Below are 57671 nucleotides of genomic sequence, written 5' to 3' on the forward strand. Positions count from 1 at the left end.
AGTGGTTGGCAGTATCAGTTTCCACCTGTTGAGATTAAGTGTACCACGGAAGGCACGGAATACACGGACGGTGTTTTTTGTTGAAACCTGTTGAGGGTAAGTGTTCTCAAAGTTTCCGCGCCAATACGGGCGGGTTATTCCTTGGTTAAAAAGTTTTAAGGCTAAGCACTAAAAAGCTTAACTCCTTTGCGGTTAGGGAGACCCGTGTCAGCCGCGCTCTGGTTCCATATCCGTAGTCCTTGGATGGCATCATTTTTGGGATTGGGGCGTGAGTTATACCTAAGGATAAGGATTACTTAGATCAAGGCAGCTGTTTTTTAAATGCGGCAAGTCCTTTTTCCTACCTTAGCTCGTATGGACTACAAAAAATACATACCCGGCTCCCCATCCGTATCCGTTATCGGTATGGGGACCTGGCAGCTTGGGGCGGCAGCCGACTGGAAGCCATTGTCAGAAAAGGACGCAATCCACATGGTAGAGGAAGTGCTGAACGAGGGGGTCACCTTTTTTGATACTGCGCCCAACTACGGGCAGGGGGCAAGCGAGGAGCGGCTGGGCAAAGCACTAAGCCACACCGATAGGAGCAAAGTCATTCTCAATACCAAATTCGGGCATACGGTGGATGGAAATATTGATTTTGACCCGGGAAAGATCCGCCGCTCCATCGAGGGGAGCCTGCGCCGCCTGCAGACCGACTATCTGGATTCGGTCCTCTTTCACAATCCGCCAGCAGAGCTGCTGAACGGCAACCGGGCGCCTGAGCATTATGAACTGCTGGAAAAGCTGAAGGCGGAAGGGAAAATCCGGGCTTACGGTGCTTCCGTTGATACGTATGAGGAGATGAAGGTGTTCCTGGATACGACAAATGGGCAGGTAGTGGAAGCCTTCTTTAATATCCTCCATCAGGATACCGGGCGGGCTTTTGAGCAGGCAGAGGCGCAAGGCGTAGCGGTAATCGCCAAAATACCCCTGGACTCCGGCTGGCTATCGGGGAAGTATGGTTCGCAGAGCACTTTCAGGGGCGTGCGCTCCCGCTGGTCCCAGGCTGATATCGAAAAGCGGGCGGCTTTGGTAGAAGCAGTGGAAGAAATACTTGCACCCGGTTTTAGGCTTCCACAAGCAGCCCTGGCTTTTTGTATGGCGAATGATGCGGTCTCTACAGTCATTCCCGGCAGTGGTTCTTTGGCGCAGCTTCGGAGTAATCTGCGTAGCCTGGATAAGGCGCTGCCCCATGACTTGATCAGGAAACTACAGCTTTTTTACCAAGAGGAAGTGCAGCCCTTGGGGTTGCCCTGGTAGGTTGATGCATCAGATATGATATACCCCGGCATCACACGTGGCCCCTTCCATATGCAAGCCAAAGAATTATTGGTTAACTTAGGAGGCTGTTTGCGCCATTGAGGAACGACGCTAATTGGCTAAAATATATACTAAATCAAACCAGTCCATTATGGCACATCAAATGGTCAAGCCCTATAGTTGGTTACTATATCTACTGGCTGTTTTAGCCTCCTTTTTTGCCGGATTGTCCTATGCCGGCTTTATTGATGCCGGTAAGGATCAGGGGCTTGCGGCCGCTGCCATCGTTTTGGGCTATGGGGTAATCGCCGCAGCAATCGGTTTGATCGTTGTGCTGTTTGTGGCCTGGCAAGCGCAGCGTAGAACGATAGTCCGCTTGAATATCATTCTAGCCTTATGCATCGCCGCCTTTGCCGGGTACTTTTACATGACGTATCTGGAGCGGCAAAAAGCTGAAGCGGAAAGCCAGCATGAGACAGAGCAGATGATCGATTAGGGCCCGTGCAGAGCTTTTAAACTCCTCCTGACGCCGAAGGCGGGAGTGCCATTATCCATGCCCGTCGATACGAATCTATAGGAGCAGATTACAGACCACTAAGCCGCCTCAATCAACACACTCCGCATACTCGTACTGCCATACGCAATGCCATCAATAGGAAAGGAAACCTTGTCCTTTGGGCGCTGCAGCCCCAGCGCGTAGAGCAGGGGATAGAAGTGGTCGGGCGTGGGAATGGACAAAGCTGCTGCCTGCCCCAGCTTCTGGTAGTCGACCAGGCTTTGGTGGTCGCCCTTTTCGATGAGGGTTTTGGACTGCTCATCAAATTCAATGGCCCAGTCGTAGGTGCTGCTTTCCGGGAAACGGAGTACCCCCAGGTTGTGGACGATGTTGCCGCTGGCCAGGATGAGTACACCTTTCTTCGCGTGCAATTTTTTTTGAGCAGAGCTGGAATTTTATTAATTTGGAGTGAAATTTAATAGCTATGAAACTCCAGTACCAAGCGCTTTTTCTCCTCCTATTCTGCTGTGCGGGACATTCCTCCGCTCAAACGCTGTCAGACTACTTGTCCGCACCCGGGCTTCAAATTAATAGCCAGGTTATCAATAACTTCAAGAATGATACGATTTCCACCAGCTATAGCTTTTTGAAGAAGGGCAATATATGTGGGGAAGAAGGAGTGCTGACTTTTGTCCAGAACACCTCGGGTGAATTTCTTCACCTTCAGGTTGAAGGAAAGCGGCTGTACCGGGTCGAAGGCAATAATTGCTACCGGCGTTTAATATTTGATTACGGTCTACAGCCTGGTGATCGGCTGACCGAAGGCCTTTATGTCAATGCAGTCGTCCTCTCCAGGTACCCTGTGACCTTACTCAATGGTGAAGAACGGATGCGCTACGACCTGAGTTGGAAGGGGGATACGGTTTCTCGTGTAGAAGGCATAGGAGACCTTCAATTCGGTTTATTGCCTTTTTTGCTGAATTGGGATATTAATGCAGACTATATTTGCGCGAAAACGGATAAGGGCATGCTCTGGTTAAGTGATGGTCAGGAGGAGCGGTGTGAAGTGCTCAGTTGTATCCTCCCAATTGTCGATGTTGAAAACACTGTTAGTGGCCGCTACCTCACGATTGAGAATAATAGCCTTTTTGCATCTGATTTTGAATGGCGATTCGGCGATGGGATTACCGGCTCTGGCAGGCACCCCCGTTATCTTTATGAAGAACCAGGATGTTACACCCTTTCGGTAAAAGGGGACAACAGTTGCTTCCAGGGCGATTACGAAGTGCTTACCCAAGTACCCGTCTGCATTGGCCGCTCATGGATAACCGACTTTACCTCCGATACGCTCAGAGGGCTATCCTGTAGCCGTTATAATGAAAGTCTCGAATTTATACATAACCTTTACTCGGCGGTGCCAAGCATTTACCGTACCACAGACGGCGGTATCACATGGACGAAAGCTTTCATTGAAGAGCCGGATGAGGGATTTCGGCAAATTAGAGACCTGAAAATGATAAATGAGACTCACGGGGTCCTGGTTTTTAATAATTACAATAGTAGCACACATCTCTCAGGTATCATGACCACCCAAGATGGTGGTTTGACTTGGGAGGAGGCAGAAACGTGGACCTCTAAATTGTATAAAATAGAAACTGGGACTGATGGTCAGGTATGGATCAATGGGGAGGGCAATACTTTGTATCGGAGTTTGGATTATGGATATACCTGGGAACCTGTTACTATTTTTCAAGATATCAGAATTACCTCTATACAATTTGTGAATGACTCCTTGCTTGTTAGCAGGATGTTTCAGGGTGAAACTGGGACGGGCACGAGGGTCCTGGGCAAGTCTTATGATAATGGCCTGACCTGGGAAACCTTTCCGGTGGACGGGGTTTGGTTGTGGCACTTCTTCGATGCATCTTCTGGCATAGCTCGTCACCAAAAGGGAATGGCCAAAACCGAGGATGGAGGAGAGACTTGGGATGCAGTACCGGTTGATTTTCAGGTGCAACAATTTTCATTTTTTAGCCCTGAAGTGGGTTGGCTACTGGAGCACTCCAATACTATTTATTACACTACAGATGGGATGGAGTCGTTCCATATCAGCCACTGCAGCAATGAGATTGTACGTCAACTGGAGGCGACTTCAGCCTCCGAGGCTTTTATTATTTCCGATAATTACACGGAGTCTCTCTTTAAGAAAAAAACCTTCAGCCTGGACTTTGAAGCCCCCGACTGCAATGCCGACCAAGACGGAGACAGCTACCCAGCAGGCATAGACTGCGACGACAGCAACCCCCAGGTCAACCCCGGCGCTCAGGAAATTCCCAACAATGGTATCGATGAAGACTGCGATGGCTCTGATACCAAACTGACAGCTTGTGCAGACCCCGCCGTTGCCATTACGGTTTATCCCAATCCGGTAGAAGATCAGCTCAGGGTGGACCTGAGGCATCAGCCGGCTTCAATTGCGCTGTATGATATGCTGGGGCGGGAACTTCAAGCTGGTAATTATGATGGGAAAGGTATTGTGGAATTAGACTGTACCCGGCTGCAGTCCGGCGTCTACCTGCTGATGGTCTCTGGTGAAGGCCGGGGAGATTGTGTTGCGAGGGTGGTCAAACGCTAATGGGGTATTACCTTATTAAAGCTTCTAAATTAGTCATCCAATGCCTAAAACGACAACAGAGGCCGCCGCCCTGCAATTAGCATGGCTGCAACACGGCTACGCCATATTTGCCCACCACGGTCCGGAAGCCCTAAAGGTCGAAGGTCTGGCCCGGGCAGTGGGCAAAAGTAAGTCCTCTTTTTACCATCATTTTGCTGATCCGGAGGGTTTTCAGGAGTCTCTTCTGCACCACCACCTTGAACAGGCTCGCCTAATTGCCAAAAAAGAAGCGGCCTGTCAGTCCCTGGACGATCTGGTCGAGGTGTTGCTGGAACACAAAACGGACCTGCTGTTCAACCGGCAGTTGCGGGTTCACCGCAGCCATCCGGCGTTTGAGCGTTGCTTTGATGCCACCACCGAACTAACCGTACCAGCGATACTGCCAGTTTGGAAGAAGATCATTGGGCTGGAAGACCAATCCTATCTGGCGGGGCTTGTCCTGCAACTCAGCCTGGAAAACTTCTACATTCAGCTCACCCCGGACACCCTCAACCGGGCCTGGCTACTGGATTATTTTGCCGGGCTTCAACATCTTGTTCGCTCTTTTCAGGCTCAGAAAACCAAGGTTTAGACGGTACCGTCTAAACGGGCTCCGGCGGACCCGCTAACTTGCCGTGGAATCAAAATACGATGTCCATGTCAGTTACTCCAACACCCCGTTACCGCTCTCATGCTTTCCAAAAGCGATACCTGAAGTTCACCGCCCTCGTGGTGGGGGCTTTCGGGCCCGTTTTCTTCCTGGGCAGTATGCTTCCTACCGCAGAACCTGCCCGGTGGACGCTCGACCTCCTCAGTTGGCCGCTCGATGGGGCGCAAAGCTATGCAGCTGAGACTACCCGTTTCCTTTCTGCCCTGACCGGCGGGTTTCTTCTGGGTTGGGGCGTGACGATATGGGGGATGTCCGGCCGGCTGTTTGATGCCGCTCCGGAGCTAGTGCGGCGGGTGGTGTTATCCGGAATTTTATCTTGGTTTGTGCTGGACAGTACGGGCTCGGCGGCTTCCGGGAATACTCCGAATGTAGTCTTCAATACCCTGATTTTGTTGCTGGCAGTGGGGCCGTTATGGTGGCGGGCGGAGTACTAAAATGACCTACTCCAAATTCTGGAACCGCCACTGCCGTCCCGAGCCATCCGTAAAGGAGACGATGCCATACTGACGGTTGAACCAGACTTCACCGGGCCCACCAGCAACCTGATGCATCCATACATCCTGGAAAATGCGGTTGAAGATCGTAACTTCATCAACCGGTGGGGTAAGCTCATCACCGGGCCAGCTGCGCTGATTGAATACGGTTTCAAATGTTTTCCGGAAGGCGTCTGCACCAGGCTCTTTGGTCCAGACTTCCACCCAGTCGCCCACATCCCGGCTGCCTGGATTGGCAAGGTTGGGCCTCGCCCGCAGGCGCACAATAAACTCCAGGTTTAGGGCTGCACTGCGCAGGGTGTCGTCGAGATACTGGGACACATAGGTCGTGCGTACGCCCGTGCTGTCATCGTAGACATTATCGACAAAAACGTTAAGAGAATCTATGCCAGGGGTTTCCGCATGAATAATGTCAAAGCCCGCCGAAGCACTATTTTCATCCACAAAAAAGACGGATTCCCGGTCGTGGTAGGCGAGTTGAGTCCGCGTCTCCTCCAATAGGTTAAATGGGCCGAGGTCAAACTCGGTGGGATAGCTGGTGTCCACTTCTCTGAGAAAGCGGTTGCCACAGCCAAGGGCCGTTAAAATGCATATTCCAAACAGCAGATAGCCTACCTTTTTCATGAAATCTTTTTTCGATTTTCACAACATACCCAAATCGGGCACCGTCTGCAAAAATAGAAAAACTCAGACAGTTTGCTGTCATAGGATTGTGAGGATGCGCTCAGGTAACCCAATTACGGCCTCGGATAATCCAACCGGTCAATCAAGGCAGGCTTGTAATAGCTGTCCAGCCCGGCCACGCTAAGAACGCCAGCTTTCTCCAGCATAATATGGCCGTCCTCCGTAATCAGCGCTTCGTCAATGATCACTTCGACCACTTTTCCGATCACGAAGATGGACCCGTTAGCTTTAATGTGGTGTTCCTCTGCCAACTCCAGCCCCAGTTTGATCGGGCTTTCAGCGACATAGGGGGCAGGATGTGTTTCTGTATATTCTGTTTTCAGCCCTACCGCTTCAAATTCAGAGTGGTCCGGTTCGTACTTGGCAGAAGCCTGATGGGCCTGATGCATCAGCTCCTCCGTCACCTGATTGAGGGTGAAGTAGCCCTGTGCCTTGATGTTGTGATAGGTCTGCCGGGGCACCGTCAGTGGGCGCATGATGAAGCCCAGGTGAGGGGGCGTGGCGCCTACATGGGTGATGCTGTTGAATAGCCCCAGATTGGGCACTTTTTTGTAGCTCAGCGTACCCAGCAAATGGCAGCTGCGGTAACCGGAAATGGTATTCATGAAATCGCGCCGGTAAAAGCGCTCCATAGCGAGGATATCCTCCAGAGAAAATTGCTTTTGCATAAGTTATTCGCGTAGAGTTGGTGTGCAATGGCTCAAACAGTATCCGGGGCAATAGGTTCGGCTCTTCTTTGGGAGAACAAATGGCAGGCGTTATTTCCCTACTTTTCGCTGGTAAGCGAAGAGGTCCAGAAATGCGCGGGCGGTTTTGGCATGAGACAACACAGGGACCCCATTGCGCCGGTTGCGCCGGGCGATTTGATAAATGATAGACCAGTGCCGGGCCAGATCGCGCAAAGCCGACCAGTAGGTGCCCCGTTGAGGGTCATAGATATGGGTGGGCTCTGAGCAAACCCCGTTGACCTCAATGATCTTGAGGCCTTCACCCGTAAAAAGGCTGTCCAGGTTGCGGCACTTCAGGTCGAACCGGCCATAGTAAAAGCCCTCAATTTGGGCACTGATGCGGTCAAAAACAGCCACCATGTCTTCGTTAATGAGGTCATTGCTATTGATAAATCGGGTACCCTTGGCGTGGTTGCCCACAATACCCAGGCGGACGTGCTCGCCAGGAGCGGGGACCTTCGCCATCTTATGAGGGTAAAGCGCCTGAATACGGTCCAGCTGAAGCAGGGCCCGTGGGCTTTGCTGTACCAGCTCCAGCACTGTAGATTGCCCATCGCCCCGTACGTGCAAAAACTCCTTGGTGGTCACAGATGTGATGGCGCCCCTTTTCGTCCCTGGCATTCGGTGGTACAACACCCCAACCTCTTCCGGCCAGTCGATATACTCCTGAGCGATAAACGGAATAGCCCGATAGCTAAGGTGCTGCATCAGAGCGCTGATGTCCTTTACTTTTTGGACCAGCAGCCCCCGAAAACCGAGGTCGGGTTTGACAATCAACGGGAAAGTCAGCCCTGCCTCCCGCAGCCGTTCTTCAACCAGAGACTGTGGAATGCCGGCGGGCAGAAAGACAGACTTTGGTCGGTAACCTTCAGGCAGGAGCTTCAGGGTATCGAATTTGGACTCCATGCCCATACCTGCGGTATAAATGCCCGGGTTAACTGCTGACCAGTAGCACATGTGCCGCGCTTTGATCATAAGCCAGATCAGGTAAGGGGCAATAGGGTAGTAAAAGGCTTTAGAAGGCCAGTACTCCCAGTTGCGCACCTTAATTTTTGCGGTGGTGGACGGCCAAAGCTTCATGGTTAACGGGCAGTTGCGCCTTTTTGGTTTGTTGCCGCAGCAGATCATGGTAAGTGAGGTCCAGAACTTGGGATTTAGCTGCAATACTGGTAATACTGACCGTCCGGACGATGTTATTCCGGTTCATCACCACATCGTTTTCCGGGTCGCCTTCCCCGGCTGTGCGGTGCCAGTGGAGGATCGCGCTTTGCTCAAAGGTATCCCGCCTGTCCAGCCATTCGCTAAACCATTGTTCCCGCTTTTGCTGCATCTCGGGGGAGTATAGGGTGGGGGAGGACCACAGATGCGGGCGGTTGGCATCTTTTTCCTGCACGTTGAGCTGAGTGCCATCCCAGCGGAGGTCCGTTACCTGCTTTTTGCCAACCACCACCATGGTAAAGGGCTCCATGCCTTCAAAAGTATATTGTTGCACAAAGGCATGGAGGGTATTGAAGCTGAAAAAGTCCAGCGCCATAAGCCCCCGGCTTCGTCGATAGGGAGGGCGGTGCTTGTGCCGCACAAAGGCACCATTGAGTATGCAGGCCACGGTGCCGTTGTCGGCTGCGATGATCCAGGTGCCACCAGCGGCAGTATCGCGGGGGAACAGCAGCTGCGTGCGGCCTATGGTAGTGGTGTCCAGGTTTTCAGGGGACCGGTGTGGGGCCTCATCCCGGTTGGTTGTAAACAGAAAGCCGCCATCGGTTTGGGGCAGATAAGTTACAGTACACATAAATCAGCTTAGGGATAGTAAATCAATACTTCGTCTTTGGCCTTTCGGCTAATATCAGGCACCTTGACCTCAGTGCCGGGGTATCCTACAGGGATGAGTAAGAATGCGCGCTCGTTTTCGGGGCGCTTTAGTATCGAATGGAGGAAGTTCATGGGGCTTGGCGTATGAGTTACCGCTACAAGACCGGCATTGTGAATGGCCGTGAGCAGAAAGCCGGCAGCCAGGCCTACGGATTCATTCACGTAGTAGTTCTTCTTTTTCTCCCCATCCACGAGGTCATAGGGCTTCTTGAAAATCACAATCAGATAGGGCGCAATCTCCAAAAAAGGCTTTTTCCAGTCGGTCCCGAAGGGCTGAAGGTCTTCCAGCCACTCTTCTGACATCCGGCCGTTGTAGTTGTCGTACTCCTCCTTCTCGGCGGCTTCCCGGATTTCCTTTTTCAGCTGTGGGTCTGCTACAATACAAAACGACCAGGGTTGCTTGTGAGCCCCGGAAGGCGCCGTAGAGGCCGTCATGACGATATTCTCAATGATCTCATAGGGGACCGGCTTGTCGGAAAAGTCCCGAATGGTGCGCCGGCGGTCCATAAACTGATAATACTCCCGGCTGCGGTTGAGCATTTCTGCCTTAGGGTACCGTATGCATTTGTAGTTGATAAAATTATGCTCCGTTGCTGACATCTTGGTAGGATTTGTGGTGACCGGTTGCAAGCCTCGCTGCAAAAGTAGACATTATTCGGTAAATCCTTTTTCAGGTTGTGAAGCCTCGGGTGTACCAATAAACATCTGCTCGATTTTGGTGTGGCTGCTGGGGTAGAGCTTCCCGCTCTGCTCCAGCTTATCCAAGAGAGGCAAACAGCAAAGGCGGCCAGGCTATTCAAAAAGTGCAATTCGTTATGCACGCTAAAGCCTTGGGGGGATCAATAAACATTGGCTCGAATTTAGTCACAAAATATTGACCTGAATTCGGTATGAATGCTTGTAAGGAATAAAAACAAGCTTTAATGTTTTGAATTTTTCCATGTCACAAAAATATTTTTATAATACATTCTTTTTTGCGATCCCTAAGTATCTTGCAGGTGCAAGTCGGTTATTTATGATTTGACTTGATTAAACAAATATGTACGACCACTGAATCCTTCCCAAAAACGCATTCCCATCCTGATACCGGTTTGAGTATAACTCAACCCATTCAACAGTCAAAGTGCACAGGTTTATTCCAGAGTTCCCCCCACTCTTGAATATCCCAAAGGGCAGCTATTGACGCTTCAAGCACTATTCACTTCAACACGGTTTTTTTTATCGGTCTTTGCCTGAATGCAAAGATGCCATTGTAATGTCTTTTCGCAACCGCTGAGTTGTATTTGGTACACTTCCCCCCATAGTGCCAAATGTAACAACGCAGCGGAGTCAAGATACAGCCCATGAACATTCATAGTAAGTCGACTGCCCGAAGTGGGTAGTTTTCTGCACGGAGGGACAGTCGACTACCTTTATGACATATTCATTTGGCTGCATTCCTTTTTACCTCGCCGATAGCACTAATGCAGTATTCTTTGCTGTCCGGGGGACCAACTTCAAATTTGGAAGCACCATTTTTTATAGGAGGAGGAGCAAGGCATCTGTACCGATGTATACGGCGGCCCTTTAGGAACGTTTGTTTCTCCGCCTATCGGTAAATACCTGGCCTCGGGGACGCCCTTTATCCCCCTGGCGTGACCTTCAGGTATGCCCGGTCCCTTGCCCCAATTAACCCAAGCAAGCGTGTAACTCCTCCGTTGGTAGGCCCGGCAGGGCCTACCTTTTTTGTCTATGCTTGTCGCCTGTTGATCGATTATCATCGCATCAGAGCTCTGAGCTTTCCACTTTTGTGTTAACACACAATCACCCAAAGCATTTTTTAATCAAAACCCGACTGTAATGATGAAATGGATTAAAACGGGTGCCCTGGCATCCCTGTTTGCACTGATCACTTTTGCCGCCCAGGCCAATACGACAGACAACAGCCCGATGCGGCTGCTTTCCAAAGTGATGCCTGATCAGACCCTGCGCATTCAGCTGGTCAACCTTCAGCAACAAACCGCTACGGTGGAGCTGACCGATATGAACGGTAAGACCTTGCACCGCGACCTGATCAAAAACCACAATGGTTACGCCCGGATCTACAACCTCAAAGAAGTAGAAGATGGCCGCTATTTGTTAACCGCAAAACAAGGCGATGATGAAGTGATTGTGGTGGTCCGTATCAAAGACGGAACCATTATGACTTCAGACAAGACCCGGAAATAGCCCTGGAATTTAAGCTATGAGGCATTAGCTGACCATCAAGTCTGATCAACTACTGCCCACTGAAAACGAATGATAAAGCCTCGCCAATGGAGCGGGGCTTTATTGTTTACATGCGCTCGATGATGGTAGCATAGCCTTGCCCCACCCCAATGCACATGGTCACCAAAGCATAGCGCTGCTGCGTTTGCTGAAGCTGAAGGGCTGCGGTCTGCAGCAGGCGGGTACCGGTCATGCCCAATGGGTGGCCGATGGCGATGGCGCCGCCGTTCGGGTTGATGCGCGGGTCATCGTCAGCAATGCCCCACTGCCGGGTACAGGCCAGGGCCTGGGCCGCAAAGGCTTCGTTGAGTTCAATGATATCCATATCGTCCATCGTAAGGCCGGCTTTGGACAATGCCTGATTGGAAGCCTGAACCGGGCCTATGCCCATAATGCGGGGTTCTACGCCTACCACGGCAGAGCCGACAATTCGTGCCAGGGGTGTTAAGCTGTGCTGCCTGACCCCATCTTCTGAAGCGACGAGCATGGCTGCTGCGCCATCGTTGAGCCCACTCGCATTACCAGCTGTAACGGTGCCGCCCTGGTCTGCAGGCTTAAAGGCGGTGCGAAGCTTCGACAGCACTTCCAGGGTAGTGCCGGGGCGAATGAATTCGTCTTTTTCAAATAAAATGGGTTCTGCCTTGCGCCTTGGGATGGGCACGGGAACGATCTCCTGACCTAATCTTCCTGAAGCCTGTGCTGCCGCTGCTTTTTCCTGCGACCAGGCTGCGAATTGGTCCTGGTCCTCCCGGCTGATCCCGTACTTTTCTACCAGGTTCTCCGCTGTCTGCCCCATGCCGTCCGTACCATAGGCCGCTTCCATTTTGGGGTTGACAAAGCGCCAGCCAAAGCTGGAGTCGTGCATCTGCGCGTCTCTGCCGTAGGGCTTGGAGACTTTGGAAATCACCCAGGGGCCGCGGGTCATATGCTCCACACCACCGGCAATGAACAGGTCGCCATCGCCCGTTTTTATAGCCCGGTTGGCATGGATGACGGCAGACATGCCGGAAGCGCACAGACGGTTGACGGTTTCGCCGGGTACAGCGTAGGGGAGACCTGCCAAAAGCAAAGCCATGCGTGCCACGTTGCGGTTGTCTTCTCCGGCCTGATTGGCACAGCCCATAATGACATCAGCGTAAGCCTCTCCGGGAATATCGGGGTGGCGGTCCGTAAGGGCTTTCAGTACGTGCGCTGCCAGGTCATCGGTGCGGATAGGGGACAGGGTGCCCGTGAACTTGCCGATTGGCGTGCGTACGGCATCAATAATGTAAGTTTCTTTCATGGTTAGGGTATTCAGTAATTGGTCACAAAGATCACAGAAGTGTGGAAAAAATCCAGTTATATTCGCCCAATTCTGGCAACGCTGGAGCGAATAATTTGTTTCAACTAAAAAATAAAGAGCAATGCGTAATCTTATTTTGTTGCTGGCCCTTGCCGGCACGGTTTTTGGGATCGGCTGCGGCAGTAGCAATCAGGATGCAGGATCAGCATCTCCCGTTGAGCAGCAAGAAGAAGCATGGGCTAAAATGATGGAAGTCCATGATGCCGTGATGCCCAAAATGGCGGAGATGAACCGCGTGAGCCGGGAACTCAAAGCTCTGGCTGAAGGGCTGGAAGACAAAACCCAGCTCGAGCTGATCAATAACGCCGTGGAAAACCTGGAGGCGGCCAGTGAAGGCATGATGGTGTGGATGGGCGAGCTACAGCAGCCTAAAAAGCTCCGCGAAGAAAAATCACACGAGGAAATCATGGATTACCTCAACGCGGAGACGGAGGAAATCACGCAGGTACAGGAGGATATGCTGAGCAGCCTGGAACAGGGGCAAACCCTGCTGAAAGAACTGCAGGCTGAAACGGCAGCGGAATAATGCCGTGTTTTGTCAGGCAAGAAGTTTCAGCTGGCTGGTAGATTGCTTTTCTCCCATGGCTGTTCCGTTGAAATTCAGGAGCTTTGTCCTAGGTGAAATCCACCAATCCTAAACGCTGCAGTCCTTACCTGACAGAGCATCATTTCTCAATTACAAAAAAGACAAACCATGCGCTTTTGCCTATTCGCACTTCTCGGGTTAATCGTTTTTTCCTGTCAGCAGGAGTCTAAAGTTCAGTCGCTGCCGTACCTGGGGCAACACGAAATCAACGGACAGGATACCGTGTACCATACGATTCCGGATTTCGCTTTCATTGATCAGGACAGCAACCTTGTGACGAATGCGACTTTTGAGGGTAAAATTTATCTTGCCGACTTCTTTTTCATTTCCTGCCCGACCATTTGCCCAAAGGTCAAAAAGCAGATGCTGCGCATTTTCGATAAGTACCAGGGCAATGACGAGCTGATGCTGCTTTCCCATACCATTGACCCCAAGCGGGACACCGTAGGCCGCCTGAAAAGCTACGCCCAAAATTTGGGCGTGGATAACGGGCAGTGGCGATTCGTTACCGGAGAGATGGATGAAATTTACGGGATTGCAGACGATTACATGAGCATTGCCAAAGAGGACCCTAACGCGCCCGGCGGCTTTGACCACAGTGGCTGGATTCTCCTGATTGACAAGACAGGCCACATCCGGTCCTTTGCCGATGGAACAGACCCTGAAAAAGTGGACCGTCTGCTGACAGATATCGAGTGGCTACTGGCCAACGAGTAGATTTGCCTTCTTCAAAAAATCATGGTGTATTTCTTACAATAACTGACCGTCTTGTTTGACTTTGAGCGGAGAGGGTGTACCTTTGAAACCCTATGGAGGACTGGAAAAAAATAAGTGAGGAATTCACCTTTCGGGGCTGGCGCAATATGATCCGGCGGACGTTTGAGATGCCGGATGGCCGCCATGCGGACTTTGACGTGATTGGGAACAATACCTATGTCACCATCGCTGCCTTTACGCAGGACAAAGAGGCCATTTTGGTGCGGCAGTTCCGCCCGGGCCCGGAGACGACGCTCACCAGCTTCCCTCAGGGCTATGTAGATCCTACGGAGTCACCAGAAGAAGCTGCCCGCCGGGAGCTCCTGGAAGAAACCGGGTACGAAGCCGATGAAATCCGTCTGTTGAAGGAAATCCGCTCTGCCTACTCTACCGAGCGCCACCTCTGCATGATTGCTACGGGCTGCCATAAAGTCGGGCAGCAGCAATTAGATGAAGATGAATTTATCGAGGTGTTCCGGCTTCCGCTTTCTTCCTTCCGCAAACTCCTCAATAATCCGGCAGATACCACGTTCGCTAATGTAGACGCGGGCTACCTTTCACTAGACTTTCTGGACTGGTTGAATGTTTGATCGGGGGTATCGTTTATCCTAAAACGCTCGCGCAGGGGCTTGGGCTGACGCCTGAAAGGCCAGATACCACCATCCGGCTCAGGGGCGGTGGGCAGTTCAAGTATTTTTTGGGCGGGCCATGTTTTTGGTAAACCGAGAGTAAGCGCTTTTTTATTGGCCAAAAGCGCTTCAAAGGGCCCAAAAATTTGCTGGAAAGCGTTGTAGTCTAGAGCATCGGGTGCTTCCGTATCCAGTTTGGAGCGTATTTGCTGAATGGCTTTGTAGTCCAACTGTTTGATGAAGGCTGTATCCGCATCACCGTACTTACCAAAAATAGCCGAGCGCGTTTCCAGAAAGAAAATATGGGCGGCTTTTTCCTGGCGATCCGCAAAGAAAATCTGAGCCCCCCTATGGTAAAGCATTAAGAATTGGGTATTGAACTCATTAACTTCAATTTCCCGATGGCTTAGTGCCTTCAAGCCCGCTTCCAGCAGTTGGTCTTCCGGCAGCGTGTCCTCTTTGGCCGAACGCTGCCAAGCCTCTAAACCTGTATATGCGGCGTCCAGTGCCTGCACATAGCTGTCGGGTGAAGCCTCCATGAGGTAAGCCTGGGCGCGGAGGCTTTCCATTTTTGCGATAAGGTAGTCCTGTTTTTGTCCGGGTTTGTGAATCCCGGTATCCTGTCCGCGGCTCACCTGCTGAGGGTTAATCAGTGGGGAAACGCGGTCAATTTGAGCCAAAACGCCGTAGGGTTTTTCATTTTTCAATTCCCACTGCGCCAGTGCCAGCCCGGCTTCAATTTGTACGGCTGTTGTGCCCTGTTCCTGTGCCTTTGTCAGAGCGGCCTTGGCTTCTTCAGAGGGCTGTCCGATGGCTAAAAGGGTTTGTCCCAGCAACAGGTGGGCTTCGGGGCTTTCCCCAATCTTCAGGGAAGCCTGGCAAGCCTGTGCAGCGGCGGCCCAATCTTGTTTGATGGCCAGCAGATGAGCTTGCTGCAAATAGATATCGGCAAGGAGGGGCGCTTCTTCGCTCTCTACGATTTCTACGATCTCGGCAGCAGACCGGGCGGCCTTCAGTGCCAGGTCGTATTGTTGGCGCTGCTCCTGAATTTCAGACTCCAAAAGCGCAATCTCTGCGGGTATGAGCGGGTCGTCGAAGAATGGGTAAAGGCGTGCTTTGTCCAGGTGTTCTAATGCGGTATCGTATTGCCCCTCGGCTAAATGGATGCAGGCAGAAAGCTGTTCGTTCAATCCCAGGGCATCCGGGGCAATAGCCATGCGCAAATCCGCAGATTGCTGATTACACTGCCTGGCGGATTCCAGTTGCCCGAGGTGGAAGTGGTTGCCGGCCATTTTGAAATAGGCTTCTCCCAGGTCATATTTCCTTTGAGGATATGCTTTGGTGAATGCAGACAGCGTGGCATTGGCCTCCTCGTACTGAAGCGCTTTGGCCAGGCTGTCGGCCTTGTGGAGCAGTTCCTGCGGTTGTGCCAGCGCTACGTTTATGCCAAAACACAGCATCAGGATGAGTCCGGAAAACAGAGGCAAAGGGTTCAAATCTGAAGTTGGTCGTTTGATTTGCATACGGCTCTCCAACCCTTAGAGCGGGCGGAATATTGTTTAGAACGTGAATTAATTATTGCTTGATGACCCGCCGTACCATGCGGCCCATTTCCAGTTCGACAACAACAAAATAGGTGCCACCAGGCAAATCTTCCATTTGCACTTCGACGGGGACACCACCAGAGACCCGCCGCTCAAACTGCCGCAATGGCCGGCCGAGCAGGTCTACGAGTTGAATATAGGCATCCTGGCTGTAGGGAAGCTTAAAGAGCAGAAACAGGTTTTCCCCAACCGGATTAGGAAATGCGGTAAGGTTGAAATCTGCGGTGTCTTCCGTGGTATTGGCAGGCGGCGTGCTGTCGGTAACGTCGACCCAAAGGGTGGCAGATTCGCTGCAGCCGGCAGCCGTTTCCACGACCACGCTTACCGGGTAGCGGCCAACTTTGGTGTAGGTATGGCTTGGTGCAGGGAGTTCACTGATGAATCCGTTGCCGAAATTCCAGCGCCAGCTGATAATGTCCAGACCATTCGCTACGGTCTCAAAGCCTACCACGCCTGTTTCTGTGGCGAGATCTACCGCTGCATCAGAGACCAGTATGTCCACGTCTCCGGCAGAGGTGCTGTTGCTGACCGGTACAGAGACACTGCTGCGTTCGCAAAAGTAACCATAGCTGATGGACCAGTCATAGAAGTAATAATAAAGCCCGGTGCTGTCGGTGGCGCCGGTAATTTGTACCACCTGCTCTTCGGCTACAGGGAAAGCTGTTTCTCCGCTTGTATACTGAAGTGGGGCGCCAGCCACGAGTAGTAATTTATAGCCTTCTCCCTTAGGGACATCAAAGTTAAGCTCAATGGTATGAATGCCAGGCTCATCAATTTGAATGATCTTTGTCTTGTAGGTGTCATTGGGGCCGGTCAGGCGCAGCATTCTGCCACCGGGCTGAGAAGTCCTAACAGTAACGGTATGCAGGGTGAAGGGGTGGAAGGCATCAAAAACAAGCCCCTCCTGCGCGTTGCTTTCCTGGGGAGCACTGTCGGAAACATCCGGCGTCTGCAGCTGCGCTCTGATTTTTGCCTCCAGGTAAATTTCCTGGCTGCTCTGTACCTCATTTAGTTGGAATACGGGGCCTTCTCCGAGTAATTGTCCGCCTTCAGGGGCATCAAACCAGGTGAAGTCCGCGTCGGCATCAAAGTCTACCCGCAGTAGTGCACTGCCTCCCTGACACACGGCCGCTGCACCTTCAAGTTGTACGGGTATAGGGGCGTTGTCCAGGATTGTGACTTCCTTTTTCTGCCGGTTATCGAGGTAGCGCAGGTCATTTTGCTGATTGGCAAGTGTGAGTTCCACGTCGAAGGTGTAAGTTCCGGCTGAGGCTTCCATGGCAGGCAGGCTGATCCAGGTCCGTTCTCCGGGGAGAAGCTGCCCTGCCCAGTTGTGGAAGAGGCTTTGCCCACCAAGACTACAGGCTATCTCTAGGCTGGCAAGGGTATCAGAACCGTTGTTTTCCACGAGTATCCGGGTGGAAAGCGTATTGCTGCAGTAGTAAGGGGCCTGCTCTACGGTTAGCAGTGCCACATCATTGGCAGATTGTACCGGGGGCGAAGGCGTATGGCCCCGTTGAATGAGGTATTCATAAGCCGCAGGCAGATTGATTACCCCCATTCCATAATTATTGTCTTCTCCGGGGAGCCCTAGATCAATACAGGTGTAGTAAAGGACAAGCATCAGGGCTTCCCCTGTCAGGTTGGGAAAGGCTTCTTTGAGCAGGAGCAGCGCACCACTCACATGTGGGGCAGCCATCGAGGTGCCGCCAAGGGTACCGTATTCACCACCGGCCAGGGCAGAACGCACGGCAACGCCCGGCGCAGCCACTTCAGGCTTGATCAGCAGGCTGCCTTCCCCTCCGCAAACGGTGGGGCCCCGGCTGGAGAATTCTGCAACGGGCAGGTTAGGGGAGTTGCCATTGATGGCACCTACCGAAAACATACGTACCGTATCCCAGTTCTCCATAGGTGGGTCTCCGATGGTCAGTGGGTCAGGCCCTTCATTACTGGCAGAAAATACAACAGCAATCCCGGCAGCATAAACCGCATCTGCTATTTGTCTTTGTATGGGGTCTCCACAGTCGCTCTGAACCGGGTAGTCCCGGCTCCAGGAGTTGTTGATCACATCAGGTCGGTCACTGGTAGTAGCCGGGTTGCCATCAGGGTCCATCGCCCATTCGAAAATCTCAATGGCATCCAGAGCTGTACCGGCGGAAGAGGTACAGTCTGAAGTGGAACTGCCTTGCCATAACGCTCCGAAAGCAACGCCGATCGTGTCTCTGGCCACACGGTCAATACCGGTGATCGTGCCGCCAACGTGGGTACCGTGGTCGCCGCAGTAGTAGGGACGGTCTCCATTAGCCCAGGCCTGAGCCATAGGCATTTGCTGATAAGCGAAGTTGTGGCCGATTGCAGGGTGGCCGATGTCATGGCCGGTGTCCACCACGAGTACTTTGCGGCCGTAGCCAGTGTAGCCCAGGTTCCACATATAAGGAGCACCGATCACTTCCAGCCCCGGCTCAACACCATTGGGAGAGGGGGGCGCCGGCGCACTGTCACAGGCATCAGGGAAAGTCATTTTCCAGTTGATGTCCATCCATTCTACAGCGGGAAGCTGACTGATTGCAGCTGCACCTTCCAGGTTAACCTCACAGGCGATGAGATTCGCGATCCAAAACTGCCGGGCTTCCTGTAAGCGCACACCCGGTAGGCCGGAAAGGGTCTCTAAAAAAGAAGGCTGTAGGGTATTGGCACGTTCTTTAAGTGCGCTGATAATAATTTGACCGCGGTCTTTAACCGGAGTGGCTTTGGCTTTAAACCGGGCTTCTATAGCGGGCAAATCTACCTGATCACCAAGCAGGATTTGTACCGTCTTGTAGTCCTCCGGGGCACTTTCCAATGCTTCCTGAAGTGCAGGGGCAACCCTTTCGAGGTTGAGGTTCTGAGCAGTTAAACTGACGTGGAACAGCCCAAGGCTGCTGAGCAGTAGTAACAATTGGCGCATTGGATCAGTGTTTATGAGTTGGGAGCGTACTGAGGTAACCCAGACTCCGTTTCCGCTCCCAATTTACTAAAATCATTTGGCTTTGACAATCCGGTGCACAGACCGTTTGCCGGCCATCTCCACAATGATCAGATACGTACCAGCCGGATGTGATCTCAGCGGCAGGGTGACGGTTTCAGATGGTGCGATATCCTGCGTGATTTGCTGCAAGGGCCGCCCCAGTACATCAGTAAGGGTGATCTGCACGTCCCGGAATCCGCCTCCTTTCAGTTGGAGGTAGACCTGCTCCTTCGCCGGGTTGGGAAAAAGGAGTAGCTCTGGGGCTTCTTCAGGGACTGAAGTAGATACGGGAGGCGTACTGTCAATCACGACAATCCTACGGGTCGCTGCATTGGTACACCCTTCGGTGGTCGTGGCTGTCAGCCCCACGGTGTAGATGCCCGTTGTATCGTAAGTATGGGTAACGGATGCACCGTTTGCCGTTGTTCCATCCCCAAAATACCAGTTCCAGTTAGTGTACCCGTCCGTCAATACCGAGAAGTTTACAGCTCCGGAAACCGCAAGGTCCACTGTATCCAAACTGTTGCTGATAGCCGGCGCACTGCCTGTACTGTCAGTACTCACCGGAATCTCCAACGCACTGCGGCCACAGCGTTCTTTGTAGCTGATTTCCCAATCATAGAAGTAGAAGTAGGTCGAGCCGCCCATAGTGGAGGAAGTGATGGTGACCACGCCTGGTACGGTCATCGGGTAACCCTGGAAGCCACCGCTGTTGAGCATCAGGGGTTTGCCTGCATTGAGGCGTAGAATGTACCCTTCTCCTGGCGCAATGCTGAGGTTAAGGTCGATTCGCTGTTCCCCAGCTTCCGTCACGTTGACAATCCTGGTAGTGACAGAGCCATCCGGTTTGACCAGCTGCAACAAACGGCCTCCGGTTTCCTCCGCATAGACTTTTACGGACCTTAGCGTGAAGGGGTAAAAAGCGTTGAACCGGAGCCCCCGGGACTGATCAGAGAACTGAGTATTCGTTCCGGAGTTATCGGGCCGGCCTACGTTTCGGATGGGGGAGGTCTCCGCATAGATCGTGCCCGATGCCGTGAGGTCTTCAAGCAGGAAAGGCGATCCGCTGCCCAAGGTAGCATTACTAGTTGGGGAAGAATGCCAGGTGATGTCGACGTTGCCATCAGCCAGGACCTGAAGCAGTGCATTGCCGTTTGTACAAACGGAGTCACCAACTAACATGGCCGGAGATACATCTTCTTCGAGGACGGTTACTGTGGTTTTCATGAAGTTGTCTTCGGGTCGTTCGTCCACCTGTCCGTTAGCAGAGACAATACCCATGACTGTTTCGTAAGTGCCTTCCGGCATATTTATAGCGGGAAGTTCCAGCGTCTGGATTTCGCCGGGAGGCAGCAGGCCACCCCATTCGTATGTTTGTACCGGGCCGTTTGCCACCTGATATTCCAGAACCAGCTCCTGAAGGGTGTCAGGGCCAGCATAGGAAACGACTGCTTCCAGGCTGATGGTATTTCCGCAATTGTACTCCGGCGTATTGACCCGGAGTATCCGTGCATTATGATCAAAGGAACGTGGGAGCTCCGGCGTATGCCCCTCATCAATGAGGTATTGATAGGCGGCAGGCAAATTGATGATGCCCATTCCATAGTCGTTGTCTTCGCCTTCCGGACCAAGGTCTGTGGCAGAAAAATAAAGGGCAAGCATTAGGTCTTCACCCGTGAGGTAGGGAAAAGCCTCTTTGAGCAGCAGAATGGCCCCGGAAACGTGTGGCGCGGCCATGGAAGTGCCAGAGAGAAAGGAGTACTCACCCCCAACATAAGCTGACCGTACTGAGGAGCCCGGCGCTGATACCTCCGGCTTGATGAGCAATGAGCCGGTACCGCCACAGATGGAGGGCCCACGGCTGGAACCATTAGAGATAGAAAGACTAGGGTTGTTGGCATTGAGGTTGCCCACAGAGAATAGGCGCACCAAGTCCCAGTTGTTGAACTTTGGTGGAGTTATGCTTTCGGGGCTGGGCCCGTCATTACCCGCAGAGAAGACGACCGCTATCCCAGCAGCATAGAGGGCATCATAGGTTTCGAATACGCCATCGGCATCACAAAAGTTCGAGCCGCTGCGCCAGGAGTTGTTAATGACATCCGGGATATCATCAGTGGTGGCCGGGTTGCCGTCCGGGTTCAGGGCCCATTGAAACATGCCGGTAATGCCAGCGGTGCTCGTGTTGTTATCACAGCTGCCGCCCAGAGCGATACCGCTCATCCACTTGGCTTCATAGGCTACCCCGATGGTGTCGTTGGTGAGTCGGTCGAGCCCGAGGATTGTTCCGGCCACATGCGTGCCGTGCCCATTGCAATCTATCACATCTTCGCCCACAAAACTGGAACTTTGGCTTTGCAGGTGGTAAAGGAACTGATTGGTTAGCGCCGGGTGGTCAGGTTCTGTACCGGTATCCACGATGAGCGCCCGGGTGCCATAGCCGGTATAGCCCATAGCCCATAGCGCCGGCGCTCCGATGGCTTCCAGGCCTGGTTCTGCGCCATTTGGAGAAGGTGGTGCAGGGGCGGGGGCGCTTTCTGTTTCGATCCACTCTACCGGTGCATCGTACCCTATTGAAGCTACCGCAGGCAATTCACTGACCGCGTACACCGCTGCACGGGAGCCTTCGAAGAAAACCATATTGCTAATCCAGTAGGGCTGTAAACTACCGGTGGAAATTCCTTTGATACTGCGCAGTTGTTCCAGAAAACCGGGCTGAGTGGAGGCTGCTTTGTCCATAAGGGTTTGGACCACGATTCGGGCGCGCTCGTCAACGGGCAGTTGACGGGCCCGGAAATCAGCTTCGAGCGCCCGGATGTCTACCCGGTCCTTTAGCAGGGCATAGGCTTTGTAGGTTGATTTATTCTGGTTCAGGAGCACATCCTGGAAGTCGATGGTGATTTTTTCCCATTGTTGTGCCGGGAGCAAAGTGGTCAGGCAAAGGAGTGCCACGATACAGGCACGGGTTTTCCATACTAAATCCATTGTAAGATAGTTTACTTGTGTACGAAACAATTAGGGGTGTCGGGAAGACTGCCAAAACTAAGGAATGATCGGAATTCAAAGGTAATGAGAATGTCAGGTAAACTGCAAGCCAATATACATTACGGTGTACGCCGGTCGTCAATAGCCTCTGTGATCAGGGAAAGACAAACGTTGAATTCTTTTTTCAGCCGCTGCTCCCAGAAACGAAGGACCAGCCAACCTTTTTCCTGTAGTTTTCGGGTGTTTTCCCGGTCGCGCTCCATATTCCGCTCTATTTTAGGGATCCAATAGGCGCGGTTGCGCTTAATGCTGTGCTGTTTCTCTTCCCAGTTGTAGCCGTGCCAAAATTCACCGTCAATGAACACCGCTACCTTGTACTTTTTGATGGCGATATCCGGGCTTCCGGGCAGGCTTTTGACATTTTTACGGTAACGGTATCCTCTGGCCCAGAGGGCCTTTCGCAACCGGACTTCCGCCTTGGTATCCTTCGACCGGATGCGGCTCATCGTCCGGGACCGTTGCTCGGAGATGTAGTGAGTCTGCGCTTCCTCGAATCGGGGGACTTTCTTGTGGCTCAAGGCGTAATGTTGTTTAAAGTAAAAGCGCCGTGGAGGCCCAATGGTTCATTTGCTCCTGCTCCAATATCCGCTCCAACCTGGTAGGGGCCAGCCTTGTCCAAGCCGTTTACCTCGTCTCCACCCACTCGATGCCCAGGCCCTCGACTTCGGTTTCCTCGTCTACCTCCTCGAGGTACAGATTGCCAATAGCGGCTTTGAGGCGGAGCAGGGTAGGGGCGGCCTCACTGCGGCGGATCGCCAGATCGACGGTAGCGGAAGTATCGAAGTTTTGGCCGATCATGTTGAGCTGCAAGTGTTCGATGCTGCTCATCACGTTGCCCATCAGCCCATAGTCGAAGGAGAGGCGGTAGATTTCCTCAACGGTACGTTCTATGATATTGGCTTCCTGCAGGGCTGCTGCCGTGCTTTCGCGGTAGGCATTAATCAGGCCAGAGGTGCCCAGGAGCGTGCCCCCAAAGTACCGGATCACAATTACAATCACGTAAGTCAGCCCAAAACTGTCAATCTGGCCCAAAATAGGCCGGCCGGCAGTGCCGCTGGGCTCGCCGTCATCATTGGCGCGGAAGTTGTTTTGGTCCAACCCCAGCCGGTAAGCGTAGCAGTGGTGGCGGGCCTTGGGATGGAGCTTGCGGACTTCCTCCAGGGCGGCTTTCCACTCCTCTTCGGTATAGGCCGGGTAGGCGTAGGCAATGAACTTGCTGCCCCGGTCGCGGAATTCGCCCGAAGCCATCCCGCTAATCGTCAGGTACGTATCTTTTAGGTTCGGCATCGGCGTGAAATTAATCTTTTACACACTGTTAACAAACCTTGCGAATCTATTAACAAGGCGTAGCGGTATTATTGCCATCTTTACCACATGGAATTCCCTATTAGGCACGGGAGTGAGTATATTTGCGCAAAACCACGCACCTTGAAAACCACACTGGAATCCTTCGACGAGATTATGGCAGCATGCCGGGAGCTATTTCGAAAGAAAACCATGGACTATGGGACGTCCTGGCGTATCCTGCGGCCGGCATCTATGACCGATCAGCTGTACATCAAGGCCAAGCGTATCCGGAGTATCGAGGAAAAACAGCAGCAAAAAGTGGAAGACCGGGTGGAAGACGACTATCGAGGGCTGATCAACTACAGTATTATGGCGCTGATTCAGCTGGAGCTGCCGGAGGACGCCCCGATAGAGCTGCCTTCCGAAGAGGCGGTTGCCCGTTACGATGCCAAGGTGGCCCTGACGCGGGAACTGCTCGAAGCCAAAAATCACGACTACGGGGAAGCTTGGCGGGATATGCGCATTGCTTCCATGACGGATCTGATTTTGCAAAAGCTCCTGCGGGTCCGGCAGATTGAAGATAATGCTGGTCAGACCCTGGTTTCAGAAGGGTTGGATGCCAATTATCTGGACATCATCAATTATGCTATTTTTGCACTCATCAAACTGAACGAACAAAACGCTTCATCATGACTATAGGCACTCTGGTACTTTCTGTTGCAGCCGTGGCGCTGCTGCTGACCCTGATTATCGGGTTGACGACCAAGCGCATTGAAAACTGGATCATCAGCTTCCTGCAGAACTTCTGCGGTGCGCTGTTTATTTTTTCGGGCTGGGTAAAAGCGGTGGATCCCCTGGGTACGGCTTACAAAATGGAGCAGTACTTCGCGGAGTTTGAGTCCACTTTTTCCGGCACCTGGTTTTCCTTCCTGGCGCCGATGTTTCCGCAGCTGGCGGAATGGGCGATCGGCTTTTCCGTATTCATGATCGTCTTTGAGATCGTGCTCGGCATCATGTTGCTCATTGGTTCTTCCCGGAAGCTGACAGCCTGGGCTTTCTTCCTGCTCGTGGCTTTCTTTACCGTGCTGACGGGCTTTACCTTCCTGACCGGCTATGTACCTGCGGGCGTTAATTTCTTCCAGTTTGGACAGTGGGGCCCCTACGTGGAAACCAATATGAAAGTGACCGACTGCGGCTGCTTTGGAGACTTCATCAAGCTGGCACCATTTACCTCTTTCATGAAGGATGTGTTTCTCCTTGTGCCTTCCATTTTGTTCCTGATTTTCCATGGGAAAATGCATCAGCTCATGGGCGCAGGTGGCCGTACCGCAGCGGTTATTTTGGGCACCGCAGCACTGACACTTTACTGCTTCAGCAACTATATGTGGGACATCCCGCACACCGATTTCCGCCCCTTCCACAACGAAGCCAATATTCGCCTGGAGAAGGAACTGGAAGACCTTGCCGAAAACAATGCGGAAGTCATTGCTTACAAGGTGACCAACAAGGAAACCGGAGAAACTGCGCAGTTCCCCATCGATGAATACCTGAAAAAATACAAGGATTACCCAAAGGAAGAGTGGGACCTCGAACAGATCAAGGCCAAACCCGTGGTTAAAGTGGTGAAAACCGCTGACGGCTACGGCATCCCAAGCGCAGAAGGCGAATCTTATGAAGCGGAGCTGGCGAGTTATCTGGCACAGCAGTGGGAATTGGAAGGCGATACGACTGCCAAAGTGGTAGAGCGCAGCAAAATCAGTGATTTTGAACTGTCAGGCGGGCCGGAAGGCGGCGATATGACCTACGAAATCCTCAATAACCCGGACTACAGCTTTATGGTGGTTGCCTATAAATTGTACACGGAGAAGGAAGCGGTCACCACGCAGATGCTCCGTGACACCGTTTACAAAGTAGACACCGTGGCCGTGGAAGACACCATCAAGCTCGTGCGCAGTATTGACCGGATCGACAAGCGGCAGGTAGAGCAAACCACTTACCACTTTGGCAAGGGCTACCTCAATCCCTGGACGGACATCGTGAATCCGGTACTTGCAGAGGCGCAGCAGGAAGGGTTTAAGGTGTTCGGGGCAACCAGCTTTGCATCACCCGAAAAGCTCGAACAGTTTCAGGCGGCTTCCAATAGCAATTATCCATTCTACACGGGTGATGACATTCTGCTGAAAACCATTGTCCGGTCTAATCCGGGCGTGGTACTGCTGAAGAACGGAAAAGTTATTGGTAAGTGGCACTACAAAAAACTGCCGACCTACGAAGCGCTAAAAGCCAGCTACATGCAATAAAGTAGAAGGTGGGGCAGGGCGCAAATAGCCCGGGCTGAAGACGGGATTTTACCTGGTCAGCCCGGGCTTTTTTTGTTTAAAAGGCAAATTGATTGGTCTCAATGTCGCAAACCAACAATCAGAGTGTATATTTGCGACGACTTTAACCGGGAATATTGAAATATGCTGAGTAGAAGGAATATCCGCATTAAAGTAATGCAGATGCTTTATTCCATGAGCCAGGATCATTCGCTTGGGCTTGACGACACCGTCAGGCGATACCGGGCGAACGTACAGCGCTCCTTTGATTTGTACCTCTTCACGCTTTGGGCGCTGGTGCGTACATCAGAGTATGCCATTCAGGACAAAGCCAAGAAATTGGAAAAACTCCTGCCCTCCGATTCGGATAAGCAGTTTACAGCTGTACTGGCTGAGAATGAACTGCTTCAGTCATTGGTGCGCAATGATGGCTTTCAGGAATTGCTGCGCCGCCGCAAGCTTAAAAACCGTATCGACCTGGACAACATCCGGACCTTCTATCAGGACTTTGCCAAAACAGAAGAGTACCTGACCTATAGCCGGCAGGCTTCCCACACCAATGAGGAGCACACCGAAATGTTGCTGTCCCTCTTCAAGCACCTGGTCAACAACGAGCCCTTTAACGATTTTCTGGAAGACCATTATCCCAACTGGGTGGACGATGAGTCCCTCGTGGTGGGAGCAGTGAAGAAAACCATCAAGGCACTGCCAGTGGAGGGCGACTTTTTTGAGGAGCACCGCCCGCAGGGTGAAGCTGTGGATGACTTCGGCGAGCGTCTGCTGCGGCAGGTGATCGAAGAAGGGGACGATTTACTTTCCGTGATTGAGCCCACGCTGCGCAACTGGGATGCCGACCGGGTGGCCGTCATTGATATGATCCTGTTGAAGATGGCCCTGAGCGAGCTGACTTCCTTCCCGTCTATCCCTACTAAGGTCACACTCAACGAGTTCGTGGAAATTTCCAAGCAGTACAGCACCGACAAAAGCAAGGACTTCATCAATGGTATCCTTGACCGCCTGATGAAGCAGCTTAATAAGGAGGGCAAAATCCGCAAACAGGGGCGTGGCTTGCAGGAGTAAGGTTTAATGTACATAGCCCCTGCCATTCCACTACCGGCAAAGGGCTGTAATGATGGGAGAAAATCCTATCTTCGCGCCATGACAGAAAAAATCCTCATCCTCGACTTCGGCTCGCAGTATACGCAGCTCATTGCGCGGCGTATCCGGGAGCTTAACGTCTACAGCGAGATCGTGCCTTTCAATAAGGTACCTGAGCTGGACGATACCATCAAAGGCATCATTTTATCGGGAAGCCCTTTTTCCGTTGCCGACGAAAATGCATTACATACTGACCTGGACCAACTCATTGGGCAGCGCCCGGTACTGGGTATCTGCTATGGTGCGCAGTACATCGCCAAACAAATGGGCGGCAAGGTGGAGCGTTCCCTGAAGAGAGAGTATGGCAAAGCTGAACTGAGCCGCATGTATCAGGCGGATCCCTTCCTGGCGGACGTGCCCGAGGGCTCTCAGGTGTGGATGTCGCACGGAGATACGATCATGGAAATCCCTGATCAGTTTGAACTCCTGGCGGGTACCGCACATGTGGATGTTGCGGCTTATAAATCTAAAGCCGGTGCTTTTGCCCAACCGGTTTACTGTATACAGTTCCACCCGGAAGTTTCGCATAGCCTGGATGGCATGACTGTCCTTAAGAATTTTGTAAAAGACATCGCTGGCTGTCATGCTGAGTGGACCCCGGCTGCCTTCGTAGAAGAAACGGTGCAGTCCCTGCGTGACCAACTCGGGGGCGACCACGTCTTAATGGGGCTGTCGGGTGGTGTGGATTCCACCGTAGCGGCCTCATTGCTGCACGAAGCGATTGGTGACAACCTGGTCTGTATTTTTGTGGATAACGGGTTGCTGCGCAAGGATGAATTCGAGGAGGTGCTCCATTCTTATAAGGATATGGGGCTGCGTGTGGTTGGTGTAGATGCTAAAGAGGAATTTTATAAAGAATTGAAAGGCGTCTCTGATCCAGAGCAAAAGCGTAAAGTAATTGGCCGCGTCTTCATTGAGGTTTTTGAAAAAGAGGCACTGAAGCTGGAAGAAGAAGACCGGGCGATTAAGTGGCTGGGGCAGGGTACGATTTATCCGGATGTGATCGAGTCTGTATCCGTGCACGGCCCATCTGTTACCATAAAATCGCACCATAATGTAGGCGGTTTGCCCGAAATGCTCAACCTCAAAATTGTGGAGCCGCTGCGCATGTTGTTCAAGGATGAAGTGCGGTTGGTGGGCGCAGAATTAGAGGTTCCGCAGGCGATTGTGAGCCGGCATCCCTTCCCCGGTCCGGGCCTGGGTATCCGGATTTTAGGAGATATTACACCGGAAAAGGTGCGTATGCTGCAGGAGGCAGATGCGATTTATATCAACAATCTTCGTAAATTCGGCTTGTACGATGAAGTTTGGCAAGCGGGTACCATTCTCCTGCCGGTGCAATCGGTGGGTGTGATGGGCGATGAACGGACCTATGAAAAGACCGTTGCCCTGCGGGCAGTGAACTCCCGGGATGGGATGACTGCCGAATGGAGCCGCCTGCCGCACGATTTCCTGGCCACTGTGTCCAGCGAGATCATCAATAATGTAAAAGGAATAAACCGTGTCGTTTATGATATCAGCACTAAGCCGCCTTCCACAATTGAATGGGAATAGACTGTTGATAGCCCTTTTTCTGGGGCTTACTGTCTCTTCCTGTGCCTTATTCCGGAAAGCCGAAACTGACGAGGAGCCTAAAGAGATTGGTGAGGAACTTGACCCGCTGCCGGGCAAAAAAATCTACGATCCTGAAACCGGCCAGTTGGTTATCGTAGACGAAACACCGGTGGAAACCATGGACACCATCAAATGGAAAGTGATTTCCACGGATAGCATCCCGCCGATTCAGTCCGGAGAAGGCATGGCGCAGGAAGAAGTGATGGGCAATCCTTCCAAGCTTATTGAGCGGGGAGACTTCGGTACAGAGTTTTATACCTCCTATAATGTGACGGTGCTGCTACCTTTCCTTTCGGACCGCTTCAACCCGGAAAGCAACGAGATTTTCCGCAATTCCACCTGGGCCCTCAACTACTATGGGGGCATGCAGATGGCTTTGGATGAGCTCGATGAGCAGGGCGTGAAGCTGAATGTCCGTATTATGGACAGCAAGGCACAGGAAGCAGTAGTGGGGCGGTTGCTCAGCACCCGGTCTGAGTTGTATAATTCTCACCTGATTATTGGCCCGTACCGGAGTGATAATGTAGAGATGGTCGCCGAATTTGCCCGCCGTAATAATAAGACCTACGTTTCACCACACAGCGCTTCCGCAAATATTGCCACGGCCAATCCGAATTACATACAGGTAAGCCCTACCTTGCAGTCGCACTGCCAGGCGATCACAAAGCACGCCTACGAGAACTATGGGCGTAAGAAAATCGTCCTGGTCTCCAGAGACAAAGAGGTAGAGCGGGCGCGGTTCAACTATTTTCAGGAAGAGATTTTCCGGCTTGAGGGGCGTATTGAGGACTCTCTGCGGTTGCGGGAGTACGTGGTGGAAGTAGACAATAACGATGAAGAACGTTTTGGCAATATTGATTTGTCGTCTTTTATGACACCAGGAGATACAACTGTCTTTATCGTGCCTTCCTGGTCTAACGAAACCTTTGTGTATTCTTTCCTCAGTCAGGCAAAGCTGGCTAAGAACCCGATGAACTCAGGCCGGGAGCCCGGTCAGGCTCAGGCAGCGCCCATGCATGTGGTCGTCTATGGCATGCCGCAGTGGCAGGAATACGAGCGGATCGATTTTGACTTATACGAAAGCCTGAACGTACACATCAGCAGCGATGCCTACCTGGACAATTATTCTGATGATATCCGGTTCTTTAAACGTAAGTTCTACAACCGGTTTGGTGTGACACCCGGGGAGGAGGCTTTTCTCGCCTATGATGTGACTCGCTACTTTGGCCGCATGCTCAATGATTATGGTACCAAGTTTCAGTATCAGCTGGAGCAGGAACCGGAGCAGATGCTGCATACCCGGTTCGACTTTGAGCGGGTGGTCCGGCCTACCACTACTGGTATGGAGAACCCACCGATACAAAAGTTCGAAAATAAGCATGTCAATATCCTGAAGTTTCAGGACTACCAGTTTCAGTCAGCGAATTTGAGATAAATTGAGAGCAGAAAGAAAGGAAAGGTTAGCTTCGGTTGCCGCCCGCCGGCAGCCCAACCTCACTGTGGTGCTGGAGAATGTGCACGATCCACATAACATCGGTGCTGTCCTGCGTTCCTGTGATTCGGTGGGTATCCGGGAAATCTTCGTATTGTACACCGAGCCGAGCCTTGATCAGGAACGCATTGAAATTGGAAAAAATGCCAGTTCCGGTGCGCGGAAGTGGATTGATATTCACCTTTACCACGATGTAGCTGCCTGTTTTGCCCATGTGCAGCAAAAATATGACCACATCTGGGCGACCCACCTGGGCGAACAGGCCGTAGACCTTTACGAGATTGACTTCACCCAATCGGTCGCCCTGCTGTTTGGCAATGAGCATGATGGCGTCTCCGAAGCCTCATTACAATTCGCTACCGGCAATTTCCTGATCCCTCAAATGGGTATGGTACAAAGCCTGAACATCTCCGTGGCCTGCGCGGTCACGCTTTACGAAGCCCTCCGCCAACGCCGGGCAGCCGATATGTACCAAACCAATAACCCCATGTCCCCCGCTGAACGGGAGGCCCTCATTGAAGCTTACCTCGACCGGCACGACCGGAAGAACTACAATAAGTTTGTCCACAAAAAGGGGTAACGGCCCCCTTTTTAAAGGGTTATAAATCCCTGGCCTCCTGTACGATCAGGCTCAGCTGCTGCGCCTCCTCCTCCTCGGCCCAGTCTTCTTCCCCAAGCTGCTCCACCTGTTTGATCAGGCTCCGGAGCTGCTCCAGCCGTTCCCATCCTTTAGGCCAGTTGGGTTCGCCCTCAATCGCCTGCAGTTGCCGGAACCAGCGGCGCCTGAGCTGTTCGGCCTCCTGTAGTAGCGTCTTTCGGTCCATTGTCATTAGCCAATGATTTGCAGCTTGGCAAACTTCAGCATGATCTTGCGCTGCTGAGGGTCGCTGGCGTTTTTGAAGAATATGGTGGCGATGCGGTTGGCACTGCCGCCATCGATGCTCAGGACTTTACCCTCTCCAAACTTGAGGTGGAGCACTTTCATGCCGGCCTGTATTTCCGTAGGGGCATTGGGTTTGAATTCCTTGGGGTCGATGCCAAGGCTAACCGCGCGGTCAGGCTTTTTGAAGTTACCAGATACCCTGGCACCACTGCTGCCGTTGCTATTGCCGTTATCGGTATTGCGGTCCATAAAGCCAGGCCGGTTGCTGCCAAAGGACGAACGCGCACCGCTGATTTCCTCCAGGCGCTCCAGAGGTACTTCCTGCAGGAAGCGGCTGGGCTCATTGTACCGCATCTGGCCATAGCGGTAGCGGCTGTTGGCGTAAGAAAGCGTGAGGAACTGCTCTGCCCGGGTGATGGCCACATAAAACAGGCGGCGTTCTTCGTCAATGCCATCCTGGGACTCCAGGGACATGAAGGAAGGGAACAGCTTCTCTTCCATCCCCACCACAAAGACGGATTTAAACTCCAATCCCTTCGCGGCGTGAACCGACATCAGAGTGACGTACTCGCTGTTCTCGTCTTCTTTGGTGTCCAAATCGGTGAGCAAAGCGATATTTTGCAGGTAGCTGGCCAGCGATTTATCGGCAATCGTCTCCGTATCAATAATGGTATCGTCCTCCACAAAGGCTTTGACACCATCGAGGAGGGCATTTACATTCTCCATGCGGTTGATACCCTCCACAGAGTTGTCAGCTTTGAGCTCATCCATTATGCCGGAGCGCTTGGCGATGTAGCTGGCAGCCTCGTAGGCGTTTTCTCCCTCTGCCTTCTTCTGGAAGGACTTGATCATGGCTACAAAATCGGCGATAGCACCTGATGCACGCTTGCTCAGTTGTACCCGGCCCAGGCACTCCCAGAGGGGTTTATCGAGCTGCGCCGCCACTGTGCTGATCTTATCCAGGGTGGTTTTGCCAATGCCGCGTTTGGGGTAGTTGATGACCCGGCGCAGGGCTTCCTCATCCATAGTATTGACGGCCAGGCGAAGGTAGGCGACCATATCCTTTACTTCCTTACGCTGGTAGAACGACAGCCCGCCGAAGATTTTGTAGGCGATGTTGTACCGGCGCAGGTATTCTTCAAAAACGCGGGATTGCGCATTGGTCCGGTACAAAATAGCAATCTCGCTGTTGCGCAAATGGTGGCGGTTCTTTTGCTCTAGGATGTTATCCGCAATGCGCTGTCCCTCTTCTCCATCGGTCATGGCTTTGATGAGCTTGATCTTGTGCCCATCGCCTTTATCGGACCAAATGGTCTTTTTGATTTGCCGGCGGTTGTAGCCGATTACCTCGTTGGCGGTCTGCACGATGTGCTCGGTAGACCGGTAGTTTTGCTCCAGCTTGAAGACTTTGATCCCGTGCTTTTCGAAGTCTTTCTCAAAGTCCAGGATATTCTGAATAGTAGCCCCCCGGAAGGCATAGATACTCTGTGCATCATCGCCTACCACGCAGATGTTGCGGTCGCTTTTATCGTACTGTATAAACTTCCGGATGATGGAGTACTGCAGGTGGTTGGTATCCTGAAACTCATCCACGAGCACGTATTTAAATTTCTCCCGGTACTTGTCGAGCACATTGTCCGGGTTTTTCTGGAAGAGCTCGTACAGACGGTACAGCAGGTCGTCGAAGTCCATCGCTCCGGAGCGCTTACAGCGGGCCGTGTACTTTTTGTAAATGGCATGCAGGTGCGGGCGTTTGGCCATGCGGTCCTGCTCCCGTAGCTCCTCATCTTTTTCGTAGAGTTTTGGGGTGATGAGGCTACTCTTGGCGGAGGAAATGCGCGACAGGATGGCGTTGGGGTTGTAATGGTCCTTATTCAGGTTCATTTCCTGAATGATGGAGCGGATCACACTCTTGGAGTCATCCGTATCGTAGATGGTGAAGTTGGACGGATAGCCAATCTTTTCGGCTTCCACCCGGAGGATACGTGCGAAGATAGAGTGGAAAGTACCTGCCCACACGCGGTTGGCTCTCGGGCCGACCACCTTTCCGATCCGCTCCTTCATTTCGCGGGCCGCTTTGTTGGTAAAGGTCAGGGCGAGAATTTCCCAGGGCGCCGTCCCTTTCTCAATCAGGTGAGCGATGCGGTAAGTCAGCACCCGGGTCTTACCGGAGCCTGGCCCGGCGACTACCAGTACGGGGCCATCTGTATTCGTCACCGCCTGCCGCTGTACGTCGTTCAATTCGTCTAAATAGCTCATGCTTGTCTTCCGTTTCTTAAGACCGTGTTCTACAAATTCCTATGCTTCTTCCAAAGCTTCCCAGTACTCCACCGCCCGGCGCGTATGCGGGATGCAGATAGAGCCTCCAACGAGATTGGCGATGGCGAAGACCTCAAAGACCTCCGCTTTGGTCACGCCCTGCTCATGGCATTTGCCCAGGTGATAGCGGATACAGTCGTCGCACCGCAGTACCATAGAGGCCACGAGGCCCAGTAATTCTTTGGTTTTGGAAGAAAGTGCACCCTCTTGATACGCATTTGTATCGAGATTGAAAAAGCGCTTCAAAACTTTATTATCCTCCGCCAAAATTTTCTCATTCATCTTAGCCCGGTAGTCGTTGAATTCTTGTACTTGTGACATATTGGATGGTATTTTGCCGAAAGGCAAAAGTAGGGATTCTGCCCCGGCGAGCGAATTGGAGGCGCAACTAAAATTTCTTATCTTTCGTTAAGCAGAAAAATGATGATATATCTAGACAACAACGCCACCACCCCCTGCGACCCCAAGGTCGTGGAAGCCATGCTGCCCTACTTTTACGAACAGCCGGGCAATGCAGCCAGCCGGAATCATGCTCTGGGCTGGCTGGCAGAAGATGCCGTCAAGTCGGCACGCAAGCAGGTTGCCAACCTGATCGGCGCAGAAGCTAAAGAGGTCATCTTTACTTCCGGCGCTACCGAGTCTGACAATCTGGCTATCCTGGGCATACTGGAGCAATACCGCCGTAAAGGCAGCCACATCATTACCCTAAAAACGGAGCACAAAGCCGTGCTTGATGCCTGCGCCCGGGCCGAGCAGCTGGGGGCTGAGGTCACTTACCTGGATGTGCAATCTGACGGGCTCGTTGATTTATCGGAGTTGGAAGCTGCTATTCGCCCGGATACCGTACTGGTGTCTGTTATGTGGGGCAATAACGAGACCGGCGTGCTGCAGCCCATGCAGGAGATTGGAGCTCTTTGCGACAAGCATGGCACCTTGCTAATGAGCGATGCCACTCAGGTGGTAGGCAAATTACCCTGCCATCCGCGGGAAGCCGGGGTGCACCTGATGGCTTTTTCTGCCCACAAGATGTATGGCCCGAAAGGAGTGGGGGGGCTCTATGTGAGCCGCCGGCAGCCCAAGGTGAGCGTGGCTGCTCAGGTACACGGTGGCGGGCACGAGCAGGGCTTGCGGTCGGGTACGCTTAATGTGCCGGGCATCGTCGGGTTTGGTAAGGCGGCTGCTCTGGCAAAAGCGCAAATGGAAGCTGACGCTCAGCGCCTGCGACCTCTGCGCGACCAACTGGAACAACAACTGCTCAGGGAAGTGCCCCGGGCTTTTCTCAACGGGCACCCGGAGCATCGTTTGCCGCATGTCTCAAATATCGCTTTCCCCTTCACCGAATCCGATACCGTTATGATGCGTTTTGCGCAGGAACTGGCGCTGTCCTCCGGCTCTGCCTGTACCTCTGCATCCGTAGAGCCTTCCCATGTTTTACGGGCGATGGGACTAACGGCAGAAGAGGCGCACAGCTCCCTGCGGTTTAGCCTGGGGCGTTTTACCCGTGCGGAAGATATTGAGCGGGCGGTGGATTTGGTTAGGAATGCCGTTGCGGCAGTACGGGCAGGAAGTCCGGTCTGGGAAGCGCAACAGCCGTAACCGGTTCAGCCATTCGCAGCAAAACAAAATGCCCCGGCGGAACAAGTGTCCACCGGGGCATTCTTTATTGAGTTATGATAATCTCAATTAGTGCTGTACAGCAACGGGCAGGGTACGGATACCTTGCTCGGTCTGCAGGCGCAGGTAGTAGTTGCCAGCGGGCAGGTTGCTGACGTTGTAGTCCAGCGTCGTCTGCTGAATATTGCTCAGGTTGCGGGTTTCCACCACTTGACCGTTCGCGCTGAACAGTGTAGCCGTTACCTCCTGTGCAGGTGTTTCCAGGTTTACAATTGCCTGGAACTGTGTATTGGCAGGAGAAGGCATAATTTCAAGGCTGTTTTCCGGCAGTTGAGCAACGGTGTTGTTTGTTGCTGAACCAATAGAAAGGCGTACAGCCGGGATGTTATCCAAACCAAAACCAATCAGTGAAAACTCACCTACGTTACCTACGTCAAGAGCAACATATGGAAGTGCTTTGTTGCCTACTGAGTCTTGATAGAATTCAGTTGCTGAATAATCAATATTTGAAGTAGTGCTCAGGAATAAATCTGAATCATCATCATCTGGTGCAAACTGTACCACAATGATGTAGTACGTATCGTCCTGTAGAGCTGGGAAGTTTCCATCAATATCGACAGGAATAGTAACAAAGTCGCTTTCTTCCGTGCCGTCAACTGCATAACTATTGAAAGCAATAGGACCGGTCAACTCATCACCGGCGGCAAGACCGTCTCCGTTAAGGTCACCAGTCCACTCATAGAGCAAAGTAGATACTGCGAAGCCTGCTGCAGAATTAATATCGCTAATGCCGAAGGTAACGTGGCGTGCAAAGAGGTTGTCACCGTTAGTTACGTAGTATACGTTACCGTAGCTGAAGTCGTTATCATCTGCCGGGCGTGTACCGCCAAACCCTTCTCCGCTATCACGCTGGAAAAGCGTATCCGAGATGATAAAAGAGAAGTCCTGAATATTGTTGTCAGGGTTAGCATCGTCGCCACTAAGTGTTAGTTCATATTGTCCAGTATAGGCTCCTGGCATCATATCAGGAACGAATTCTTCTTCGAAGAAAACGTTCTCAGCAACGGAATCCGTGCCTACCATGGAATATACCAATTGATCAGAGAAAACCTCACCGCTTGCACCACTGATGGATACGCTAAGGGTAGCATCACTCTGGGGCTGAGCACCCAGGTTCTCGATGTCGGCAATGAAACCAAAAGGTGTCACTTGAGAAGCTGGTGTTACCCGGTTAGGAGGCAGTGCGAAGAACGTATTCACACGCATATCATTATCCGGACGAGGATCGAAATCAAGGACCTCCACATCATCTACCTGCCAGGCATAGCCGCAGCCAGTTAAGCTCCCACCATTAGCCGTTTCAGAAGTGGAGAGAAACTGAAAGGCGAAGTAAAATTCAGATTCCCCCGCAGCAAATTCTGAAAGGTTAAATAGAAGCTGATCGGGGTTAAGGTCAATGAAATCATTCGCTCCAATACCTGGGAAAACTTCAATAGTGCCCCAGGAAGCTAAGTCTTCAAGATCTGTACCTACGCGAATTTGAGGACGGTCGTTAAATGAGCGATAAAACGTTTCAAAACGGAGCCATACGTCACTGAGACCGCTCCCATCAATGGCAGGGGAAATTAGCCATGCATCTTGTCCTGCAGGATCGTTGCAGTTTAGATCAGAGTCGAACAAAACCCAGCCGTTGTCAGCTGTTGTAGATTCAATTGGGGCAGTTGCGAAGGCTCCCTGTGGCCCCTCTGTAGAGTAAACCCAAACCGAGCTGGGCTGACCATTTCCAAGAACTTCCACATTTGACCAATCAGCAGGAATGCCATTGGCAAAGTCTTCTGAAAAAATAGTGTTTTGACCTGTCAGCACAGCAGTGCCGAGTAAGGTGAACACCAAAAGAAAAGTAGATAACTTCATAAATCTATGTATTTGATTTTTAATTGCCACGATATTTTGATCTGGGGAAGTTTTTAATGCTGTATAACCAAGGGCTTAGTGAGAACGCCTTCTGCTGTTTCAAGCCGGACGGTATACCAACCGGAAGGCAACTGACGAGCGGCAAATGTAAAGCTTTTATTAAGAGAATCCTTAATTTTCCGGTCAAGAACTGTCTTGCCCGAGGCATCTGTAACCCTTAATCTGGCTTCTTTCGCAACAAAATCCCCCTTCAAATGGACCTCGAAAGCCTCATTAGCAGGATTTGGGCTAATGCTGACCGCTACTGCCGAGGGTTCCGTTTCCGCAGTTTGGGTCAAAATGGGCGATTCACCAATGTGCAGCCTTACTACCGGCACGATATCGTACCCAAAACCCAACATGCTGAATGCCCCTTCATTGCCAACGTCTAATGCACTGGCGTACTGTGGAACAAGCCCGGGCGTGGAATTGTGCGCAGCAACCGTTGCGGTATAATCAATTGTGTCACTGGCTAGCATAAAAAGCAGAGGGGGCGTAGGGTCATTGTACCGTACGCTGATGATGTAGTAGGTGCTGTCTTTCAAGGGTATGCCTTCACCTTCAAAGGACACCGGAAGCGTGATCATGCCCAGCCCCTCTGTCCCGTTAAAGGGGTATAGATTTATACCTACCTCCTGCAGCTCTTCAGCATCTGCCTCATTATTGTTGTTCAGGTCGCCTGCCCACTCGTGCAGGACTACATTGACCGCCCGGCTGAAATTGGCGAGCGGCACCGGATTGCTTACGGCAAATGAAACATAGCGGGCGTACAACCCATCACCATTGGGGATGAAAAAGCAATTGCCGTAGCTGTAGTCTACCTGTTGCACCGGAGCAATATCGCGGGTAAACCCTGCCTCTTTGGCAAATGTGGAATCGGTGATTTGAAAACTCCAGCTGACGTTGTCATTTTCCGGCCGTTGGTCCGGCTCTATATGGCTGGCCCCGTAAGTGCCCCGGTACATGCCGGTACCAGAAATAACTGATGAGGGCATGGGTTCCTCAAAGGGCAGGTTTTCGTAAAGCTCGTTGACGGCCAGTACTTCGGCCACTGGTTCTTCCGTTGAGAATAGAACCTCTTCGTTGTCCGCCGTATTGGTCAACTGGAAACTACGGGAAACAACAGTAGCGTTCGCGCTTCCAATATTTTGCAGATCAGATTGGAGCGGGATATCCGTAAGCTGGCCTACCGGCGTTTGCATATTGGGGAAGCGGGCGAAGAAGTTAGGGTTCGTCCTCAAGTCGCTGTCGGGGCGCTCTTCCAGCGCAATATCGTCGAGTGCCCAAAAGTAAAAGTCGCCCGCCCAGGTGAATTTGATCCGAAACTCATTGACGCCGTCCAGGCTGGGCAATGGGAAATACTCTCTGTTGTCATAGGGCGGAAGCTGATCGCCGTTAGCGCTTGTTACCGGGGTGAGGTAGGGGTTGACGCCTTGCGGTGCGCTCCAGGTAGTGCCTCCGTTGGTACTGTACGAAAAGGAAGTGATAAACCGGGTGCCCTCAGAAGAGGGGGCGTTGAAGGCGGTATTGCCCAGCCAGGCTAATTGGTGAAAAGATAATGCCAGGGGTTTACTGGCTTGTGTAAGGTCAATGACTGGCGAAATCAGCTCGCAAATGTGGAACTGCTGTCCGGGCTCGTCTCCTAGTGTGGTGTAATAGTCCCCGTCGAAGAGCATCGCGCCATCCACCGCTGTTTCGGAATGAATGAAGAAATCCGGCCCTAACGCACTTTGATCGGCGCCCAGCCCACGGCTGGCGTCCCCTCCACTGCGCCATTGCCAAATGGAATCGCTTTCACTATAGAACAGGACATTAGAGGTCCAGCCATTGTCCCCAAACTCGAAAGGTTCGAAAAAGACCGCATTATCGGGAGCAGCAGGGTGATTTTCGGTAAGGATGACATCATCAATCATCCAGGCGAATTCATAATTAGCAGCCCATTCCCATTCCAGCTCTACTGAACTTTGCCCGGCAGCCAGGTTGGTGATGTCGAAAGTCACAACGTAGGGGCGGCCCGGGGCAATGTCAGGGTTAGGCGCCAGTTGCTGTGCATTGCGCCTCAGGGTGGGGAAGGGGCGGAAGGTGGATTCGCCAAGCGGGGTGATGACCCTTAGCACGGCTTTCTGAAATGCTGCTTCGTTATCGGTGGCGATACTGGTTTGGAATTGCACAAAGACCCGTTCGTGCCCGGAGCAATCAATGTTATTGCTCCGCAACCGGCTGATGTGGCCGTTGCCAGGTAAGGGGCCCGCCGCACCGGAATTGAGCAGCATAAAACCATTGTCAGCCGATTCAGCGTAAAAGCCTTCGATTGGGCCCTGATCAGACAGGCACTCCGCAAAGTCATTGCAGTAGGTCCACAATACATCCCGACCGGAAGCATCGGTTGAGGACCACCCGTTAGGCAGGCCCGCCTCAAAGTGGACTTCCCAAAAAGGAATAGCTCCGGAAGCAGAATATACGCACAGCGTGCAAAACAGGAAAAGGGTAAACGTTTTTTTCATAGCTTAATCCAGGGTTTTGATTTAGAATAGAGTGGGAGGTAGCTCCCGGGCGCAAAATGCACTAATAAAGAATACATCAATTTAGCGAAAAACCGGTCTCTGGTCCAGCGAAAGAAAGCCTTTAGCAATCCAGGTTACGAAATCTCTCCTTCGCTAAGGAGCTGCTGGTATTCTTTTTCCAGTTGCTCCCGGTTTACAGGGACCACGCCTACCCGTTCGCATACCTGCCCGCCTGCCAGATTGGACAAACGCGCAATTTCCTCCAGCGGCATGCCCAGGGAAAGGCCAAGCCCGGCAACTGCAAAAACCGTGTCACCGGCACCACAAACATCCGTAATGGACCTTGGGTGGGTGGGAATGGTCTGCCCTTCTCCCCGGTTGTTGAGGTAAATGCCTTTTTCCGAAAGGGTGACCAGGCTGTAGGGGTTGCCCAGTTTGCTGCGCAGGTGATTAGCCGCTTTATTCAGGTCCTCCAGGGTAGGTTGCACCTCAAAGGGTATTTGTGCCCGGATTTCTTTTAGATTGGGCTTAAAGAGCGTGACGCGTTTGTAAGACCAGAAGTTGTCAAATTTAGGGTCCACAGCGGTAGGAATGTCCCGCTTGATGGCCTCCAGGATAACCGCCCGGATAACCGGATAGGAAAGCACGCCCTTGTTGTAGTCCTGAAAAAGGATGGCGTGGATTTCTTTTTGCTCGAGCAGGTCCACCACGAGGTGCAGCAGGTTTTCCTGTTCGGTGTCCGAGAGGGGGTGCGTATCTTCGGCATCAACCCGGAGCAGGTGCTGATTGCCTGCAATGACTCTTGATTTGACAGTGGTGCGGCGCTCTTTCGATTGCAGGAGCCCACGGTCAGAAAGATGTACGCCCGGCAGCAGGTTGCGTAAACCAGAGCCATTCTCATCGGCTCCAATTACAGAGCACAGATAGGGCGTTGCCCCGAGTGCTTTGAGATTGAGGGCAACATTAGCAGCACCGCCCAGGCGGTCTTCCTGGCCCGTGAGCCGGACTACGGGCACCGGCGCTTCTGGCGAGATGCGGTCCACACTGCCATTCAGGTAGCGGTCGATCATCACATCGCCAATGATCAGGATGTTCTGCTGTTCAAATGCCGGGAAAGCCTTCAGGTTAGAAGTCATAATCTATAATAGGTCAATGGAATTTTGAGTCGCTGACAGTGCCGTTTAACCGAACAGCAAATATAGAAATATGCCGTAAAAATGCTAAAGCTGAAAAGGTCTACAAACCGGCACTTTCTATCCAGTGCAGTACTTTTTGGGTTGCGCCCTGATTTTGGGTGATGTACCGGAGTGCCTGGCTTGCTGCTTCCTGATAGGCTTTGGGCTCCTGAAGCCTCCGCAGGGCATCAGAAAGGGTTTGTGCATCCTCAATCACAAATCCGCCTCCTTCTTCCACCAGGTAGCGGGCCTCTTCAAATTTGTGGTAGTGGGGGCCAAAAAGCACCGGCAGCCCAAATGCAATAGGTTCCAGCGTGTTGTGCAGCCCGGTTTTAAACCCACCCCCGATGTAGGCAATCCGCCCGTACTGATACAGCGCAGAAAGCATGCCGATATTGTCAATAAGCAGCACCCTTGTACGGTCAAGCTTTTCCAGGTTGTTCCCGGCTGCGCTAAACCGAATACAGGGCAAGGCAAGTTGCTGCTCAATGTTTTTTAGGTGGCTTTCCGATATTTCGTGGGGCGCAATGATGACTTTCCAGTCCACGGGAAGCTCTTTATTCAAATAGGGCAAGAGATAAGCTTCGTCTTCCGGCCAGGAGCTGCCCACCACAATAACTGGTGCAGATTGACAAAATGCAGCCGCGACTGTTATGCGGGGCGCTTGAGCGGCAATGGACTGAACCCGGTCAATGCGGTTATCTCCCGCTACGGTACAACACGAAATGCCTGCTTTGGACAGCTGCTCACCAGAGGCTTCGTTTTGGACAAAAAGATGGCTGAAACCCTTTAGGATGCGGCGGAACGGCCCGCCGTAAAATTTGAAAAACAGTTGGTCTGGCCGGAAAAGGCCGGAAATCAGTAGGGTCGGGACGTTCCGCTTTTGCAGTTGCTGCAAAATATTGAACCAGAATTCATACTTAACGAAAACCGCAAGCTGTGGCTGCCAGAGGGTTACAAAAGCCCTGGCCTGTGCAGGTGTATCCAGTGGGAGGTAGGCCACCACGTCCGCCTGCGGGTACTTTTTGCGGACTTCGTACCCGGAAGGAGAATAAAAGGTAAGCAGAATAAGTGGTGGCTGCTCGCGTGCGCTAAGCTTTTCAATTAGCGGCCGCCCTTGTTCAAACTCTCCCAGGGAGGCACAATGAAACCAAAACAGCGGCCGTCCTTTCGGCAGTGCGGCCTTTAATTGCCGGTGCCGGCTCTTCCAGTTTTGCCGCCCCTTTACCCATTTGCGGGCTTTGGGGTGAAACAAAGCCGCCAGTTGCATCGCTAGCCCGTAAAGGTAAATCCCCAGGGTATACCCAAACATCAATAGTAAATTTCTTCAGAAGCCCGCTCTCCAACGTAGAATGGCAAAATCCAGCCCACCCGAAAGCCGACATTCAGGTCCACACGCTCTGTAGTGTCCTGCTGCCGGCTGGCAAAGTCAAATGCCCTGCGGCTCATCGTAAAGCCCTGCGTGAATTCCACACCGGCAAAAAAGTTGATCAGTTTGTTGGTACTTAGTATCTGATAGCCAATAAACTCTGTGAAGGCCAGCCCATTGCTCAGGCGGTCGTACCCCTTTTTGTATTGGTCGTCAAGCTGAGGCACAAAATTGAGCGGGTCATCCTGTATCCGGATTTTATGCTGTAGCAAGCCCGCACTGGCTGTCACCCGCAGCCCGGAGCGTGGGTTCCTGGAAAAGCCCAGCGGGATAAGCTTCCCCACGTGCCCTCCTAAGTAGTAGCCGCGCATTCTAAGCTGTATATCGGCATAGCCTCGGTTGTTGCCAATAATGCCCCCCTGATCGTTAAGCAGCCCTAGAATCGGATTTTCTGCGACCTGATTGCCAAAGTAGTAGTTCATGCCCAGCCCGAACAGCCAGTTGCCCTTGTCGGTAATAAACTCTAAACCGGAGCCCACACTGAAATGATCGCCGAAGCGTTTGCCCAGGTCCCCGCCCGGAGAATGGTAGGCGTAACTGACGTTGAAAAGAATGCCATTGCCCCGGTTGAGGTCAAACTCCCCATATTCCTGGGCAGTAGATAGAAGCGGCAGCAACAAAAAGAGCCAAAAGTACGTACGCATAGGTAGAGTGATTCTGGTTTCCTGCAAAGGTAGGAAAATCACTCGCATCAGGACTGGCAACAGCCACCGGAATTCGTTAGCTTTGTCGTCCAACGTCCACAAACACACCGAACCACTGTACCGCAAATCAAAACCAGAGAACATGTCTAAGCCAACCACAATCCTTATTACCGGTGGTGCCGGGTTTATTGGGTCGCATCTTGTCCGCCTGATGGTCAGCAAATACCCCGATTATCACATCGTTAACCTCGATGCCCTGACCTACGCAGGCAACCTGGAGAACCTCAAGGATATCGAAAACGCTGCCAACTACACTTTCGTCAAAGCGGATATTACGGACGCTGCTGCCATGCAGGAGCTCTTTGCTGCCCATGATTTCGACGGCGTCATCCACCTGGCTGCGGAGTCCCACGTGGACCGCTCGATTGCCAATCCGATGAGCTTTATCGAAACCAATATCGTGGGCACCGTGGTCCTGCTTAATGCCGCTAAGCAGCACTGGGGGGATTTTTCCGGCAAGCGCTTCTACCACGTTTCCACAGATGAGGTGTACGGCACCCTGGGTGAAACCGGATTTTTTACCGAAGAAACAGCCTATGATCCCCGTTCGCCCTATTCAGCCTCCAAAGCGAGTTCTGACCACCTCGTCCGGGCTTATTACCATACCTACGGGCTGCCCATTGTCATTTCCAACTGTTCGAACAATTACGGCCCCTATCAGTTTCCAGAAAAGTTGCTGCCGCTGATGATCAACAACATCCGTCACAATAAGCCACTACCGGTTTACGGCGACGGCCAGTACACCCGAGACTGGCTCTGGGTGGAAGACCATGCTGCCGCCATCGACCTCATCTACCATGAAGGCAAAAATGGCGAGACGTACAATATCGGTGGCAATAACGAATGGAAAAACATTGATTTGGTCCATCAGCTTTGTGATGTTATGGACGATTTGCTGGGGCGTGATCAGGGCACTTCCCGGGCGTTGATCACTTTCGTGAAAGACCGGCCCGGGCACGACCGCCGCTATGCCATTGATGCCACCAAGCTGATGAATGAGCTCAACTGGGCACCCAGTATTCAAGCCGAAGAAGGATTGCGCAAGACCGCCGAGTGGTACCTTGGCAATACAGAATGGCTGGAGCGGGTGACCTCCGGGGCTTACCAGGCCTATTACGAAAAACAATACCAGACGAACGTATAGCGCATGATTGAACCTTCCGAAGAAGTACGCAGGCGGTCCCGCCGGTTCATGCGGATTTTTAACCGCCTGCGCCGATTTTTCGCAACCACTTTTATTGGGGGGCTGGTGGTGATACTGCCCCTCACCCTGTTCTTTTTCCTGGTCCGGATACTGATCAACTTCATGACGAATTTGGTCTCCCCGGTCCGGGCGCTGTTGCCTTTTTCAGAGGAGCTGCCTTCGTGGTTTCTGGATTTTCTTGCACTGGCAATTGTCCTCACGTTCTTTTTTGCGCTCGGGCTGGTAGTGCGGACCAGTTCGGGCAGTAAAATGTTTGCCAGCTTCGAGCAGCGGTGGTTGATGAACCTGCCATTTTACGGCGTGCTACGGGAAACTGTCCGTCAATTCCTGGGCCGGAAGAAAGTGCCTTTTTCGCAGGTGGTCCTCGTAGACCCCTTCGGCAGCGGCACCCTGATGACCGGTTTTGTAACCGATGATGAGCTGGGCAACGGCTACGTCACCGTCTTCGTCCCTACCGGCCCTAACCCCACCAACGGCTTCGTATTTCATATGAAGGAAGGGGATGTGAAATACGTCAAAACCCGCCCGGAAGACGCGATGCGGTCTATTATCAGCGTTGGGGCGGGGTCTTCGAGCCTTTTCGATTTGCCGGAAGCTGGGAAAGCGGTGGAGGGAGATACAGAAAAAGAATTACCTTCGTCCCATAATTAGCCAGCGTTATGCAAGGACTACAAGTACTTTTTGAGGACAACCATTTGATTGCGGTCAACAAGCCTGCGGGCATGCTCGTGCAGGGGGACATTACAGAAGACAAGCCCATGAGCGAGTTTGTGAAGCAATACATTGCCGACCGCTACAACAAGCCGGGTGCCGTTTTCCTGGGCACCATCCACCGCCTCGACCGTCCGGTGAGCGGGGTCGTGATTTACGCCCGCACCAGCAAGGCACTCGCTCGTATGAACGCCCTTTTCCAGAAGCGCGAAATCCAAAAGACCTACTGGGCGATTACCGAAGAGCGCCCGGACCCCTTATCCGGTCACCTGGTCCACTACATCGACAAAGACCGCACCCGCAACGTCGCCCACGCCTCCGTTCGCCCCCGCAACAAAGACGCTAAGAAATCCGAGCTTGATTACGAACTGATCGCGGAAGTGGGCAACCACCACTTGCTTAAGGTCAACCCACTGACCGGCCGCCCCCACCAAATCCGCGTACAGCTGGCCCGCATTGGCTGCTCTATTCGGGGGGATGTGAAATACGGCGCGCCTGCCCCAAACAAGGACGGCTCCATTCACCTGCACTGCCGGTCCATGTCCTTCGTACATCCAGTGCGCAATGAGCCGGTCACCATTACCGCCAATCCGGTGAATAAGGATGAGGTATGGCAGATGTTTGCCAATCAGTGGCGGGACCGGTAGGCAATATGGTCATGCCCCGCCTTGCGTATTGTCGTGCAGTGCATTTTCTTTTTCGGGAAGCCCTTACCCTGCTAAACCCAAATAAACGATGAACAAACTCCAGTTAGCAGTATTAGGCCTGTTTTTGATTTCAGGGCTTCATGCCCAGTATGCGCCCGCTATTGATCTCTTTGATGAAGTAGGGAACGTACAGTTCAGCATAGGCTCAGATGTAAATGGCGACGGCCGCACCGATGTTATTTGTGCTACAGATAAGCGCCTGTTTTGGCTCCCGCAGCTTGAGGATGGCACCTTTGGCCATCAAAACCCCATTGACTTTACGGACCGGCTTTACCGCTCCCTGTCCGGCTTCGATATGGATAGCGACGGGGACGAAGACTTGCTTTTTGCTTCCTACCAGGCCGGTTTCGGGATTCACTTCAATAATGGTGATGGCACCTTCGGGCCGCCCACGATCATTTATAACGCCGGGCTTGTGACAGACCTTTTCCTTGCCGACCTCAATGGTGACGGGCAAACCGATGCCCTTGTCGGAGAATCTCAGGGCGTATCCTGGCTGCCCGGACAGGGTGACGGCACCTTCGGCGATGCTCAGCTCCTTAGCGCTGATCATAATAGTGCCAATAGCGTGCATGCAGAAGACCTGGATGGGGATGGTGATCAGGACGTTGTGGTTGCCGCTCATTCCGACCATCGCCTCTGCTGGCATGAGAACCTGGGCAATGGCACTTTTGCTGATTTTCAGGTCATCAATGATATTCATTTGGGCCCTAATTCGGTCGTTACCGGAGACTTTGATGGGGATGGCCTGCCAGACATCGTTTGTTCCAACCGCATTGAAGACGAAGGTGGTGCCGGGCTAACCCTTTTCCGCAATCTGGGCGGCGGTGCCTTTTCCACACCTGATACCCTGCTGCCCGCCTACGGTAGCTACTATGTGCAGACTGCGGATATGGATGGTGACGGCGACCTTGACCTTGCTTCCTGCCACCGTTACGGAGAAGTGGGGTGGCTCCAAAACGATGGTACCGGTCATTTCGGGCCGGACATCAAGTTGCAGGATTATGCCGCTTATCAGCGCTTTCTTGACCTGCCCGACCTCAATGGAGATGGTTTCCCGGACATCCTTTATGGAATTAACAGCTCGGCCCCTCCGAAGGAAGCCCTGCTCTGGCTGGCTTCTGAAGGCAATGGAGCGTTTGCCCCGCCCGCGCTTGTAGAACTTGGTGTATACCAGGTCGGTATCCCTGTAGTTGCTGATTTTGACCAGGATGGCCGGCCGGATATTGCCGTGGGCTCCGGTGGCAGCGATGCCCTGGTTTGGGTTAGAAATGAGGGGCAGGGGTATTCGCAGCCCAGGCTGATTGCAAGGAGGCATAATTTTGAACCTGCCAGTATTGCCGTGTTTGATTACAACAACGATGGCTGGCCGGATGTCCTCGCAGGCAGTGTGCAGGACAATGCGACCAACCAAAGCATCTATTGCGTTTACCTCAACAATACCGATGGTACCTTTACCGAAACACCCCCTTTCGAGAGCGGCTATTTTTTCAAGCGGGACCTTCAGATGGCAGATATGGACGGTGACGGTGATCTCGATATGCTATGGGCCTCTCCGAGCCACAACGGGCAGCCTACCGGTTACGTAGGCTGGGTGCCGAATAATGGCAGTAGTTGGGGCGGCCACATCTTTCTTTGGGAAGAAGTGGAAGGAGTACTGGATGTCCTCCCTACGGACCTAAATGGCGACGGCCTTACCGATATCGTTGTTTGCAAAGGCGATTACCCGGTGATCGATTACCGGATTAATTTGGGAGGAGGGGATTTTTATAACCTTCATACCCTGACCACGAACATAACAACGGCGCTCTATGCACAGGCCGCTGATTTGAACGAGGACGGCTTAATGGATATCATCGTTTCTGCGGATAACAGCTTTGGGGGAGAAGACCGGATCGCCTGGTGGCCAGGTACAGGGGGCGGCTATTTGGGGGCGCAGCAAGATATTTACGTTGGTGGCCCGGCTATGGAAAAATTCACACTAACGGATTACGATGGTGACGGGGTGCAGGATATTGTCACTTCGGGGTATCAGGACTTTCCCATGCAGTGGTTGAAAGGGCAGGGCAACGGTGATTTTCTGCCTCCTTTGCCCATCCCAAATGCAGCTATTGCGGTGCGGGGCTTCGAACTGGCAGATATGGATGGCGATGGCGACCTGGATATGGTAGGTAATGCTGAGACCCCTCCGAATGGAGGTATCGACCGTATCATTGTCTCTTATAATCTGGCCAACGACGTGGGCGTTTCCGGGCAGGTTTTCTTTGATATCAATGCCAATGGACAGCGCGACACACAGGAGGTCCTCCTCGACCGTTTTCCAATCACGATAGAGCCTGAGGCACTGGCGGTCTTCACAGATGAGGAAGGGCGGTTTACCGTATACGGGGCAGAAGGCACCTACAACATCAGCCCCCAGCTCGAAGCATGCTGGGCCCTGACTACCACCCCCGAGAGCTACGAAATCACCTTCGATGGCACGCCCATTGACAGCCTGGAATTTGGTGTAAGCCCGAATACCGAGGAGCCCGAAGCAGGCATTACCCTGGCTTCTGCGCCCACCCGCTGCGGCTTTACCGTGCCCTTTTGGCTCAATTACACCAATGATGGCTGCTGGCCCTTCGACGGGCAGGCCTACCTGGTCCTCAATGAGCTGGCCGAATTGGTGGAAGCGACGCCCGTGCCGGCTCAGGTGTCAGGCGATACCCTGTTCTGGGACTTTGAAGGGCTGCAGCCGGGAGAGAGCCGCTCCGTAGCGTTGAGCATGGTCATTGCCGGGGTGGAATTTATCGGTTCGCCCATGGATATTCAGGTGGGCGTAGTGCCCTACAATGCCATAGGGCAACCCCTGCCCGCAGCGACCTTTGGCTTCACTTCCATCATCAACTGTGCGTATGATCCCAATGACAAGCAGGTGCACCCGGCGCGTTCGGAACAACCGCCTTTTACTCAAAACTATACCCTGTTTGAGGAGCCCCTGCTGTACACCATCCGTTTTCAGAATACGGGCACCGATACCGCCTTCAATGTGGTTCTGCGCGATCAGCTATCGGAAGACCTCGACTGGGCCACCTTTGCGCCAGGCAGCAGCAGCCATCCCTACGAGGCCGTACTGTACGAAGATGGCCGACTGGAATTCCACTTCCGGGACATCCTGTTGCCCGACAGCACCACCAATGAGCCGGAAAGCCACGGTTTTGTGCAATTCGAAATCGAAACCCTGCCCGGGCTGGACGAAAATACCCTCGTTGAAAATACCGCTGGCATTTACTTCGACTTCAATCCGCCTATCATCACCAACACCGTTCAAAATGTGATGGTATCCGAACTGCCCGACTTCACGCCCGCGGCCGCTTTTGCCTACGAAACGGCTGATTTACAGGCCGTCTTTACGGATATCTCCACCAATACCCCCACTAGCTGGGTTTGGGACTTCGGCGATGGGCAAGGCAGTACGGCGCAGCACCCGGAGCACATCTATTCAGCATCCGGCACTTACACGGTTTGCCTCACGGCAGCTAATGACTGGGGTGGGAATACCTATTGTGAGGAGGTGGTACTGATCAGCAGTGGGTCAACAAGTCTTTCCTTTGGCAATAAAATTTCCCTGTTTCCTAATCCGGCCCGCGATCGTATTTGGATTAGGTCCTACGGGCAATCATTGCCACAGCGTTTGCAATTGTACAATGCCGCAGGGCAATGGCTTCAAACTATAGCATTGGATGCCAAGGTGACCTCTGTGGATGTCAATGCGTTGCCCGCAGGCCGGTACTGGATGCGTACTGAGACTGGAGAGGTACTTCCGGTGACGATTGTGCGGTAACCAAACTCTACCGCCCCACTATTACCCTTCTTTGAGCTATGCCTGCTTCGGTAAACACCCGGAGCAGGTACAGCCCCGTGCTGCTGCCCGACAGGTCAACGGCATAGGGCGGTTGCCAGTTGTCGCCGATTTCCACGCGCCGGACCAACTGCCCGGAAGCAGTGTACACCTCCAGGTGAGTGACGGGAGCGGGTAAATCCTCCGCATCTACGTAGAAGAGGCCGCGGTTCGGGTTGGGATAAACGTTGATGCGGGCATGCATAGGCTCCGAAAGGGTGGTCGAAGGCGTACCCAGTTCTATGTCGCCTGAGCTGAAGGTGCAGCCATTGGCATCCGTGAGGTGCAATTGGTAAACGCCCGCACTTAGGTTTTGCGGATTGGCGGCATCGGAAACGAACTCGCCATCCAATGACCACTCGTACAGATAAGGCGGGGTGCCGCCGCTAACGGCCACCGAAATGCTGCCATCCATACCGCCGGAGGAGGGCGGGCTGAGTTCCAGGACCTCCACGGCAATTGGTGCAATCGCTCCTATTTCGTAGGCCGCTATGGCCGAGCAGTTGTTGGCCAGGTCGGTGACCGTCACCCGGTAGCTGCCGTTCATAGCCTGAGTGAGCAGAGGGCCGTCATATCCGTTTTGCCAGGTATAACGCAGGCTGTCGGAACCGCCCAATGCTGCCACTTGCAGGACAGCGTTGAAGTCGTTGGGGCAGTCATTTTCTTCCAAAATTTCTATCTCCACATCCAGAGGGCAGGTAGCAGGGCAGTTGATCGTACCGGAAATCACAGCATTGCACCCGGCTTCATCCGTTACCTCCGCGAAGTAAGCCATGCCATCGTCAAGCAGGCTGCCATCGGATACGCCGGCAAAGGTGTAAGCGCCGGAGCCACCGGTAGCTTCCAGCAACAGGAGGGCACGCCCGTTGCCAAAGCATTCCAGGTTGGCGAAAATAGACAGGGGAGCGGCCTCAGGAGCCCCGCTTGCTTCGTCCACCCGCAGACAAGCTGTACCCGCTCCCGCCCAGCCTGTGAGGCTGCTATTGACCCCGAGGCGCAGGAAGTACTGCTGACCGGGTGTCAGTCCGGTAAGGCGATTGGTATGGGTGCAGGCATCGGGGGCCGTGGCGCAGAAAATTTCTTCGAGGTTGGTACAGCTGCCGCTGAAAACGCTTAGTGTAGCCACAAAATCGCTTTCCAGGTCAAAAGCCACCGAGCCAGTGCCCGGTGTGGTGAAGGTATACCAAACGGCATCAGACTGCCCGAGTGCGCAGGAGGATAACGGTCCGGAAAAGCCTGCCCCGGTGGGTTGTACAGTGGTGCAGTCATCGCCCAGCTCCAGTTCAATGGCGGTGCTGCATAGCACATTCAAAGGTGGTGCGGGAGTGGCAGCTTCGATTTTTACGCAGCAGGTGCCTTCCAATGTGGCAAAGAACCCGCTGAGCTGCAGGTAATAGGCCGTACCGGGTTCGGGGGCTTCGAGGTAGAGTTCCTGCCCCAGTTCATTGCAGGCGACCTCTTCCAGCGCTCCGCAACTGCCCCGGTAGACGGTGAGCACATCGGCAAAATCGGCTTGTGAGTTGATGCGCAGCGGCGTTCCATCTTCCGGGGTAAAGCGGAACCAGATGTCAGCCTGTGCTTTGTTGTTTCTGCTTGGGACGGGCCCTTCAAAGGTGGCGTGGTAATTATTGCCGGCCACACAATCGCCATCGACTTCGAGCGGCAGCGCATTGGCGCAGCCATCATTAGCCGGAGGGGGCGGGGGAGGGCCATCGCCACTCAGTTGGATGCAGTGCGGGCCGCGGGGCACTCCAAACTCCGCGCGCTGACCGTGCACCCGGATAAAGTAAGTGGTGCCTGCTGTGGCTTCAAAGTACAAGTCTTCCCCGGTAAAACCATGCACGTCGTAATCGGTGCAGGTGAGTACTTCCGGGGAGGTGCAATCACCGGTGAAGATGGTGACCGCATCGTTGTACCCGGCAAAGGTGCGCAGATGCACCCACTGACTGCCCGCTGCGTGGTATTGGTACCACAGGCTGCCTGCGCCGGGCGGTGTGCAGGCGTCAGGTCCGGTGTAGACGCTGCCCTGATTGTTGCCGGCCGTGCAGGGGGCGTCAAGTTCCAATACAATGGCGTTCTCGCAAAGGTCATTGGTACTGCCATCGCCAATCAGCTTGATATTATCCAGCGCGGCCCACCAGCCCCAGCCGTTGCCATCGTCGTAGAGGAAGGCCAGGCGCATCTGTGGGCTACGGTATTCAGACAGGTCGACCACCAGCTGAACGGAATTGTCGAACAGCGGCCCGCCCTGATCTTCGAGATAGGCTTGTGCCCAGGCTGTCTCGCCGGTCGCTTCATCTCTTAGGCCCACCGAAAGGCTTTCCAGGTCCGTGTATTGCCGGATGACGGCATCGAATTCGAGGCGGTACTCTGAGAATTCCAGCCCGTTAATGACCGGGCTTAGCAGAAGGGCTTTGGAAAAGGGGGCATCTTCGCCCAGTCCATCGTCATCAAAGAATGCCATGCAGGAGCCGTTGATGCTGTTGTTGGCGCCGGCATTTTCGTTATCCACCATTCCAAATGACCATCCCGCCGGGCCACTTAGGGTTTCATTGAGCCAGCCATCGGGCAGGGCGCATTCGTTGAAGGTTTCCAGAAGGACAGGGGTGCCGCTGCCAGTGCCTTCCACCCGGATATTGTCGATGCCGGCCCACCAGCCCCAGGTGCCCCCATCGTCGTAGCGGACGGCAATTTGCAAAGTCTCGTGGGCAAAGAAAGTGAGGTCGATTTCAACTGGCAGGAATGCTGAAAATTGCGTCCCGGTCTGCCCTTCCACGCCCTGAAAGCGGCGGAGCAATTGCCATTCATTGCCATCGAAAGCCAGGAGGTCAAAAGCATCGAGCCCGTCGTAATTCCGGAAGTGGACATCGGCGTAGAGGGTTACCCGCGACCAGCCGGTGGCATCGAAAGTCGGGGATTCCAGTTGCAGCGTCCAGGCGGGGCTGTTCTCACCCGTCGCATCATCATCCATGATCAGCATGCAGCTGCCGTCGATAGCGCTGCCATCGCTGTTTTCATTTTCGGGCAGTCCAACGGACCAGGCCGCATCCGGGTTGCCGGTGAGGTTGACCGTCCAGTTGCTGCTCAGGCCACAGCTATTGAAGTCTTCTTCAAAAAGCAGCTCCTGAGCGGTGGTTGCTACAGTGGAAAGCAGCAATAGGAATAAAGGTAAGATGTATGTCTTCAAGGTTCAGATGCTTTGCTCCATGAAAGTTACAAAATAATCGTTGGGTTTTTGCTAATTTTAGGAATTGCGATTCAATACCAGCCACTATGCCAGATTCATTAGCGCCCTATCAGCCGAGTGCGGAAAAGCCCTGGAACGAACAACGGGTGCAGCATCTATATGCCCGCCTTGGTTTCGGAGCCGCTCATAACACCGTCAGTGCCGGGCTGTCCCTTTCGCCTCAGGCGCTGGCCGACCAACTGCTCGATGGGGCCTCCAACCTGCCTGCTCCCGATGCCCCGTACTGGGCCAACTGGGCTTACGACGATTACCCGGATGACGATATGCAGACTTATTTTGAAGTCAAGAGCGCCTTCTTCCGCCGTTGGATCCGGGAAATGGCTACCGAGAGCGCACGGTCCAAGCTGGCACTGTTCTGGCACAACCACTTTGTGACCCGGGAAAATGACTACGCCTGCAACTCCTTCATGTGGCATTATTACGACCTGCTGCACCGGCGGGCATTTGGCAATTTCCGCACTTTCGTGGAAGAAATGGGCGTCAACCCAGCCATGCTCACCTTTCTCAATGGGAATCAAAACATCGCAGCGCAGCCCAACGAAAACTACGCCCGCGAACTCATGGAGCTCTTCACGATGGGGGAGGGCAATGGCTACACCCAAAACGATATCGTGGAAGTGGCCCGCGCCCTGACCGGCTGGCGGGTGAATATGTACTCCTGTGATCCCACCGTCACCTTTGACCCTAACCTGTACGACAATACCTCCAAAACGATTTTTGGGCATGCGGGCAATTGGGGGTACGATGATGTGCACGACCTCATTTTTACGCTGCGGTCGCAGGAGGTGGCTAACTACATCTGCAGCAAGCTCTATCGCTTTTATGTCTATGAAGCGCCCGACCCGGTCATTGTGGAGGGCATGGCGCAAACTTTCCGGGACAACAACTGGGAGATCATGCCCGTGCTGCGGCAGCTTTTCCACAGCGAGCACTTCTACGAGCAGCGCTTCATCAATGCCCGGGTGCGCAGCCCGCTGGAAGCCCTGGTTGGCGTCATTCGCAGGACGGGCGGCATTTGGGAAGAAGATTACAATGAGGACCTCATTGGCTACCTCACCTACCTGGCGGGCAATCTCGGACAGGAAGTCTTCAACCCGGCGGATGTGGCGGGCTGGCCGGAGCACCACAGCTGGCTAACGGAAAATACGCTTACCGCGCGATGGTCAGGGTGTGAGAATGTGCTGTACAGCATGACCGGTTCACAGGCGTTTCTCGACCGCCTGCGCGATATGGCTATCGAACGGGTGGGGCTGGAGGAAACCGACCCGGCGGTCATCACACAATCACTTGCCACCTTATTTCTCAACCGCCCGCTCGAAGACCGACTGCTGGAAGTGGCTACGCTGCACTTCAAGGGCGATGTGCCTGACAATTACTTTGAGGACGGCACCTGGAGCCTCTACTACGGCGGTGTGCCCTGGCAGATTGTCAACCTATTTGTTCACCTGGTCCGCCTCCCGGAATGGCAGCTCAACTAACCTCTGAATAATGGCAAAGCACGATCACCAGGATACCTACCACCCCAAGGCCAAACGCTACCTGGAGCGCAAAAAAGGCACCCGTTTGCAGGATGGCGAAGCCCACGAAAATATGCATCAGGAATGGGGCCGGCGGGATTTCCTGAAAATGACCGGCCTGGCTGCGCTGGGCGGTGCCCTGACGCTGAGTGGTTACCCGGTGAGCGCCTTTGCACCGGGGCCTATGCTGGCGGGACTGTCGAATACGAACTGCGGCGACCGTGTGCTGGTGCTGTTGCGCCTCAAAGGGGGCAACGATGGGCTGAATACGGTCATCCTCCGTGGCAATGACACCTATTACAACATCCGGCCTACCCTTGCCGTACCCGAAAATGGACTTTGGGCGCTGTCCGATGATTACGGCATGCCGAACGAACTGCTCGGGCTGCAGCCCTTTTGGGAAGAGGGGCGCATGAAGGTGGTGCACAACGTCAGCTATCCTCAGCAAAATTATTCCCACTTCCGCTCCTCCGATATCTGGGCTTCCGCCTCCGATAGCAGCGAGGTGGTCAATACCGGCTGGATGGGGCGCTGGCTGGAACAGGACCTGCCTGCCTTTCTGAGCGCGCCGCCGGTTATCCCGCCTGCCCTGCAGATTGGGGTGCAGCCTAATATGATCTTCCGCAGCGACTCTGCCAATTATGCCCTGGCGATCAGCAATCCGGCGGAGTTTTATCAGATTGCACAAACCGGCACGCTTTACGAGTCGGGCAACCTGGGCAATCAGCCTTTCGAGCGCGAACTGCGGTACGTGCGGCAGGTGGCCAATAGCGCCTTCCGTTATTCGGAGTCTATTCAGCGGGCCTACAACGATGGCAGCAATCAGGTGGCCTATCCTGACAACTACCTCGCCGAACAAATGGCGATCGTTGCCCGCATGATCAAAGGCAGTCTGGGCACCAAGGTCTTTATGGTAAGCATCGACGGCTTTGATACCCACAGCAATCAGGCGAATTTCCACCCCAATCTGCTGGACTGGGTGGGCAGCAGCGTGGAAGCTTTTTATGCTGACCTGGCGGCCTCCGGGCATAGCGAAAACGTCCTGACGATGAGTTTCTCTGAGTTTGGCCGTACCATCTATGAGAACGGCTCAGCCGGGACAGACCACGGTACCGGTGCGCCCATGCTGCTCTTTGGCGAGGGGCTGGGCAGTGAATTCCTGGGCGAAGCCCCTGATCTGGACAATACCGATCAGTACGGTGATCCTTTCTTTTCGGTGGACTTTCGTTCGGTTTACGCCAGCGTTATGCAAAACTGGCTGTGCACGCCCCCGGAAGTCACGGAGCACCTTCTGGACAGTGAAGGGCTACAGCCACTCGATGGATTGCTGCCCCCTTCTGACCTGCCAATCGGTGCCAACGAAGTGGGAATGCTGCTGGGCCACGAGCCTTCCCCGGATGGAGGACTGGCTTTTGATATCCACTATGCGGTCCGGCAGCCCGGCCCCGTGCGTATTGTGCTGCTTTACGAAAACGGCACTACTGCCCGCACCCTTTGGAACCACTATCAGGAAGCGGGCAGTCACCGGCTTCGTTTTGTACCTTCTGAGTTCTTCCTTAGCCCCGGCCGGTATTTCTATCGGCTGGAAGCCGGTGGGCGAGCGTTTACAAGGCTTATCAGCTGGTAAAGACTGGAATTTCATATTTTTATTTTATTTTTTTCTTTTACTCATTCATAGTTTTCTTGCTTGTTTTAAAATAAAAAGCCCAGTCGGGTACTCAGCCAAAAATAAACACCAAACAGAGCATCATTTTAAAAACCTATGCCATGAAAGTCACCCTAATCAGCATCCCCGTCCGGGACCAGGAAAAAGCCCTGCAATTTTATACCGATAAATTAGGTTTCATCAAAAAGAAGGATGAGCCCTTAGGTGGCGGCAACAGGTGGCTGACGCTGGTCTCAAAAGATTGGCCCGACGGCCCGGAACTGCTGCTGGAGCCTGCACCCAATCATTTTGAACCCTCAAAAGTCTACCAAAATGCCCTAAAGGATGCCGGGATGCCCTGGACGCAATTCGACGTCGATGACGTGGAGGCTGAGTATGAGCGGCTGACGGGCCTCGATGTGGAATTTAGCGTTAAGCCCACGGAAATGGGGTCGGTGAAATTTGCCATTTTGGATGATACCTGCGGCAATTACATTCAATTGGTACAGACGCTGTAGTAAAAGGTGGGAGGTGCTTTCCACCTGTTTTGGAATGGCGCAAAGTCCCTGTAGGGACCAAATGTGGGTAACCTCCAATGTGTTGCTGCCCCCCGCGCCGTAGGTGCGGCAGGTGCCGCCTCCCAAAGATTGAAGCTAAGCCTGAGCCGCGCGGAAAAACGATAAAGCGTAGTCGTCTCATCGGGGTCCGTTGCTCACCTTCCGCAACCTAACGGCGCGGAACCAAAGCGTAGGCTGTGGGTTACCGACCTATTGCCCTAAAGGGGCATCGGCTCTGCATCAATGGTCTGCAGCCACAGACTGCTCAACGCACCAACGATACATCGCCAGATACTACGCGGCGCTCACCATCCCGAATGCTCCTGTATTCATAGGACCAGACGTACACGCCTACAGGCACCTGTTTCCCTTTAAAAGTAGCATCCCAGCGTGCAAATGGCTGCGTACTATTGTACTCCCGGCTCATCAGCTGATTGCCCCAGCGGTCAAATATCATGAGTCGGCCTTCAAAAGCATAATCGGACTTAAAGAAAAAAAACAGCTCGTCATTGATGCCATCTCCGTTCGGGCTGAAGGCATTAGGTACAAAGGAATTGATAGAACAATCTGTTTCCGACACTTGGTAAAAAAGCTGTCGTTCACCGCATTCGCTCAGTAGATCGGCAATGTACAAGCCCGGACGGGAAACCGTGTAGACCGTGCTCGTATCTCCACCGGGCCACACAGCCGGCACAGGCACCTGTAGGCTAAGAGTACTGCCCCTGCACAACTCAGCAGCTACTTCACGGCTTTCATCCGGTATACGGACCACTATGGTCTGATCCATTAGCAGGCATTCGCCAGCATCGGCGGTAACGGTATAAGGTCCTTCCCTCGTAAACGCCCGCAGGCCACCCTGCCAGCCATCGCTCCAGGCTATTGGCAAATCGTAAAAAGCGGCATCCACTACTGCTGAGTCAGCTCCGCAGAGCATTATTGTATCCGGTACCACATCAAAAGGAGCAACCACAACATCATCAATGTAGAAATAAGCAGAGTTGAAGTCGGGCTGGATATAATCGCAATCCCGTATTTCTTCGGCGGCCGTTTTAACGTTGCCCAATAGTACGAGCGCTTCCCGGCCCGTGCTCTGGTAGCAAGTGCTCATCGTCGTCCAGTCTTCTGTATAATCGAGTAAAGTATCGGACTCCAGCACAACCTGTTGCCACTGCATTTCTATATCGGTAAAAGAAAGGCCATTGGTATTGGAATAGCAAAAAGTTTCGAACTCATCTCCGCATTTCTGCCGGGGGTGAAAGGAAAAAGCCACGTAAATATCTGTCTCAGGAGGCAGGGGCGCTGTCAGGCGGGCGTAGATACGCTCTTCCACGCTCATCTGTGCCAGGCCTGCCATACCTTCGCCGGTGTGGGGGAAGACTCCAAAACACCCACTCGGCGGCACGAAAAAACCGCTTTCAGAACAGAAGTGAAACAAATCAGGGGTAGCCAATGGAGGATTGACGACCTGCCAGGGCACTGCTTTGTCTGCCCGGCCGTAATCTAGCGCACAGTCGCTCAGTCCTTCGAAGCCGGGGTTTGGCACCAAGTTGACTTGTGCGCCAATAGTGGTGGCATACAACAGCAAGCCCGGGATGAGGAGCCGGAAAAATTTTGCTTTTGCTTTGACGGCAAAGGATAGTCTGGGAG

The 57671-nt window shown here is 53.1% G+C and carries 45 protein-coding genes (1 of these 45 running past the window's edge); 23 read left to right on the forward strand and 22 right to left on the reverse strand.

What is annotated here, in order from left to right:
* Positions 1–354: 354 nt before the first annotated feature.
* Both MRY86_RS15630 and MRY86_RS15635 read left to right on the forward strand, forming a co-directional pair.
* The gene (locus MRY86_RS15630) at positions 355–1299 is read left to right on the forward strand and encodes an aldo/keto reductase (protein ID WP_293564422.1); all 945 of its coding nucleotides are present in this window, start codon (positions 355–357) and stop codon (positions 1297–1299) included.
* Positions 1300–1450: 151 nt separating this feature from the next.
* Positions 1451–1795: a hypothetical protein gene (locus tag MRY86_RS15635; RefSeq protein WP_293564420.1), complete on the forward strand. Its 345-nt coding sequence runs from the start codon at positions 1451–1453 to the stop codon at positions 1793–1795.
* Between the two features lie 98 nt (positions 1796–1893).
* Here the strand turns inward: MRY86_RS15635 and MRY86_RS15640 are convergent, their stop codons facing one another.
* A complete protein-coding gene (locus MRY86_RS15640; RefSeq protein WP_293564417.1) occupies positions 1894–2226 on the reverse strand; it encodes a hypothetical protein in 333 nt (110 codons plus the stop codon).
* A 53-nt stretch (positions 2227–2279) separates the two neighbouring features.
* Here MRY86_RS15640 and MRY86_RS15645 point away from each other — a divergent pair, with 53 nt between their 5' ends.
* The 3 genes from MRY86_RS15645 to MRY86_RS15655 all read left to right on the forward strand — a co-directional run bounded on the left by MRY86_RS15645 (position 2280) and on the right by MRY86_RS15655 (position 5552).
* A complete protein-coding gene (locus MRY86_RS15645; RefSeq protein WP_293564415.1) occupies positions 2280–4430 on the forward strand; it encodes a MopE-related protein in 2151 nt (716 codons plus the stop codon).
* Between the two features lie 40 nt (positions 4431–4470).
* Positions 4471–5040, forward strand: coding sequence for a TetR/AcrR family transcriptional regulator (locus tag MRY86_RS15650; RefSeq protein WP_293564413.1), 570 nt, complete (start codon positions 4471–4473; stop codon positions 5038–5040).
* A 65-nt stretch (positions 5041–5105) separates the two neighbouring features.
* The gene (locus tag MRY86_RS15655; protein ID WP_293564411.1) at positions 5106–5552 is read left to right on the forward strand and encodes a hypothetical protein; all 447 of its coding nucleotides are present in this window, start codon (positions 5106–5108) and stop codon (positions 5550–5552) included.
* Between the two features lie 6 nt (positions 5553–5558).
* Here MRY86_RS15655 and MRY86_RS15660 read toward each other — a convergent pair whose 3' ends face one another.
* From MRY86_RS15660 to MRY86_RS15680, 5 genes are all read right to left on the reverse strand, one after another.
* Positions 5559–6236: a hypothetical protein gene (locus MRY86_RS15660; RefSeq protein ID WP_293564409.1), complete on the reverse strand. Its 678-nt coding sequence runs from the start codon at positions 6234–6236 to the stop codon at positions 5559–5561.
* 113 nt (positions 6237–6349) lie between these two features.
* Positions 6350–6964: a flavin reductase gene (locus tag MRY86_RS15665; protein WP_293564407.1), complete on the reverse strand. Its 615-nt coding sequence runs from the start codon at positions 6962–6964 to the stop codon at positions 6350–6352.
* A gap of 90 nt (positions 6965–7054) precedes the next feature.
* Positions 7055–8104, reverse strand: a complete 1050-nt coding sequence (locus MRY86_RS15670; protein WP_293564405.1) for a hypothetical protein — start codon at positions 8102–8104, stop codon at positions 7055–7057.
* Positions 8070–8813 (reverse strand): NRDE family protein, encoded by a 744-nt coding sequence (locus MRY86_RS15675; RefSeq protein WP_293564403.1) that lies wholly within the window; start codon positions 8811–8813, stop codon positions 8070–8072. The genes MRY86_RS15670 and MRY86_RS15675 overlap by 35 nt, the downstream gene beginning before the upstream one ends.
* 8 nt (positions 8814–8821) lie before the next feature.
* On the reverse strand, positions 8822–9493 hold the full coding sequence (locus MRY86_RS15680; RefSeq protein ID WP_293564401.1) for a nitroreductase family protein: 672 nt from the start codon (positions 9491–9493) through the stop codon (positions 8822–8824).
* Positions 9494–10732: 1239 nt separating this feature from the next.
* On the opposite strand from MRY86_RS15680, the gene MRY86_RS15685 reads away from it, so the two are divergent.
* Complete coding sequence (locus tag MRY86_RS15685) at positions 10733–11101, forward strand: hypothetical protein (RefSeq protein WP_293564399.1); 369 nt, start codon at positions 10733–10735, stop codon at positions 11099–11101.
* Between the two features lie 106 nt (positions 11102–11207).
* Here MRY86_RS15685 and pcaF read toward each other — a convergent pair whose 3' ends face one another.
* Positions 11208–12422: a 3-oxoadipyl-CoA thiolase gene (gene pcaF / locus MRY86_RS15690; protein ID WP_293564397.1), complete on the reverse strand. Its 1215-nt coding sequence runs from the start codon at positions 12420–12422 to the stop codon at positions 11208–11210.
* A gap of 121 nt (positions 12423–12543) precedes the next feature.
* Between pcaF and MRY86_RS15695 the strand changes: the two genes are divergently transcribed.
* The 3 genes from MRY86_RS15695 (at position 12544) to MRY86_RS15705 (ending at position 14414) form a co-directional block, all read left to right on the forward strand.
* Entirely contained in the window at positions 12544–13008 is a 465-nt protein-coding gene (locus MRY86_RS15695; protein WP_293564395.1) for a hypothetical protein, read from the forward strand.
* 168 nt (positions 13009–13176) lie between these two features.
* Positions 13177–13785, forward strand: coding sequence for an SCO family protein (locus MRY86_RS15700; protein ID WP_293564393.1), 609 nt, complete (start codon positions 13177–13179; stop codon positions 13783–13785).
* Positions 13786–13877: 92 nt separating this feature from the next.
* The gene (locus MRY86_RS15705) at positions 13878–14414 is read left to right on the forward strand and encodes an NUDIX hydrolase (RefSeq protein ID WP_293564391.1); all 537 of its coding nucleotides are present in this window, start codon (positions 13878–13880) and stop codon (positions 14412–14414) included.
* Here MRY86_RS15705 and MRY86_RS15710 read toward each other — a convergent pair.
* From MRY86_RS15710 to MRY86_RS15730, 5 genes are all read right to left on the reverse strand, one after another.
* The gene (locus MRY86_RS15710; RefSeq protein WP_293571633.1) at positions 14375–15976 is read right to left on the reverse strand and encodes a hypothetical protein; all 1602 of its coding nucleotides are present in this window, start codon (positions 15974–15976) and stop codon (positions 14375–14377) included. The two genes, MRY86_RS15705 and MRY86_RS15710, sit on opposite strands and share 40 nt — an antisense overlap.
* 52 nt (positions 15977–16028) lie before the next feature.
* Positions 16029–19004, reverse strand: coding sequence for a S8 family serine peptidase (locus MRY86_RS15715; RefSeq protein WP_293564387.1), 2976 nt, complete (start codon positions 19002–19004; stop codon positions 16029–16031).
* A gap of 72 nt (positions 19005–19076) precedes the next feature.
* Positions 19077–22046, reverse strand: a complete 2970-nt coding sequence (locus MRY86_RS15720; protein ID WP_293564385.1) for a S8 family serine peptidase — start codon at positions 22044–22046, stop codon at positions 19077–19079.
* A gap of 119 nt (positions 22047–22165) precedes the next feature.
* Complete coding sequence (locus MRY86_RS15725) at positions 22166–22624, reverse strand: very short patch repair endonuclease (protein ID WP_293564384.1); 459 nt, start codon at positions 22622–22624, stop codon at positions 22166–22168.
* A gap of 106 nt (positions 22625–22730) precedes the next feature.
* Positions 22731–23393: a YigZ family protein gene (locus tag MRY86_RS15730; protein ID WP_293571634.1), complete on the reverse strand. Its 663-nt coding sequence runs from the start codon at positions 23391–23393 to the stop codon at positions 22731–22733.
* Positions 23394–23534: 141 nt separating this feature from the next.
* Here MRY86_RS15730 and MRY86_RS15735 point away from each other — a divergent pair, with 141 nt between their 5' ends.
* The 6 genes from MRY86_RS15735 (at position 23535) to MRY86_RS15760 (ending at position 30555) form a co-directional block, all read left to right on the forward strand.
* A complete protein-coding gene (locus MRY86_RS15735) occupies positions 23535–24086 on the forward strand; it encodes a DUF1599 domain-containing protein (protein WP_293567859.1) in 552 nt (183 codons plus the stop codon).
* Positions 24083–25693, forward strand: a complete 1611-nt coding sequence (locus MRY86_RS15740) for a DoxX family protein (RefSeq protein ID WP_293567858.1) — start codon at positions 24083–24085, stop codon at positions 25691–25693. Before MRY86_RS15735 ends, MRY86_RS15740 begins: the two co-directional genes overlap by 4 nt.
* A gap of 162 nt (positions 25694–25855) precedes the next feature.
* On the forward strand, positions 25856–26791 hold the full coding sequence (gene nusB / locus MRY86_RS15745) for a transcription antitermination factor NusB (RefSeq protein ID WP_293567857.1): 936 nt from the start codon (positions 25856–25858) through the stop codon (positions 26789–26791).
* Between the two features lie 78 nt (positions 26792–26869).
* Positions 26870–28423 carry a glutamine-hydrolyzing GMP synthase gene (gene guaA / locus MRY86_RS15750; RefSeq protein ID WP_293567855.1) on the forward strand — a complete coding sequence of 518 codons (1554 nt, stop codon included), beginning with the start codon at positions 26870–26872 and terminating at the stop codon, positions 28421–28423.
* Entirely contained in the window at positions 28380–29918 is a 1539-nt protein-coding gene (locus tag MRY86_RS15755) for an ABC transporter substrate-binding protein (RefSeq protein WP_293567853.1), read from the forward strand. Before guaA ends, MRY86_RS15755 begins: the two co-directional genes overlap by 44 nt.
* Before the next feature lies 1 nt (position 29919).
* The gene (locus MRY86_RS15760) at positions 29920–30555 is read left to right on the forward strand and encodes an RNA methyltransferase (protein ID WP_293567851.1); all 636 of its coding nucleotides are present in this window, start codon (positions 29920–29922) and stop codon (positions 30553–30555) included.
* Between the two features lie 19 nt (positions 30556–30574).
* On the opposite strand, the gene MRY86_RS15765 is transcribed toward MRY86_RS15760, so the two are convergent.
* The 3 genes from MRY86_RS15765 to MRY86_RS15775 are packed head-to-tail and all read right to left on the reverse strand — an operon-like array spanning position 30575 to position 33498.
* Entirely contained in the window at positions 30575–30805 is a 231-nt protein-coding gene (locus MRY86_RS15765) for a hypothetical protein (protein ID WP_293567849.1), read from the reverse strand.
* Positions 30805–33117 (reverse strand): UvrD-helicase domain-containing protein, encoded by a 2313-nt coding sequence (locus MRY86_RS15770; protein WP_293571636.1) that lies wholly within the window; start codon positions 33115–33117, stop codon positions 30805–30807. The genes MRY86_RS15765 and MRY86_RS15770 overlap by 1 nt, the downstream gene beginning before the upstream one ends.
* A 39-nt stretch (positions 33118–33156) precedes the next feature.
* Positions 33157–33498, reverse strand: coding sequence for a carboxymuconolactone decarboxylase family protein (locus MRY86_RS15775; RefSeq protein ID WP_044149718.1), 342 nt, complete (start codon positions 33496–33498; stop codon positions 33157–33159).
* A gap of 99 nt (positions 33499–33597) precedes the next feature.
* Between MRY86_RS15775 and MRY86_RS15780 the strand changes: the two genes are divergently transcribed.
* Positions 33598–34773, forward strand: coding sequence for an aminotransferase class V-fold PLP-dependent enzyme (locus MRY86_RS15780; protein ID WP_293567371.1), 1176 nt, complete (start codon positions 33598–33600; stop codon positions 34771–34773).
* 87 nt (positions 34774–34860) lie between these two features.
* On the opposite strand, the gene MRY86_RS15785 is transcribed toward MRY86_RS15780, so the two are convergent.
* From MRY86_RS15785 to MRY86_RS15805, 5 genes are all read right to left on the reverse strand, one after another.
* A complete protein-coding gene (locus tag MRY86_RS15785; protein WP_293567368.1) occupies positions 34861–36705 on the reverse strand; it encodes a T9SS type A sorting domain-containing protein in 1845 nt (614 codons plus the stop codon).
* A 53-nt stretch (positions 36706–36758) separates the two neighbouring features.
* Entirely contained in the window at positions 36759–39248 is a 2490-nt protein-coding gene (locus MRY86_RS15790; protein WP_293571638.1) for a T9SS type A sorting domain-containing protein, read from the reverse strand.
* 134 nt (positions 39249–39382) lie between these two features.
* The gene (locus MRY86_RS15795; RefSeq protein ID WP_293568531.1) at positions 39383–40384 is read right to left on the reverse strand and encodes a bifunctional ADP-heptose synthase; all 1002 of its coding nucleotides are present in this window, start codon (positions 40382–40384) and stop codon (positions 39383–39385) included.
* A 100-nt stretch (positions 40385–40484) separates the two neighbouring features.
* Positions 40485–41735 (reverse strand): glycosyltransferase N-terminal domain-containing protein, encoded by a 1251-nt coding sequence (locus MRY86_RS15800; RefSeq protein ID WP_293568533.1) that lies wholly within the window; start codon positions 41733–41735, stop codon positions 40485–40487.
* On the reverse strand, positions 41735–42496 hold the full coding sequence (locus tag MRY86_RS15805) for a hypothetical protein (protein ID WP_293568535.1): 762 nt from the start codon (positions 42494–42496) through the stop codon (positions 41735–41737). The genes MRY86_RS15800 and MRY86_RS15805 overlap by 1 nt, the downstream gene beginning before the upstream one ends.
* A 142-nt stretch (positions 42497–42638) precedes the next feature.
* Between MRY86_RS15805 and rfbB the strand changes: the two genes are divergently transcribed.
* The 4 genes from rfbB to MRY86_RS15825 all read left to right on the forward strand — a co-directional run bounded on the left by rfbB (position 42639) and on the right by MRY86_RS15825 (position 49001).
* A complete protein-coding gene (gene rfbB, locus MRY86_RS15810) occupies positions 42639–43700 on the forward strand; it encodes a dTDP-glucose 4,6-dehydratase (protein ID WP_293568537.1) in 1062 nt (353 codons plus the stop codon).
* A 3-nt stretch (positions 43701–43703) separates the two neighbouring features.
* The gene (locus MRY86_RS15815) at positions 43704–44411 is read left to right on the forward strand and encodes a DUF502 domain-containing protein (protein ID WP_293568539.1); all 708 of its coding nucleotides are present in this window, start codon (positions 43704–43706) and stop codon (positions 44409–44411) included.
* A gap of 8 nt (positions 44412–44419) precedes the next feature.
* On the forward strand, positions 44420–45118 hold the full coding sequence (locus tag MRY86_RS15820; RefSeq protein WP_293568541.1) for an RluA family pseudouridine synthase: 699 nt from the start codon (positions 44420–44422) through the stop codon (positions 45116–45118).
* Positions 45119–45206: 88 nt separating this feature from the next.
* Positions 45207–49001, forward strand: coding sequence for an FG-GAP-like repeat-containing protein (locus MRY86_RS15825; RefSeq protein ID WP_293571640.1), 3795 nt, complete (start codon positions 45207–45209; stop codon positions 48999–49001).
* Between the two features lie 7 nt (positions 49002–49008).
* Here the strand turns inward: MRY86_RS15825 and MRY86_RS15830 are convergent, their stop codons facing one another.
* A complete protein-coding gene (locus tag MRY86_RS15830) occupies positions 49009–52245 on the reverse strand; it encodes a T9SS type A sorting domain-containing protein (RefSeq protein WP_293566661.1) in 3237 nt (1078 codons plus the stop codon).
* Positions 52246–52331: 86 nt separating this feature from the next.
* Between MRY86_RS15830 and MRY86_RS15835 the strand changes: the two genes are divergently transcribed.
* From MRY86_RS15835 to MRY86_RS15845, 3 genes are all read left to right on the forward strand, one after another.
* Positions 52332–53783 (forward strand): DUF1800 domain-containing protein, encoded by a 1452-nt coding sequence (locus tag MRY86_RS15835; protein ID WP_293566662.1) that lies wholly within the window; start codon positions 52332–52334, stop codon positions 53781–53783.
* Between the two features lie 10 nt (positions 53784–53793).
* Positions 53794–55449: a DUF1501 domain-containing protein gene (locus MRY86_RS15840; protein ID WP_293571642.1), complete on the forward strand. Its 1656-nt coding sequence runs from the start codon at positions 53794–53796 to the stop codon at positions 55447–55449.
* Positions 55450–55589: 140 nt separating this feature from the next.
* Positions 55590–55985, forward strand: coding sequence for a VOC family protein (locus MRY86_RS15845; protein WP_293567966.1), 396 nt, complete (start codon positions 55590–55592; stop codon positions 55983–55985).
* 304 nt (positions 55986–56289) lie between these two features.
* Here the strand turns inward: MRY86_RS15845 and MRY86_RS15850 are convergent, their stop codons facing one another.
* On the reverse strand, positions 56290–57671 hold the 3' portion of the coding sequence (locus tag MRY86_RS15850; protein WP_293567968.1) for a gliding motility-associated C-terminal domain-containing protein. It continues 7 nt past the right edge of the window; 1382 of the gene's 1389 nt are visible here — the last part of the coding sequence; its start codon lies off the right edge, out of view — the gene reads right to left on this strand; it ends in the stop codon at positions 56290–56292.

This window comes from Phaeodactylibacter sp. (assembly GCF_022763345.1).
In the GTDB taxonomy this organism is placed as follows: domain Bacteria; phylum Bacteroidota; class Bacteroidia; order Chitinophagales; family Saprospiraceae; genus Phaeodactylibacter.

What these genes read in the sequence shown, in the direction of transcription:
- MRY86_RS15630 (WP_293564422.1), top strand. Translation starts at nt 355, where the DNA reads ATGGACTACAAAAAATACATACCCGGCTCCCCATCCGTATCCGTTATC.
- MRY86_RS15635 (WP_293564420.1), top strand. Translation starts at nt 1,451, where the DNA reads ATGGCACATCAAATGGTCAAGCCCTATAGTTGGTTACTATATCTACTG.
- MRY86_RS15645 (WP_293564415.1), top strand. Translation starts at nt 2,280, where the DNA reads ATGAAACTCCAGTACCAAGCGCTTTTTCTCCTCCTATTCTGCTGTGCG.
- MRY86_RS15650 (WP_293564413.1), top strand. Translation starts at nt 4,471, where the DNA reads ATGCCTAAAACGACAACAGAGGCCGCCGCCCTGCAATTAGCATGGCTG.
- MRY86_RS15655 (WP_293564411.1), top strand. Translation starts at nt 5,106, where the DNA reads ATGTCAGTTACTCCAACACCCCGTTACCGCTCTCATGCTTTCCAAAAG.
- MRY86_RS15660 (WP_293564409.1), bottom strand. Translation starts at nt 6,236, where the DNA reads ATGAAAAAGGTAGGCTATCTGCTGTTTGGAATATGCATTTTAACGGCC.
- MRY86_RS15665 (WP_293564407.1), bottom strand. Translation starts at nt 6,964, where the DNA reads ATGCAAAAGCAATTTTCTCTGGAGGATATCCTCGCTATGGAGCGCTTT.
- MRY86_RS15670 (WP_293564405.1), bottom strand. Translation starts at nt 8,104, where the DNA reads ATGAAGCTTTGGCCGTCCACCACCGCAAAAATTAAGGTGCGCAACTGG.
- MRY86_RS15675 (WP_293564403.1), bottom strand. Translation starts at nt 8,813, where the DNA reads ATGTGTACTGTAACTTATCTGCCCCAAACCGATGGCGGCTTTCTGTTT.
- MRY86_RS15680 (WP_293564401.1), bottom strand. Translation starts at nt 9,493, where the DNA reads ATGTCAGCAACGGAGCATAATTTTATCAACTACAAATGCATACGGTAC.
- MRY86_RS15685 (WP_293564399.1), top strand. Translation starts at nt 10,733, where the DNA reads ATGATGAAATGGATTAAAACGGGTGCCCTGGCATCCCTGTTTGCACTG.
- pcaF (WP_293564397.1), bottom strand. Translation starts at nt 12,422, where the DNA reads ATGAAAGAAACTTACATTATTGATGCCGTACGCACGCCAATCGGCAAG.
- MRY86_RS15695 (WP_293564395.1), top strand. Translation starts at nt 12,544, where the DNA reads ATGCGTAATCTTATTTTGTTGCTGGCCCTTGCCGGCACGGTTTTTGGG.
- MRY86_RS15700 (WP_293564393.1), top strand. Translation starts at nt 13,177, where the DNA reads ATGCGCTTTTGCCTATTCGCACTTCTCGGGTTAATCGTTTTTTCCTGT.
- MRY86_RS15705 (WP_293564391.1), top strand. Translation starts at nt 13,878, where the DNA reads ATGGAGGACTGGAAAAAAATAAGTGAGGAATTCACCTTTCGGGGCTGG.
- MRY86_RS15710 (WP_293571633.1), bottom strand. Translation starts at nt 15,976, where the DNA reads ATGCAAATCAAACGACCAACTTCAGATTTGAACCCTTTGCCTCTGTTT.
- MRY86_RS15715 (WP_293564387.1), bottom strand. Translation starts at nt 19,004, where the DNA reads ATGCGCCAATTGTTACTACTGCTCAGCAGCCTTGGGCTGTTCCACGTC.
- MRY86_RS15720 (WP_293564385.1), bottom strand. Translation starts at nt 22,046, where the DNA reads ATGGATTTAGTATGGAAAACCCGTGCCTGTATCGTGGCACTCCTTTGC.
- MRY86_RS15730 (WP_293571634.1), bottom strand. Translation starts at nt 23,393, where the DNA reads ATGCCGAACCTAAAAGATACGTACCTGACGATTAGCGGGATGGCTTCG.
- MRY86_RS15740 (WP_293567858.1), top strand. Translation starts at nt 24,083, where the DNA reads ATGACTATAGGCACTCTGGTACTTTCTGTTGCAGCCGTGGCGCTGCTG.
- nusB (WP_293567857.1), top strand. Translation starts at nt 25,856, where the DNA reads ATGCTGAGTAGAAGGAATATCCGCATTAAAGTAATGCAGATGCTTTAT.
- guaA (WP_293567855.1), top strand. Translation starts at nt 26,870, where the DNA reads ATGACAGAAAAAATCCTCATCCTCGACTTCGGCTCGCAGTATACGCAG.
- MRY86_RS15755 (WP_293567853.1), top strand. Translation starts at nt 28,380, where the DNA reads ATGATATCAGCACTAAGCCGCCTTCCACAATTGAATGGGAATAGACTG.
- MRY86_RS15765 (WP_293567849.1), bottom strand. Translation starts at nt 30,805, where the DNA reads ATGACAATGGACCGAAAGACGCTACTACAGGAGGCCGAACAGCTCAGG.
- MRY86_RS15770 (WP_293571636.1), bottom strand. Translation starts at nt 33,117, where the DNA reads ATGAGCTATTTAGACGAATTGAACGACGTACAGCGGCAGGCGGTGACG.
- MRY86_RS15775 (WP_044149718.1), bottom strand. Translation starts at nt 33,498, where the DNA reads ATGTCACAAGTACAAGAATTCAACGACTACCGGGCTAAGATGAATGAG.
- MRY86_RS15780 (WP_293567371.1), top strand. Translation starts at nt 33,598, where the DNA reads ATGATGATATATCTAGACAACAACGCCACCACCCCCTGCGACCCCAAG.
- MRY86_RS15785 (WP_293567368.1), bottom strand. Translation starts at nt 36,705, where the DNA reads ATGAAGTTATCTACTTTTCTTTTGGTGTTCACCTTACTCGGCACTGCT.
- MRY86_RS15790 (WP_293571638.1), bottom strand. Translation starts at nt 39,248, where the DNA reads ATGAAAAAAACGTTTACCCTTTTCCTGTTTTGCACGCTGTGCGTATAT.
- MRY86_RS15795 (WP_293568531.1), bottom strand. Translation starts at nt 40,384, where the DNA reads ATGACTTCTAACCTGAAGGCTTTCCCGGCATTTGAACAGCAGAACATC.
- MRY86_RS15800 (WP_293568533.1), bottom strand. Translation starts at nt 41,735, where the DNA reads ATGTTTGGGTATACCCTGGGGATTTACCTTTACGGGCTAGCGATGCAA.
- MRY86_RS15805 (WP_293568535.1), bottom strand. Translation starts at nt 42,496, where the DNA reads ATGCGTACGTACTTTTGGCTCTTTTTGTTGCTGCCGCTTCTATCTACT.
- rfbB (WP_293568537.1), top strand. Translation starts at nt 42,639, where the DNA reads ATGTCTAAGCCAACCACAATCCTTATTACCGGTGGTGCCGGGTTTATT.
- MRY86_RS15815 (WP_293568539.1), top strand. Translation starts at nt 43,704, where the DNA reads ATGATTGAACCTTCCGAAGAAGTACGCAGGCGGTCCCGCCGGTTCATG.
- MRY86_RS15820 (WP_293568541.1), top strand. Translation starts at nt 44,420, where the DNA reads ATGCAAGGACTACAAGTACTTTTTGAGGACAACCATTTGATTGCGGTC.
- MRY86_RS15825 (WP_293571640.1), top strand. Translation starts at nt 45,207, where the DNA reads ATGAACAAACTCCAGTTAGCAGTATTAGGCCTGTTTTTGATTTCAGGG.
- MRY86_RS15835 (WP_293566662.1), top strand. Translation starts at nt 52,332, where the DNA reads ATGCCAGATTCATTAGCGCCCTATCAGCCGAGTGCGGAAAAGCCCTGG.
- MRY86_RS15840 (WP_293571642.1), top strand. Translation starts at nt 53,794, where the DNA reads ATGGCAAAGCACGATCACCAGGATACCTACCACCCCAAGGCCAAACGC.
- MRY86_RS15845 (WP_293567966.1), top strand. Translation starts at nt 55,590, where the DNA reads ATGAAAGTCACCCTAATCAGCATCCCCGTCCGGGACCAGGAAAAAGCC.